This window comes from Agrobacterium sp. CFBP2214, assembly GCF_030209895.1.
Taxonomy (GTDB): Bacteria; Pseudomonadota; Alphaproteobacteria; order Rhizobiales; family Rhizobiaceae; genus Agrobacterium; species Agrobacterium radiobacter.
This window is the reverse complement of the sequence record NZ_JARVRC010000018.1, coordinates 1-55,459: the sequence shown is the minus strand read 5'-3', so window position 1 is coordinate 55,459 and position 55,459 is coordinate 1. Positions and strand designations below refer to the sequence as shown.

Here is a 55,459-nt window from a genome sequence, read left to right as displayed (position 1 = left end):
AACCAACGCTTGATCAGCTCAAAGTTTTCATCACGGTCGTCGAGACAGGCAGCTTTGCGGCGGCGTCCAGGAAGCTCAACCGTGCCACGTCGGTGATCAGTTACACGATTGCCAACCTCGAAGCTCAGTTGGGGGTCACGCTCTTTGATCGGCTCTCGACCAAGAAGCCGCAGCTGACGTTGGAGGGGAGGACGGTCCTCGCCGAAGCCAAGAGCGTCGCCCATGGCATCGACAATCTCCGGGCGAAAGTAAAAAGCATGCTCCGCGGCGTGGAGCCGGAGGTGCACCTTGCGCTGGACGTTATGCTGCCGGCGGCACGCGTCATGGATGCGCTGAAGGCGTTTCGAAAAGAGTTTCCAAGCGTATCTCTTCGGCTGTATGTCGAAGCCTTGGGCGCCGTGACGCAGATCGTGCTCAATCGAACCGCCGCGATCGGCATCAGTGGCCCACTCGATGTCGAAATTGCGGGCCTTGAGCGCATCGGGGTGGGCTTCGTAAAGCTGATCCCCGTCGCCTCGCCGGATCATCCCCTCGCGGGCGGCTCTCATCCCCCGGGTGCCGCCCGAGGCCATATCCAGCTGGTTCTGACAGACAGATCACCTCTTACCCAAGGGCACGAGTTTGCTGTCGTCGGGAACCATACGTGGCGCCTCGCTGATCTTGGCGCGAAGCACATGTTGCTCAAGGAAGGCATTGGCTGGGGCAACATGCCCGAACCAATGGTGAGAGATGATATAGAGGCAGGCCGTCTGGTGCACCTTGATCTCCCCGATTGCAAGGGCGGTCCTTATCGCCTTCAGGCTGTTTATCGAACGGACACTCCTCCAGGACCGGCCGCCCGCTTTCTTATCGACCATTTCCAGAGCCAAGATATCGATGATCCGATAGCGGCTGGTTAAAATTCTGGAAACACGCGAGCGAGAAGTTTGACGTGTCTCGATGCAGTATACAGATCACCGGACCCCGCATCGCCCGGGGGACGTAAATGTTGCCGTCAACCAGATGGCGTGTACGCTGGCGGTCGCAAGTCGACTCTCAACCAAGAAATACAGCGCAAATCATTTTATGGTTGCGACCCGCCGGACCAACGCGGTGAGGACGAGTACTCAGCGATCACCGAAAAGCAGCATGTTATCAGGTGCTTAGCTGATCTATTTCATGTGTCGAAGGTTCGCATCCTTTCAGGTGCTTAATCGGACACATTCATTGCGGCTCGCAAGGTATCGTTGATGCGCTCTTGCCATCCCGGACCGTCCGCCTGAAAATGCGCAAGGACATCGCTGTCGATCTTTAAGGATACAAGCTCCTTGGTGTTGGGGATTGCAGGCCGTTCAACGGCTGGCGCTGCGACCTTCTTCGCCGGTTTGAACAGCGCCTCGGCTGCGTCTTTTGGATTGGATGGTCGTCGGGGTGTTGCCATGGTCATATATCCTCTTGTGTCGTGCGCTTGAACAGCGCAGACGGTCAATTTCTACTTTCAGGCCGTATGTTCAAAACAGCGGTGGTCGCACCCCACATTTAGTGGACAGCCGAAAGAACGCAATTGCTGCTGATAAACTGGTCAGCCGCCCCTCAATCCCGAAGAGAACGCATATCGCGAAGGTTACTCCAAGTTAGCCAATCAGCATGCTACCTTCGCTCTTTCAGTAGCACTTCCTCCTTGCACCACCAGGATCAGGCAGAAGCCTGTGCACCTAGACCAAACGAGACCATCGCCGCTTCACAAGCACGCGTAAACCGCATCGACGGACCTTCTTTGCCGGCGGCAAGTTTGCTGACGCGTGCTCCCTCCAACAGCATGGATAGCGTATCAGCCAAAAGTTCAGGATCGCTTACACCTGTCGCACGACAAAGATCGGCGAGCCGGGAATGCTGTTCCATCTTCAACGTTTCTATTATCGCATGTGCAGGGTGTCCTTGCTCCTTCAACTCTACCGCAGCATTGGCCAAATCGCATCCATAGGGCTCGCTGGAAAGACATTGTGCGCGCGCTTTAACCCATGCCGTGAGCTGAGCCCTCGGGTCGCCCGGGTTCTCTTTTTCGAGATCTTCCCAGGCCTTATTGAGCGTTCGAGAACTGTGCTTGAGTGCTTCACACACAAGATCGTCCTTGGAACCAAAATGTCGGTATAACGTCATCTTGTTGGTCGAGGCGGCTTCGGCAATGGCATCAACACCGATGCCGCGTATCCCATGTTCACGAAACAGTTGACAGGCCGTTGACACAATCCGGTCACGAGGTGGGATTTTCTGCTCAGAAGCACGATCAGATGTTTCGGATTTCATGAGTTTAATTTTTACCCTCAAGCGGTGTTGACATGCGTGTTACCGATCGGTAACTATTCAAATGTTACTTACCGGTAACACCTTGGCGCGAGCCCGTCAAGCAATCGCCCGCTTTCAGAGCCTGGGAATTATCAAAAGGAGACTGAGATGAGACACACGATAGACGAGATGACGCTCGCCGAGATTTTTGCAGATCCACTGATTCGTTCAGTCATGCGCGCCGACGACGTGGGTCTGGACGATTTCAAAGAGTTGATGCATTCGGCGGCGACGTCCTTGACGACACGCAATGGCGCAGCATTTGCTGGACAGTTTGAAACGACCGGGTCTTCAGCTTCATCGAAGCGTGCACTCGTAACCGCCATGCAGCCCTTGTTCGCAGGTTTCTTTAAGCCTTGCGCTGCCCATATGTGAATGTGGCCTGCATCACCATCCCGCAATTCGGGTTTAACCGCGGTGATACAACATGGCCCCATTTCCAGACATCCGTTCTCTCCAGGGTATGTAGAAGCGTACGTGAAGGGCTCATCGCTCCGCCCGGTTTGCAGAGGTCGAATTGCACTAGACTTGCTGAATTCGCAAATACAATTAGCCCAACATGAATCGCTGTCGCATAGAAGACGGGCTGAAGGTTCGTATCAGTTCAAGGCGAAGACGGCTGGTTGCAATGCTGATCGCATGTGCCTAAGACCTATGCTGTATATCCCATTGACATATCCCAAGCGAAGAACTATATGGGCTACGTCGTTATCGATGCAATTCGGAGGCATGCATATGGAGCAGGGTGCAGTATTCCAGAGCAATCGGAGCCAGGCAATACGTTTGCCAAAGGCGGTCGCTTTGCCCGATGACGTAAAGCGTGTCGATATCGTTGCGGTGGGACGCACTCGCATCATTGCACCAGTCGGTGAGATCTGGGACAGTTGGTTTGAAGGAGCGGAGGCGACATCCGACTTTATGATTGAGCGTGAGCAGGCTGCTTCGCAGGAGCGCGATGCATTCTAATGCTGAAGTATATGCTGGACACCAACATCTGTATTTTTACGATCAAGAATCGACCTCAGCAAGTGCGCGATGCATTCAATCGCTCACATGATCAGCTTTGCATCAGCTCGGTCAGCCTAATGGAATTAATTTACGGAGCGGAAAAGTCAGCCAGTCCAGAAAAGAACCTTTCCGTTGTGGAAGGCTTCGCAGCGCGTCTCGAGGTGCTCTCATACGATGAATTGGCAGCAAGCCATACCGGTCAATTGCGAGTCGAACTGGCGCGCAGTGGAGCTCCGATCGGTCCATATGATCAGCTGATTGCTGGGCACGCGCGCTCGCGCGGACTGATTGTGGTTACCAATAATCGCCGTGAATTTGATCGCGTACCCGGATTACGAGTGGAAGACTGGACTGTTTAGCTTCAAATATTGATCACCGCCGGATTTTCGTAAGCATTCAACTGCCGGGTCGCGCAGGCCGCCGATGCGGAATTCATAAAGATGATAATTCCACCATTTGAAGGCAGCCTGAATACTAAGATGCAGATGCTCCAGGTTCCAGTGCACCGGCAGGACTAACTGACGCCAGACCTCCGGGTCAAGCTCGTCGATGGAAACCCTGATCTGCACAGCGTTTGCGGCTTTAAACATTCCACGAATGAACACGGTAGCGGGAAGACCGTCAATGTGTACGATTGGCTTGTCCCTGACAACCATCTGCCGCTTGTGCAGCCGTCCGTGCACACTATCTCTGGCGTAAGCCAGAACTGGAACATTACCATGGATCAACGCGGGGCCGACATGCTGTCGGAGTTCTATATAGAAATTTTTCCGCCCGACCGCGAAGAGACATGCGCTTCGGATGCAAGGACCTGCCCTTGTTGTCTAAAGCTGCGGCCAGCCTCGAGCATGGATGACGATGGCTGCGGGATCTGTGACGAATGCCTGGAACCATGAACGACGTCGGCGAAACGCCGTCCCCTGTTCTGGCGATGTTCGAAGACGCGCTTGGCAGATTGCCGGACGGCTATGTCGACGGAAGTTTTAGCGGTCGACCATGGGGCGTGACAGTCAAGCGGTCGCAGGATGGCAAACGGGCCTGGCTTTATGGCGAGGAGCACGGCGGAACGGAGATCGTCAGCTTCAATCTCTATCGACTGGCTGGGCCGGGTGCGATCCTGAAGCCATGCGAAATGTCCTCCACCAAGGTTATTCAATTCGTTCTCGGTTTCGAACCACTTTGCCGAGGACGCGTCGCTTGTCTGAAGGTGGCAAGAGAATAAGCACGCGCTTCATGTTGCATTGCAATATACGCATGGCTGCGCTGCGATCTGAACGCTGGCGATCGAGGCAGCTTCTGCTATTTTCAGATCGTCGAAGCGATGCACCTCCTCCCGCAAAGCTTCGTATTATCGGGCGACCCACTCCTCCTCCTCCCAAGGGGCGCCTGACGGAACAGCGGCACTCCTCCTCCCAGCCGTTGTTCATCATTTCGGAAAGCCTGTCGCACCTCCTCCCGCGGCAGGCTTTTTCGTTTTTTGATTGTTTCAAGCTTTGTTTTCAGGCGTCAAAGCAGACTGCCCTGTTCCACCGGCTTTCCGGATTTGGACACGATGGTGGATCCGTACGGTTCGCGGGACGAGATGATCAGCGCATCATTCGGTAACCGACGGGCCAGTCCCTTGGGCTTTTCCCATGACGCCCGCATCCAGGTTTCCGTCTCTTTCTTCGTCAGCAGAAGGACAGGCATGGCCTTGTCGTGGATTGGCTTCACGAGATCGTTGGGATCCGTGGTCAGAAAACCATAGAGATCGTCGGTCGTGAGCCCGTCTCGAACCTTCCGGACGCTTTGCCATTGCGGCACATGGATGCCGGCAAAGAACATCAGCGATTTTGCCTCATCGCGGGCAAACCAGGCATTGGGCACAATGCCACCATCCTGTTTGCTCGCCGGATCCGGCTCGGCAAAGCTGGTGACAGGGACGAGGCAACGATGCTCCACGCCGAACCATCGCGTCCAGTGCGGGAAATTGAGCTTGCGCACGTTTGTCGTGCCGCGGTCGGCCTCCATGCGGATCAGCTCCTCGAGATCAAATGGCTTGCCCTTGGCCGCGAGCTTCTCGGCTTTGCCTTTGGCTGCTTTCTCCAAGACGAAACGAGGGGAGGGCAGATCCCATCGCGCATGCACAAGCTGCTTCTTGCCTTCCGCCGTGTTGCGGACGATCGGCCCCATTTGGTCGGGGTTCATCTGATAGGCTGGCATCAGGTTGATCAGGCTTTCGGCGTCCTGAGCCCATTTGGAGACCCAGTCCTTGTCTTCCATCCGATATAGATTGCACATGGCAGCAATTCCTCCGTTGCGACCGAATGCAGTTGTGTGGTGAGTTCCGCCTGCGTCGCTAGTCGAGCTTGTAAACATCGGCATTGTCTTGCCGTTCCCGCAAGCCCTTATAGGAAGAATGGCGTAGCTTGCCGTCGGCCGTCCAGGCCCGAAACTCGATCTCGGCAATCAAAGTCGGCGCGACCCAGACGATGTCCGCCTTTTCGGCATTGGCAACAGGCGGCTGCTTCCGCTTCCAGCGCAGCTTGTCCAGCATCTTGCGCAGCCTGATCATCTCGGCTTGCGTGAAGCCCGTGCCGACGCTCCCGACGTGAACGAGTTCGTCGCCACGATAGGCAGCAAGAACCAGCGAGGCGAAGCCAGCAGACGATGCCGTCGACTCGTATCCCACGATCATAAAGGCTTCGCTCTCAACGCACTTAATCTTCACCCAATCGCCGGTCCGGCCGGAACGATAGGGTTGATCCAGTTGCTTGCCGACGATGCCCTCGAGGCCAAGGCTGCCAACGTGTTCCAGCAGGATCGCGGGATCGGCGTCAATGGTTTCCGAAAGGCGGATCGCGCCGTCGTGCCCCTTCAGCGTATCCTCGAGAAGATGCCGGCGCGAACGGTACTCCACGTTGCGCAGGTCATGGCCGTCGAGATAAATAAGATCGAACGCGTAGAGGATGGCGTCCGAAGCTCGGTTGCCAGCCGTCTTTCCAGACGCACCCAACGATTTCTGCAGCAGCCCGAAATCCGGCCGCCCTTCATCGTCAAGCACAACCGCCTCGCCATCAATGATCATCGTTGCCGGGCCCAAGCGCCCGGGCAGCCTGCTCGATCGCCGGAAACCGGTGCGTCCAGTCATGGCCACCACGCGTGAGGATGCGGACCCCTGTCGGCTCGATATGGATAGCCAGGCGATAGCCATCCCATTTCAGCTCCCAGCTCCATTGGTCGCCTTGTGGAGGACGCGCCTTCAATTGGGCGAGCGCCGGCTCGACGCGATCGGGCATCGGATCAAACAGCAGCTGTGGCTGTGCGGGATTGCGCTTCCGACGCGGCTTTGACCGTAGCGGAGCTTCGGTATCACGAAGGAGCGGCTTTGATCTCGGTGGCTTCGTCATTGGGAGAGTTCAGCACAAAAATCTTAAGAACATTGTGACGTCTTCACTCCATCCCCGCTATCCACCGGGCGAACCCAATCACCCAAGAGGCCCGCAAAATTTCTTTTTCCCGTACGCGCTTGATTACGCTTCGAATCTTCAAAATCGCTAATGCTGGGATAATATTCCTCGCTTGACTCTTGTGCGCCATAAGAACAAACAATGAACAAATAGCCCATACGACATGATGTCGATCCTCTGAACACGACCTTGAAGGGAGCCGTGAACGATGACTGCTGCCCGCCAGAGGGTGATCTGCGACTTGCGCGACAGCATCGCGTCAATGGAAGGAACGTCCGCTAAACGGGCCGGAACGCTTTCCTTCGGCGTTCCCAAGATCGATGCAACCCTGCCTGGCGGGGGTCTTGCCTATGGAGCGCTGCATGAGTTTGCGGGCGGCGGTTCGGGCACCGTTGACGGCGCGGCTGCTGCCCTTTGTGTTGAACCATTCCGGCATCACTCATGAAAATCGCCAAGAACGATTTTGCCGAACACTCCGCCGGCTTCCATCCGGCGATGGGCATCCGATGTAGCTGAAAGCGGATACAGTGCCCCGACAACGGGCTGAAGTTCTTTGCCCATCATTGGCAGCACATCGTCCCTGAACCGGCAGATCATAGCTCTCTTTTCTGAGCGCGATCTGGATTTCATGACTGTGCCCAGCAGTTGCAGATGATTGTGAAGAACAGTCCCGAGAGGAATGATGGCATCGCCATCGCGGCCCAACAGGCCGACTTGGACAAGCCGGCCACCAGGCGCAAGACTACGGATGTTGCGGGCGAGGTAGGACCCGCCGACAAAGTCGATGATCAGATCGGCACCATGCGAGGCGGTCACGTCGATGATCTCTGCCTCGAAGTCAACGCGCTTGTAGTCGAAGACGGCATCCGCGCCGAGGGCGAGTACGTTTTCGACGTTGTTTCCGGATGCAGTGGCCAGCACTGTGGCTCCGACGGCTTTTGCAAGTTGGACAGCAGCCGATCCGATACCGCCTGCAGCAGCATGGATGAGAACAATCTCTCCCTCCGCGACCCGCCCGAGATGTGCCAGCGCCTCCCAAGCTGTCACAAAGCTCTCCATGACTGCGGCTGCGTCCGTGAACGACATGCCGGCCGGGATGGCTGTTGCCATTCCGCTGTCGAGGCGCGCATACTGGGCATAGGCGCCGCCACCGACGATCCCCATGACACGGTCGCCAACGGCAAAGCCGGTTACTGCGTTTCCTGCATCCATCACTTCTCCTGCGACCTCGAGGCCGAGGACGTCACTGTCGCCGTAACTCTGCGAGCCATAGACGCCTTCACGTTGAAGAAGGTCGGCGCGATTGACACCTGCCGCCATAACCTTCACCAGAAGGTCGTCGGGACGCACTTCAGGCATGGGTGCTTCGGCAAGCCGTAGAACATCCGAGCTTCCGAATTCATCAAAGACGATCGCTTTCATCGCATGTTCCTCCCTTACTTCGAAAGCGCGCGCCGGGCGATGCTGGCAGCGAACAGTGGCGTTTCGCGGCTGTTGTGGTCACCACCTGCGGCCTGACGGGCGGCTGCAGCATCTTCGTAAGCGACCCCATGGTCTTCAATGAACTTCATGAACGCATCGGTTGGATGCGCTGTGACCTTGTTGGTGTAGCGGGTCCTGCCGTCATCGATTTTCTCAGCGATCAGTTCCCAGACGACATTGACCTGAGTTCTGCCACTGGCGGTGAAGACATCCGAGATCGAGTTCATCCGGCAATAGGTTGGTTCGGCGGCTTCGGCCACATAGTGCTGTACCACCAGGCCTGAGCCGATCTGCTCGACATTGATCGACATCCGACGGCCGTCATCAGTCCAGGTGACGCCTGCGGCAATATGGTCAGGCGGGCAGCAGCGAAGATATTCCGCTTCGGGTAGGTTGAAGAGCCAATCGGCAATGTCGATCTTTTCGAGCGGAATGTCCATCTCTGCGGAATAGGCGGATTGTGAGAGAATTGTATCAAGGATCTTGACCATAGGTGTGTTCCTTCTGTTTGGTGAGCAAAATTGCCCGTTGACGAGAAGGAATGTGCTCCTGATGATCTTGGATGATAACCAACTGAATGGTCGGAACGGTTTTGCGTCGTAGGCAAAGATGAGGGATCCACGCTTCGCTGAACATCTGGCGGTATACGTCGACGTCGTCCGCGCCGGCAGCTTTTCAGCTGCGTCCAGGCGTCGGGCTGTCACTCCCTCGGCTGTTGTGCGACAGATCGATGCGCTCGAGCAGGATCTGGGGGTGCCTCTCCTTGTCCGCTCGACACGGGCACTGTCATTAACGGACGCGGGCCGTCACCTCTTCGAGCGTGCGCAGCGCCTGCTCGACGATCTGGCCGATACGCATGCCGAGGTGACGGCATTCGATAGTGAGGTCAGTGGCACTTTGCGTATCGCCTGCTTCCCGACCTTCGGAAAGCGGTATGTCATTCCTGTCTTGGCATCGCTTGCACGGCAATATCCAGGCTTGCATGTTGAGCTGGACTTGACCGAACGACTGGCCGACCCGGTTGCGGAGCGACTTGATCTGGTGGTGAGAATGGGGGAATTGCCCGACAGCACGTTGATCGCAACCAAACTGGCACCCCTCGACCGGATACTCGTGGCAAGCCCCGCCTATGTTGAGCATCACGGCGTGCCGGAAAGCGAAGACGAGCTTCGCAATCATAGCCTTCTCGACAAGCTCCATGGCAACGATCTTCTTGAGTGGTCTAGCATTCTTGGCGCGCCGACAGGGGAAGCGTGTGAGCGCGTTGTATTCCGGTCCGATGATTTTGAAGCGCTGAACGGGGCTGCACTAGCGGGGATGGGTGTGGCGTTCCTGCCGAGCTGGGTATCGGGACCTTCGGTGAAGGTGGGTGATCTTGTACGCCTACCGCTATCGGGCGAAAGATGGAATGAAGCGGCCACCGGAATTTATCTTCTACGCGCGCTTCAGGTGCCATCTGCCAAGGTCAAGGCATTCACACTAGCGTTGAAAGATCACATTGGGACGCCACCGCGCTGGAGCTGAGAGGCGTACAGGCGAGAAACGCTAATTCGCAGAGGTTTTTGGCCGACGCCGCGACCAATAACGGCAGGTCCTTGCGTGCAAATCTGCTCAAGGCGATGGGAGGCCCGAAAGCGGCCTCCCATCGGACGAAGTTTAACCAGACGAGCATCGTCATTAGTCAACGGCGAAGTCGGTCGAGACCGAGACGGTGCGCCATTCGGAGAGGATGGCGCGGTCCTGTGCATGCTTCTTTTCGATCGCTGCGACGGTATCGCTACCAAGTGGCAGGCGCACCGGCGGATTGGGAGCGTCAGCGAAGGCGATCAGTGCCTCTGCCAGTTTTTGAGGATCACCAGGTTGGTTATGGCTGAGACCGGCCGCTATCGTGCGTACCTTGCCGACAGTCTCTGCATAGTCGCTGATGATGTTGCCGCTGACCGACAACGAAGAGCTGTCGAGAAAATCCGTGCGGAAATATCCCGGCTCGACGACGGTGACATGGATGCCAAGTGGCGCGAGTTCGTCATGCAGTGCTTCGCTTAAGCCCTCGACGGCAAATTTGGTCGAGGAATAGACACCGAAGCCTGCTGCACCACGATAACCGCCGATCGACGAAATATTCAGGATGCGGCCGGAGCGGGCCCGGCGCATGAAGGGCAGCACGGCGCGCGTCACGTTGAGGAGGCCGAAGACATTGGTGCGATAGACAGCCTCTATTTCGGATATTGTCGCCTCCTCGACAGCGCCCATCAATCCAAACCCGGCATTGTTAAGCAGGATATCGATGCGGCTGAAGCGATCGATCGCGGCTTTCACAGCTGCGGTCGCCTGTTTGTCGTCTGCCACGTCGAGGGCGACCGGAAGCAGGTTGGGGTGCTCGCCGAACCGCTGGGCGATCGCCCTTGGATTGCGGGCAGTGGCGATGACGGCGTCGCCCTGTGCAAGAGCGCGTGTGGTGATGAGGGCGCCAAAGCCACGCGAGGCGCCGGTGATGAACCAGATTTTCATGAGGGTGTCCTTGATGTCGGATTGATGGGGAAGTGTTGGACCGGGCCTCAGGGACGCGGCGATGTCATGGTGCAGAATGTAAGTTCCATCTCGCGGGCCAGCAGGTCCGGAAAGCGCGCCATGACGGCTTTGGTGTAGGGCTGCTCAAAATGCGCATCGAGATCGGCGCGTGATCGCCAGTTCTCATAGAGAATCCAGATGCTGGGATCGTCGCTGTCGCGGTGCAGGTGATAGTCGATCGACCCCGCCTCGGCGCGGGTCGGGGAGACGAGAGCCTGCAACGCTTCGCCAAGCATCGCGGCACAGTCCGGTTTGGCCGTCAGTCTGGCAATCAAGGTCAATGTTTCGGTCATGTCAGTCTCCTTTGAAGGCGTCTGCGGGGTAAACGGCTTCCCAGCCTGCGGTCGGGTTCGTTGCCAGCGTCCAGATCGTGTCGGCGGCCTCTCTTGCTTCTGTTGATCCGGGGCCGACGAGCGTGGCGATTGTCGCCACCGCGATGTGGATGCCGCGTTCGGCCAGAGGACCAGCCAGGCCCTCGACGACATTTCGCAGCGCAGCCTTGCCAAGCCCGAGGCTGGCATAGCCGGCATGGGGGGACACGGCGAGGCCGCCACCTGTGACCAGGATCGTGCCGCCGCGCGCACCGAACAGCTCGACGGATGCCCGGATCGTGTGAAGGCCGGCAGCGACATTGATGGCAAGGTCGTCCGTGACCTCATCGTCGCGCATGCTGAACAGATCCTGTTCGCGCACGACTGCCGCATTGAAAAGGATCGCCGTCAGGCCGCCGGTGATGCGGTCACCCTCGGCGATCGCCTTGCGCAGTGCGGCCGGGTCGGTCGCATTGGCTTGCAGAGCGGAGACCTGGAGACCTTGCCCGGAAAGGGCGGCGGACAGGTCGGCCAGGCGGTCGGCATTGCGCGCGGTCAGCACGACATGCCAGCCTTCCCGACTGAATTTTTCCGCAACGGCCTGGCCGATGCCAGGGCCAGCGCCAATAATCATGATGGAGTTCGTCATGGAATGTTCTCCTGATGTGCTGGCCACCCGATGGCGGGGTGGCCAAACGGGTGGGAAAGGGTTACGGCAGGACTTCGGCCAGTTCGATCAGATTGCCGTAGGGATCGCAGAAGAAGGCGAGGCGGCGGCTGATTGCCAGAAGCTCGAACGGCTCGGTGACGATGGTCACGCCGCGTGCCCGCAGCTCCTCGACGGTGGCATCGACGCTTTCGACATTCAGGCAAAAATGATGGTAGCCGGCATATTTGAGGCTATCGCCGAGATCGGTATAGGGGCGGACATCTTTCGGCGACGGATCGCCGCCGCCCAGGATTTCCACATAGAAATGGTCGTCCGTAGCAGGTGCAAGATAGGCAAGCTGCTCGTCGGCATAGTCCCATTCTGCAACGACGCGGAAATCGAGCTTCTCGACATACCAGCGCTTGGCGGTTTCAAGGTCCGGCGTGCGCACCGCAACGTGATGGCCACGCATGTCGGCGAAGGGCGATGCAGTGTTGTGGGCGGGAGGAATGAAGTCGGCCATTGTCTTGTCTCCTGTGTGGTCCGGCACCAGCGCCGGTTTGCGAGGAGAAATCTGGACCTTTTCAGCAATGAGAATTAGAGAGATAATCTTCCTCTCAATGATGAGTGAGGTTTGACAATGCGCAGTACGGATCTCTCGGAACTCGCGGCCTTCGATGCGGTCGCCCGTCACCGCAACTTTCGCCGGGCCGGCGAAGAGCGCGGGGTGACGGCTTCAGCGATCAGCCATGCGGTGGGCAATCTCGAGGCGCGCGTCGGCATTCGCCTGCTCAATAGAACGACGCGAAGCGTGTCACTGACCGATGCCGGCGCGATGTTGCTTGCGCAACTGTCGCCGGCCTTCGGCGAGATCGGCTCGGCGCTCGATGCGTTGAACCAGTTTCGCGATACGCCATTTGGCAAGGTTCGCATCAACGCGCCCAATTCGGTCGCACCGTTCGTTTTCCGATCGGTCATTGGTCCGCTCATCGCAAAAAATCCTGGACTCCAGCTGGAAATCGTCGCCACCGACCGGCTTGTCGACATTGTGGAGGAGGGGTTCGATGCCGGCATCCGTCTCGGCGAAAGCCTGCGCGATGGCATGACGGCTGTGAAGATCAAACCGCGGCTTCGGTTTGCCGTCGTGGGCTCAACAAGCTATTTCGAGCGTCATCCGCTCCCTAAAACCCCGGAAGATTTGCGTCGTCATGTCTGCATCCGCAATATCTATCCAAGCGGCAAGCCATACGCCTGGGAGTTCAGTCGCGCCGGCAAGATCATCGAATTCGAGCCGACTGGGTCTCTCTCGCTCGATGACCATGAACTGATGGTCGAGGCAGCACTTTCGGGCGTGGGGCTGGCTTATGTCTGGGAGGAACGGGCGCGTCCCTATGTCCAGAACGGCAGCATGATCGAATGCCTGGCATCCTGGAGTGCGCCCGAGGACTGGCTCTATCTCTATTACCCGACGCGAAAATACCTGTCGGCTGGCCTGCGCGCCGTCATCGATGCGCTGCGTGTGTGAAGGGACTGGCGCACCAACGGTTCGATTCCTGTCAAGAGACTAAGAGACGCACGACAGCGCCACGATGTTTCGCAGTCTTATCCGGTGACTGCTTGCCATCTCCGACAGCACGATCCAGGGTAAAACTCATGGTCTCGCTTATCTTGCCGAGGGTTCCGTCTTTCCGGAATCGCCTGCCAGAAACCACAAACGTGACGCGTTTTTCGATAGAGTAGAGCGAAATTGACTCTGCTGAAATACGCGTGAGCGCTCCGTTCTGCTGTGACGCAACGATATCGCCAGGTCTGACACCGAGAACGGCTTGCGCCAGCTGTGATCGCTCAGCTTCGATTTGTTGTTCCCAGCGCTCCAGATCAGTTTCAATATGGGCAAATGCTTCGCGGGCGGCCTGAAACGGACGCTCGGGCCCAAACCGGATCCGATCAGCCATGGCCAAGTTCTCGTTTGGAACCGACCTGTCCAGGGCACAAGCCGCGTTGGTGAACATCTCGAAGATGCGCTCGGCCTCATCGAGCGCCTGCAAACGCGACAGATAGGGTTTGACTTTTGCTTCGGAAATGGCAGGCGGCAGTACCCTGTCCTCTTCTCCATCCAGAAAGTCGATCGGCATGACGTCACGCAATTTGATCTTGCTTGTCGAGTGTCGTTCCGGCGGGTTTTCCTCACGCCACGATCGCCGATACCATTCTATCCAGGCAGTATCTGACGAAATGCACAGGTAGCTGTTCAGAATGAAATCTGATTCCGGCTGATAGAGATGGGTGCTTGAGCGCGCGCGACCTCCATGACGACACTCGCACACAAGCGTACATCTTCTTTCGAAATCGGTACTCGCACTCCCTATCTCCCAAAAATGGCCCACCCCACGAATGGGGCAGGCCACAGCTCACCCTAGAAGTCCATACCTGGACCAGCGGGCAGGGCGGGAGCGGCGTCCTTCTTTGGCTTTTCGGCAATCATTGCTTCCGTCGTGACCAGGAGGCCGGCAACAGAGGCCGCATCCTGCAGGGCGGTGCGAACCACCTTGGCCGGATCGATGACCCCCTGAGCATAAAGATCACCATACTCGCCGGTCTGCGCGTTCCATCCGAACGACAGCTCGCTCTTTTCCCGGAGCTTGCCAACGATAATCGAACCTTCGGCGCCGGCATTTTCAGCGATTTGACGCACAGGTGCCTCGATTGCGCGGCGGACGATATCGATACCGACCCGCTGATCGTCGTTGGCAGTCGGGAGGCCGTCCAACGACTTAACCGCACGTAGCAAGGCTACGCCACCGCCAGGCAGAATACCTTCTTCGACGGCTGCGCGGGTTGCATGAAGGGCGTCATCAACGCGGTCCTTCTTCTCCTTCACCTCGACTTCGGTGGAGCCACCCACTCGAATGACGGCAACACCGCCAGCGAGCTTGGCAAGGCGTTCCTGCAGCTTCTCGCGGTCGTAGTCGGAGGTAGTCTCGTCAATCTGGGCGCGGATTTGCGCGACACGTCCGTCGATCTCGGCCTTGGAGCCGACGCCGTCAATGATCGTCGTGTTTTCTTTTTCGATCGCCACCTTCTTGGCGCGGCCGAGCATATTCAGCGTGACGTTCTCCAGCTTTATGCCGACGTCTTCGGAGATCACAGTGCCACCAGTGAGGATAGCGATGTCTTCGAGCATGGCCTTGCGGCGATCGCCGAAGCCTGGCGCCTTTACCGCCGCAATCTTGAGGCCACCACGCAGCTTGTTGACGACGAGGGTCGCGAGCGCTTCGCCTTCGACGTCTTCAGCAATTATCAGCAGAGGCTTGCCGGACTTCACCACCGCTTCCAGCACCGGCAGCATTGCCTGGAGATTGGAGAGCTTTTTCTCATGGACGAGGATATACGGCTCTTCGAGTTCGACCCGCATTTTATCTTGATTGGTGACGAAGTACGGGCTGAGATAGCCACGGTCGAACTGCATGCCTTCGACGACCTCCAGTTCGGTCTCGGCGGTCTTTGCTTCTTCGACGGTGATCACGCCTTCGTTGCCGACCTTTTCCATCGCTTCGGCCAGATACTTGCCGATCTCTTCGTCGCCGTTGGCCGAGATGGTGCCGACTTGGGCGATCTCCGAATTGCTGGTAATCTTGCGAGCGTTGGCTTTCAGCTCTTTAACGACTGCATCCACGGCCATATCGATGCCGCGCTTCAGGTCCATCGGGTTCATGCCCGACGCAACCGCCTTGGCGCCTTCCTTGACGATTGCCTGGGCGAGGACAGTTGCAGTGGTGGTACCGTCGCCGGCGAGATCATTGGTCTTTGATGCCACTTCGCGCAGCATCTGCGCGCCCATGTTTTCGAACTTGTCTTCCAGTTCGATTTCCTTGGCGACCGAAACGCCGTCTTTGGTGATGCGTGGCGCGCCGAACGACTTGTCGATGACGACATTGCGGCCCTTCGGACCGAGCGTTACTTTTACCGCATTGGCGAGCACGTCGACCCCACGCAGCATGCGCTCGCGCGCATCGGTGTTGAATTTGACTTCTTTCGCAGCCATTTGTTCACTCCTTCAATAGGCAGCTTTTTGACTGATGGGCGGCAGTGCGTGATTACGCAGCCTGCTTTTGCTCGGCCTGGGCTTCGATAATGCCCAAGACGTCGCTTTCCTTCATGATCAACAGGTCTTCGCCGTTGATCTTGATTTCGGTGCCTGACCATTTGCCGAACAGGATGCGATCGCCGGCCTTGACGTCGAGCGCCTGGATCTGACCGGCTTCGTTGCGCGCGCCAGTGCCGACGGCGACGACCTCGCCCTCGGAAGGCTTTTCCTTGGCGGTATCCGGAATGATGATGCCGCCCTTGGTCTTTTCCTGGGATTCGACCCGGCGGACGAGAATACGATCATGAAGTGGTTGGAACGACATGTTTTCCTCCATTGGACAAAAAAGATGACGCAAAATCCCCTACCGGACCGGGTGACCAATCCGGACGGGTGCGAACCTCAATCGAGCGTTCGCGGGCAAGATTTATTTTCGGGATTTTTCGATTTCAAGAGGGTGTTTTGGAAAAATTAGCACCCGGCGATCGCTGCTGCTAACGTGCTATAATCGCTAAGTAATTTTAACTGGTAATGCGGAATTGTCTTGATGCCGATCAAAATTTACGTCACCTTCGCCTTGTTACGAAATGGAGATGAAGCATGCAATTCTCATCTGACCTGGAGCGGCAGCTCAATGGCTACGGACTGACGACTGCCCACATCCTCTATCGCATCCCAGACTTTGAATCCGTTCTACAAACCTATGTCTGGCAGGATTACGATCTCGCGCCCGTTTTCCCCGAGATGCACAAGTTCCTGGATTTTTGGCGGGCGTCCCTCGATGGGCCGCTGCATTCGGTTCGCTACAGCCATCAGCGCCTGATCGGGCCCAACGAATGGCGGCGTGTCGATGGCGAATTCAGGCTGCATTAAGGCTTGAATCTGACTTTTCCACTTCCTAGCTCACCCGGCGATCGGGGCTTGATGAGCCCGATCGCTTTCCACGTCTGTACGGAGTGAGACCACATGGAAGAAAATATCAGGATCATCAAGAGTGCCAGTATCCCGGAGAGGGAGGAGATCATCACCGATTTTGCTCGTTGGCTTGAGACCACCTCGCAAGATGCGCTGGTCTACGGTGAGGGCCGTTTTGCTGTGATGTCGGCCAATATGGCACAAGCGATCCGCACAAACGCCGACGAACTTGCACGCGACAATCCCGAAACGACTGAACGGGTATTGCAGCAAGCTTGCGCGATGATCTCGCAGTTCAAGGCGGCGTACCCGCATCGCGTTCTCAGTCGATCAGTGCATTGACGATAGAGCAAATTGGAGTCGGTAAAATTTTGCAGCAGATCTTGAATCGCCCACACCGCATAGCCGAGATCTCACGCGGAAAGCGAAACCCCTTCAGCGGGGTAGTGAGCAAGGCATCTTCATGCCGGACCGATAATCCAAATGACCGGCTCAAACAACCTGGCAATGCCCCCGCAATCGCGCTTCACCATTATCGGGCGGTTGTTCAAAGCCGCTCGCAATCAGGAGAAGGAATATTTTTCTCTGATTTTACGGCTCCAAAAATTTTGCAGCAGAGCCGGGTTAGGCAGAAGCTGACATTCAGTCGCTGGCTTTTCAACTGCGTCCTCGCAGCTCGTACAGCCGTGCGTGGTCGACATCTCACTCGTACCCGTCGATATGGTAGTCTGCACCAGTAAGGCTGATATAGTATCCTGCATGGTTAGCCCGCATGATATGCTATTATATATCGTCGTTGCCAAGCCATGCAGAAGATTCTATATATTATCCTGTATTGATGGTATCTTATGGTGCAGGATAATGATTATCGCATAAAAGACTGAGCACATTACCCAGCAGATACGTGCAGCACGCGAGGCACGTGGCATGAGGTTAGCGTGATCTAGTCCTGGTGTATGCACAATGGGGTAAACGCAGGACGGTTATGCTGCGCCGCGAGCCAAATTTACTTTTTTGAATCTAGAGCTTTAGTCTTACGCGTTCGCTCGGTCGGCGGTTCAAGTCCCGTCAAGAGCAAGCCATGCATCTCACGAACCGCAAGCAATTCTTTCCATAGCCTCATGACAGCTTGATTCCGCCCATATCGAAATCCTCCTCGCGGTAGGGGAAACGATAGAACCCATGAAACTGGGTTGCCAGAAACGTCACGAATGCTTTGATCTGCGGGTTAGAAAACCGATGGGTAGCACTCACCCGGCTCAAAGGGCTTCACCATCCCTGAACGACCTAGCGGTGGGCGCAAGAAATTCAGAACTCTTCACTTTGCCGACCTCCTTGAAATGCTCGATCAATGCGCGGAAAGCTGGCGAGGTTCTTCGTCGGCTCGGGTAGTACAGACTGAAGCCTGGCAGGTCGGTCAGCCATTCTGTGAGAACGTCGACAAGGTTGCCGCCTTTGAGATCGCCGAGAACTTGAGAGCGGAGCAGAAAGCCCAAACCCATCCCGTCTATCACGGCTGACCGAATCGCCGCTCCGTCGTCAAAGATCAACGCAGGGTCAGCTTTGAACTCGAACTTCTGCCGGCCCTTTTGCAATGGCCACCGGAGCAGCCGCGATGAACTCTTGTAGCGATATGACACGATCCGATGGGCAGCTAGATCTTCTGGAACTAGAGGGATTGGATACCTCTCAAAGTAAGATGTAGACCCTGCAATCACGACAGCGGTCGACTTGGTCAATGGAAGTGCGACCATATCTTTATCGATAAGCGTTCCAAAGCGGATCCCGCCATCGAAGCCTTCCGCCACAATATCATCCAAGCCTTCATTTGTAGAAATTTCGATCTCGACATCAGGGTAGCGCTGACAAAAACTTGGTAGCGCGGGGCGGACGAAGCTTTCAAACGCGGCCGGAATCATCGTCAATCGGATGACGCCCGCCACCGTCTCTCTTGCTTCCTGCAATCTCACCAACTCCTCCCTGAGGTCGCGTATGGCCGGGCTCAGGATTTCCAGCAGGCGCCGCCCCGAACTGGTGGGTGCCACACTTCGGGTAGTTCTTGCGAGAAGAGAAACTCCAACTTTTCTTTCGAGCTGGCTAATCGTGTAGCTGAGGGTGGATTGCTTAACTCCAAGTTCGGATGCCGCGTCCGTGAAGCTTCCGCGGCGTGCAACGGTTTCGAAAACCGCCAGATCGCGAAGGATCAGTCTATCCATTTATTGATCTCCTCTATAAGCCTGCTCGAAGTGCAGTAGTTTATCAATATGTGCCCGGTCGTCTATCCTTTGGTGACGAACTTCCAGATTCGTAGCTGCATTGGGCGATAGACTTGGCAGGAGAAGAGAGATGAAGGCGGCCGTATACGATCAAGCAGGACCTCCTGATGTTTTGAGCTATAGAGACGTTCCCGACCCGACAGTGGGACCGGACGATGTCCTCATCGCTATAGATGCGATTTCTATCGAGGGCGGAGACTTAATGAATCGTCGATTCACACAACCTCCCAGCGGCTCGTGGATTGTCGGATATGCGTCTTCCGGACATATCGTGGAAGCCGGTGCAAACGTGAAGACTCGCAAAGTTGGAGACAGAGTTACTGCCTTTGACATGCAGGGTTCACATGCCGAACTCTGGGCCGTACCTGCGACCCGAACGTGGCTTCTACCCTCTGGGGTCGATGCAGCGTCGGCGGCAGCATTGCCGATATCGTTCGGAACGGCTCATCATTGCCTTTTTGCCAGGGGCGGCCTCCTTCGCAATGAGACGGTTCTCGTGCAGGGAGCCGCTGGTGGAGTTGGCCTCGCAGCAGTACAACTCGCAGCTCGAGCCGGGGCAACCGTGATTGCCGTCTCAAGTGGGGGAAAGCGTCTGGAAACAATATCGTCGCTTGGCGCTGATCACGTTATCGACCGATCCTCTGAAGACCTTATTCAAGCTGTGCAGAAGATCACTGAAGGTAACGGTGTCGATCTGGTGATTGATCCTGTTGGCGCCACCTTGCCTTCTTCGCTTGCTATCCTGGCGCCGGAGAGCCGTCTGGTGTTTGTTGGGAATGCGGGCGGTGGCAACCTGTTGGTGGATCTTTGGCCAGCCATGCAGTCAAATCAGACTTTGCTCGGGGTCTTCATGGGGCCAGTTTTAGAAAGGCCCCGGATGCGTTCGACGATCGACGAGTTATTAGTCGCGCTAGAGAACCGCGAGATCGAGGTCAGGGTCGAACGAGCCTTTCCCCTTTCCCAAGCCAGGGACGCCCATGATTTTGCGGAGAGGGCGAAGCCACTAGGACGCGTCATCATGGAGCCGTAATGGTTCCCGCGGCAGGCATTTCGGACCGTGCGGGAGTGGTGGGGCTGGTGGACGTGCAGATATAAAATCCGGCCCCAAAAACTTGAATCTTCATCGGAGCGGGAGGATCTCATTCAGCCACTCCACGCCGCCACGTTTGGCGGCTGGCGGCTTACTAGAGCAAATCCAGCGATCAATGAATCAATTGTGATGTGACGGTGCAATGCGAGGCTGATTCAACATCCACAGCGAAAAGGTGGATGATGGCAGGCACTGGATGATGACCTTCGATTGCGTTTATTGAAAGCGTCTGCTGCGGGCTTGTCGGCACGGCAGGTTGCGGCTCGCTTCGAGGTTGGCGTTTCGAAAGGCGGGGGTGCTGGACGTCGGTATCCACCAGAGATAACCATAACCCAGACCTTCCTTGCTCTTTGTCTGCTCAGGCGTAAAGCGTACTTTTATGCTTTCGGCGATCCAGGTCTCCGGAACGATCACCTTACCTTCCCATTTTCCGCCCTGAAGCATGAGTTGTCCCAGCCGGGCCATGTCACGTGCCGACAGGAAAAGGTGGTAGGCGAGATAACGCGACTGATTTTCGTATCCCATCATCCTCTGGCGGCTGAAGTCGAAATCGTCAAACCCGAGTGGCTCGGCCAGGTCCTCCTGCAGGGCTTGGAAAACGCTCTTGCCCGTGCGCTTCTCGAAAATAGCACCCAGAACGTTGAAATCCCAGTTATTGTAAAGGAAGACCGACCCGGGTTCGGTCTTTCCACGCCCTGGCGTGTTGTCATTGCCACCAGGGCTACCGGCAGCATGATAGACCCCAGAGCTGGAGGTCAGCAGGTCCTTGACTTTGGCGGTCTTCTCGATCGGCAACAGTCCGTCATCCTCTTCGATGCCAATCTCGCCGATAGACATATCGAGGTCGATCTTGCCTTCGGCCACATATTTCCCGAAGAGCATCGACAGCACGCTTTTCCGGGCCGAGGCGAGGTAGTTCACATCGGACAGGTTCCCGTATTTGTAGACGATCTCGCCATTTCTCACGACCATCATCGAGGTGGTGGCCATTGGATAGAGTTGCGCCTCCATATCCGCCAGCTTTGCCGGAGACCAGCGGGCTGACGGAATGTCCATTGCCGTCTTCCATGGTTTGCCGGTTGTTTTCTGGTGTGCGTGCGAGGGTGTGTCTGTTGCGGAGGCGCTTGCCGCAGCAAGTCCTGCCAGTGCAAGGGTCGAGCCCGCAAGAACAGAGCGACGCGACAGGTTGATATCGATGGCCATAATTGCCCTCCCGATAGATGTTGATTGTTTTTGAGGCCGAAGGCGGACCCTATTCGGTCGCGCAGGTGAAGCTCGAAGCCAGCGCCATATCGCCTTCGCCCTTATATTTCGGCCAACTCGGATATTCGCAAAGCGGTCTCGTTCGTCCCTTGGTGGCGGATTTCGTCGCATCCACCACGACCGGGCCGGAAGGCGGCACAGCATTTTCCACCCAGTTGTCAAGCGCCGTCAGATTGTCCCAGGTCGGAGAGAAGCGATCGCCGCCATGCGCAAGGCCGGGAACAAGGTAAAAACGAAGGAACTTTTGGGCTTTTTCGCGCCCCATCGTGGCTATGATGCTCTCATAGAGCCGGGCATTGCCGAGCGGGCTCACGCTTGGGTCGTCATTGCCCTGCAGCCATATGATCTTGCCGCCACGAGCACTGAAAGCGGTCCAGTCGGTGCGGGTCGCGCCGATCACCTCTGACAATTCGACGATCCGGCCCTTGAAACGACCTGGATTACGGATGTCGAAAGACAAAAGATCAAATGACTGATCGCGTGCAACGAAATTCTGCAAAAATTCAAAGGATCGGCTGGAATGATGTGCATTCGGCCCTGAGACGGGTGGAGTGCGAAGGTTTGGCTCCGATCCCACCTGCATCATAATTCCCCCAAGGCTGTTATAGCCGGGATAGGTGTCGATGCCGTTTGCGAGCTTGTATGGCAGCGTGTATCCGTCGTGATAGATCGCAAGCGTTTGCTCAATTTGCGCCTTGGTCAGGCACTCGTGGGAACTTCCTGCGCTTTCGGCCTTGCAGGAGAGGCTTTCCACCAACGCGTTGGATCGAGCGCGGCATCCATCCATGTTGCTGATCAATCCGTCTTCGGCCCCGTCCAGCCCATCGCAGGATTTAATTGCTTCCCTGGCGATCTTTTCAACAAGTGCGGGCGGTATCCAGCCGGCCGAATTGTCGTCATAGACTGAACGGGCAAGTCCTGCTCCCCAGAGCCTCAGACCGACGAAGTTGGCGGTGGGGTAATTTGTGAGAATACCATCATAGGCTTCCGGCCAGCGCGACGCTGCTGTCAATCCTTCGCGGCCGCCGGTCGAGCCGCCCTGAAAATAAACGCGTTTTATCGGCTGGTCATATCGTTCAGCAACGAGGACCCTGGCCACATCAAGCGTTTTCTTGATGTGCATATATCCGTAATTGAGCATTGCTTCGTCGTTGCGGGCAAAGGAAGCATCATCTGCATTGGGGGCTTGATGTCCTGAATCGCTTCCGAATGTCACATAACCCCGGGCGAGGGGGGTGGGCACGGTATCCAGTCCCAATGTCGTCTTCTCGGATGTTGGCGGCAGGGAACCATTGTAACCGCCGCCGCCATACTGGAGCATCTTGCCGTTCCACGCACTTGGCAGGTTGACCTGCCAGATAATCCTGGGCGCATTCTGATCGACCGGTCTGGTTTCCCCGACCACCTTGCAATATTCGCCGCTTTGATTTCCGGGATCGGCAGCGCCGACTAATGTCGCGGACAAAACCCTGGCGCCGGTGGTGGGGAGGGTTATGGCGGAAAAGGCAATTTCCTTGTTGGCCATGCCTGAGCAGAGCGCTTGCGCCTCCTGCGGTGCCGCAATTGCCGGCGATAATAAAGTATAGACAAGCGGGATCGACATCACTCCGCGTGACGCAGCCCAAAGCAGAGATGACATGATTTCCTCCCGGCCGGCCACTCCTATGTCCGGCAGCATTTTTCCTTGCTCAAACTAGCTATAAGAACTTCATAATGTGAAATGCAAATAATGGACGGATTATTGCGATGTGCACATGAGTTCCGCGGTTTTGTAAGCTGAGTGGGACGGGGCTGGCGATTGCCGCCATTGCGTGGAAAAAGAATATCCCACTTCCCAGCTTTGGTCCGCTCGGAGAAGTCAGCTCTGGCATGTCTTCGGCTTCCTGTTCGGCAGCGCCGCCGCCCTCGACGCGCTGGTCCACCAGACCTTCGTCGCGGAGCTGGTCGGCTCGGCCGTTTCGCGCGTCGCGATCGCCACTGTTGGCACCACATGGGCTTTCTCGCCAATGGCGCATCCTTCCTGGTTTCTCTGATGCTGCTGCGGCCGAACATGCGGGCGCCCCGCGGCAAGGGCAACTTCGTCGAAGACCTGCACTATGTCCGCGGCCGCCCCGATCTTGTCGCGATCCTGTTCATGCTGTTCTTCATCGGCACCTTCGACCTGAACTTTCCGATCTTCGTCTCGAAGATGGGCGTGCGCATCTTCCATGCGGATGCCGCCGGCTACGGCCTGCTGTCGTCGATCACGCGGTCGGGACAATCACCGGCCCATTCCTGAATGCCGGTTGCAACTGCATCGAATTCCGCAATCTGGTCGTCAGCACCACGGTATTTGGCCTCGGCTGCGCGTTGGCAGCACACGCGCCCGGCTACTGGCTCTTCGCGGCAGCGCTTGTCGTTACTGGCGTTGCCACACTCTCCTTCACCAACGCCACCAACAGCCTGCAGATCTGTACGACGAGACCGTCGCGGCGATTGCATAGCTGCGTTGCACAATAAATGTTTTCCTGTTGGTCAAAATTCAGGCATAACGCCTTCAGCTGATGCACATGACGGTCACCTCCCAGTTCCGTCGCAGCAGCTGTTCCCCTCTGGAGGTTTTAGATCTCCACACTTCATGGGCCGCGGTTTCCGCAGGCCCATTTTTTTATTCTTCGTTCGCCTCGTCCGACGATTCCGAGGGGTTTATGCCGAGGCGGCTTTTGCGCAGGCCCCGCCGCTCGGCAGCTTGAAGTGCGATTATATCAAGGTACCGTTCGCGCATGGCCTTTATGTCGATATCTCCCCGGATCCATTCCTCCAGCAGGGCAACGAAAGCGGGATCCTTGTCGATCGGCATACCACGCGCCGCCGCGCGATCAATCGCACGCTGCGCGTTGGCTCTGCGGGTTTCGGGGTCTGTGCTCATACTGCCTCGCCTGACATTTAGAATGACGGGAAAATCTAACAGGGGGTAATCCAGATCGCGACTTGAAATTGCTCTTCGTCAACAATATCTGTGCGTCACTTCCCGATGAGACGATGTTCTGCTGGCTGCAATCGCATCGGCGTTTGATGTTGTCCCGGGATCCAAAAGAAGGCGCTCCCCTCGCGGGTCGAGCGCCTTTTTTATTTCGGAGGCGACCGTAAACATGGTCCTGCACCTTGACCGAAGCCGCTTTGCAGACGAGACCTCAATCAAAACACTCCGTGGAAAAACATGCCTTTTTTTCTCGTAACGCAGACATCGCTGGTCGAAGCTCAGGATGAGCGAGAGGCCGCTCAAACGGGGGGCGACCGTCTCCGCTCCGGAACACAGGTCACCGTTTCGGTTAAATCCGATGAAACAACGATCACGCACATCGTTGTCCCCGCCATCGTCGAAGAGCCCCTTCCGATCCCACCCTCTGAACGCATCAATCCCTCGCGTGCTGGTGTTGCTGTCCCGGAAGCTGCCTTTGCCACACCGGGAAACAGAAAACTCATCTTGAAGCGTATGATGGTTGACGCGCTAGCCCTTCTGGGGCGCCGAACCTAGTCTCGTCCTCCAAGCATCGCGGCCGCCAGCATCTATCGTCTTCGATCGTCGGCTCGAATTGAACAGTGAGGATTGAAAAAGAAAAGCGGGCAGGTTGAACCCGTCGCAGACCGGGCCTCCTGCCGACGCTGTTGCTCAACCTCCGCCTGCGTCATCCCGGCTCAGCGATTTCAGCCGCGGCGATGTTGAGCCCGGAAAGCCAAACAGCCGATTTATGTCCGGAATTTGATGTCATGCGCTCCGCATTCGTCAAGCTGCAGCCTTTACCACGCAACTGGAAGGACGCGCATCCGACCTCATCGCGACGACGACCTGCGCAACCTCCATCATAGTCCGATCCTTTCGCCATTACCCTTCCTTTGTCTCATCGTCGTCGAGATCGATGAAAAGCTCGTCGAAAGCTCTCGGAGCCTCGATCGAATGTCTTGGAGCGGGTATGTCATCGACCAGTAGGCGCACGCTTTCCATGCGCGATTTCGGGATCAGCACAGAGACGAGATCAAGCGTATCGCAGAGTTCGGCAAACAGAGTCAGACGGTCCCTGCCCAAACGATTGTTGGCAAGGTCACGTTCCAGTTCCGATATGCGGGCACGATTTCGGCCAAGTCGCTCGGCGAGTGTCGGTTGGCTCAGGTCACGCTTTTTGCGGGCTGCGAGCAGTTGTTCGCCCAATGACTGAAAAACGGTAGTGGTCTTGCGGCGCGTGATGTCTATATCCACTGACTAGCCAACCGACCGCTTGTGGACACACGTGGTTCCCACTCGTGTAATTTTTTCCGGATGACGAAGTGCGTTTTACCGATAAGGTCAGCCTGTTACCACTTCATGCGCAAGCCCACTTGTACCTTGACGGAATAACTGTCGCCAAAGTCATTCAGGCTGGTCTGGACAAGACCTTCACCATAGATCGAGTACTTATCGTCATCCCAGCTATAAGTTCCCCCGAGCCCCACGCCGCCCCAGACACGATCATTGCGGCTGGCGAAGCTCATGCCCTGGACATCGACCCTCGCCCCTTCAAGGAACTCATAGTAGAGATTGCCAATGCCGTACACATGGGAGCGGTTGAGCAAGCCCTTGTCATTCTGCCACGCGCTTTCATGGTCAAGGGTCACACCGAGACGGCCTCGCAGGCTTTCTCCACGGTTGAGGCTGACACGGGCGCCGAATGCATCGGTAAACGCATCGAAATCGACATTGGAATACACTAGTTGGGCTTGCGGTGTGACTGACCAGGCTGGATCGACGGCCATGCGCTTGCCGCCTTCTACCGACAGCGTATAGCCAAACCCGTCATTGTCGTCGCTGAGGTTCGTATGGGCAAGGACAGAGTCGAGATCGCTCGTATACCAGGTCATCTGGCCCAGACCGTCTAGGTAGAAGCCATTCTCGCCATACCAGGTCAATGTACCGCCAAGACCGTAACCGTCCGTGGCGATCTCACCATCGCCGTAAACAGATTTGATATCGGTTTTGCCATGGGCGTAATGGATTGTGAACCCGCCAATGAGTTTGCCGCTTTCCGTTTCCGTCAACAGCCCATCAATGCCGGCCTGAAGCTTCAAGACATTCTGATCGTAATCGGTGCCACCTGAGGTCGAAAAACGCGGCTCGATGCTGTTATGCGCACCTTCGATGCGGCCCCACAAACCGCTTTCTTCGATTGCAGCGCTTGCGTCTTCCGAAGCGGCATAAGATGTGCGTTTAGAAGCGCCATTGCCGGCCCAAAAACGGTTACCGACACGTTGCTGCAACGTTGGCGCGCCATTCAAACCCAGCAATGCCTGGGGATATGCCTCATAGGTCGACACACCAGCCTGGTAAAGCGGGGAGGTCGGTGCCGTCGGCGTTGTCGGATTGGTCAATTGCGAACGCAAATACCAGTTACCATCATTCGGTGTCGATGCGCCCCCCTGATAGAGTTGATAGGCGTAGGCACCCGCTACGACCGCCTGCCTGTCGCCAATCATGTAATCGCCAATGAGCGAAAAAGAACCGCTGGAAGCACCGTTCACCTCGATGATACGGATACCTTCGCTGGTCTGCGCACCCGTCCCACCGAAATTGTTGACGCCGACATTTGTCGTGCCAGAAGTGTCGCCATTGACGATGACCATATCCGTCTTGGAGTTGTCGTCACCAAGAGCAACATCGAACAGCATCTGTCCGCCATTGCCGTTATAATTTCCACCGATGATGATAACATCGCCGACAGCATCATCTACCGTGGTGATGGTTCCGGCATTGGCCGCATCGCCGCTGAACGAATAGACCCCGGTTCCGCCGCCCGTTCCGACGAAAGTGGACGTTGAATCAATCGTCATATTGCCGTCGAAGGCGAGCGACGCCATGCCGTCAAGTGTAGAACCGCTGCTCAGGAACACACCGGTCGTTGCTTCATCCGGCTCGCCGACATGCCATGCGCCGTCGTCGATAGACAGATTGGCGCCATCCAAATTGACAACTTCCCAATTGACGATCTTGCCGCCATTCGTCGTCGCCGTCACATCCCTGAGCGTAAGCGTATCGATCATGCCATCGGCAATCGAGGTATCTTCGCCGCCGTCAAGCACCTGTGAACCATCATAGGTCGATGCTCTCACCACTGCCACATCGGAACCGTCCTGACCGTAGAAGCCGCCAGCCAGTCCGCCGGCCGTCCAAATGAACGTATCGTTGCCTTCATGGTTGGCAATACCGTCGCCGCTTCGAGCGTCGTCTCTGTCGTCACCGTAAATATTGCCGGTATAGGTTCCACCAGATAGACTGACGGTGTCATCACCGAGGCCAAGGATCGCATCACCGGTTACGGTGCCAGCGCTGTTAACTGCGACATCGCCCCCGATTGTGTCCGAAGCAATCGGGTTACCCCCGACACCGCCGTCACGAATGGCAATTCCGGACGTTGCCGTGACCGTTGCGGAAGATGCAATATCGACGGTCGAGCCGTTCGCTGCAATCGTTTGGATACCCGCGCCCGCGCCGCCACTCACCGTGCCACCTACGCTGACCAACGAGACGCCCGCACCCCTATTCCAAGCCAGAATGCCGGTTTTTCCAGCAATAGAACCCGCGGTCTGTCTTACAGTTAGATCGGTGGCACTGCTGCTGTTACGCGAATAGACACCGTAGTCACCGGAAGCGATCACATCGCCGGACAATGAAACCGTTGTTGAACCGATACCCGCATTGTCTGCGAAAACGCCATAGGTGCCGCCTTTGACCGTTCCTACCGTCTGGTTTACAACGATGTCCTGCGCTGTGCCCGCGTTGTAAGCGTAAAGTCCAGCGCGTTCGATTGCCGTGACATCGCCGGAACTGATGATCGTCGTTGAGCCGCTACCCTGATTATTGGCATACATGGCATACCAATTGCCCGAGATCGATCCTGCGGTCTGGGTGAGAGTGATATCCGCCCCGGATATGGAATTGTAGGCATAGATACCATAGGTGTCGTTATTAGCCGCGCCAGTCTGGGTCTGGTTGATAATCCCGGCCGTCGTGATCGACACAGCGCCGGCAGCCCAATTATCGGCGCGGATGCCATGCGTATAACCGGTTATCGTGCTGCCGGCTGCCTGGGTAATCGTGATGTCTGTCGCGTTAGCGAAATTTTGCGCCCATATACCGTTTTCGGTTGCACCGTTCACATCACCGGCGACAACGATTGTGGTCGTCCCAATTCCATAGTGTGTCGTAAAAATTCCGTTGCTCGCGCCAGAAATCACACCGCCCGTTTGGTTAACAGTCAGGTCGGTTGCGCTGCCGTCGTTGGTAACATTGATACCGTCACCAGTTGTCCCGGTCACCGTGCCCGAGGATGTGACTGTTGTGGAACCTGTACCGGTATTGCTAACATAGATACCATCGGCACCGGTGATGCTACCGTTCGAGGTAATTGCAACCGCGCCTGAAAGATCATTGATCGCCAAAATGCCCTGCCCACCAGAGGACATGATAGAAGAGGCATTTACGTCCGTTATGATGATCCCGCCGAGGGTATCGACACGTATGGCCTCAACAGCGGTGGACAAACCAAATCCGGGCTGCGTGACAATTGTTACTGGAGCAGGGGACAAAATAGCCACCGATGCATCGCTAGCGGTGCCTGAAGCAGCACCGGAACAACTCCAGGTTCCAGGACCTGAGGGATCGCAGCTACCTGCCAACGATGGCGAAGACCAAAGGAGCAAGGATACAAATGCTGCTGCAACCGACAAAGTCGTAAACGACAGCACCAAACCTGCTTCACAAGGCGCTACGCCGCCGGCGATCCCCTTATGCTTCCCCACCCGGCCACCGCGGATGAGCGTGCTACGTCGTCTCAGGTTTTCGTCAGAATTATTGAAGGAATTCTCAACCCCGTTAGACGGTTGATTCACTAAAAATGCTGCAGGCGCGATCATTCAAGCCCCCCGTTTTGCTTCACATTTCCTCCCGAGTGAGGTTGAGGAACGCTTTTGGTGGAACCATCTTCCCCGAATCAGTTTCGCCCAATGGTTGTTTCCAATGATTGAGTTCTATATATTACTAAAATATAATCAATGGTGAGTTTGAGGTTGTGTAATTGCTAAAAGACTTGAAAACGACGCAGCTGAAACGCCAAGTGGGGCTCGCGTCCTTCCATCGAGCTACCTAGCGTACCTGCATCAATATGCGGCCAGCAGCCAAGCAGGGGGCATAATGCTAGATTGCCGGCACTGCCTGCAGCGTTCTTGAAAAAGGTGCCCCGGTGCCAAGCGGGAGAAGACAAGAAGGATCCTGCATAGGCCATGTCGGGGAACCAGCAGTTGGAAAATTCGTTAGCGTCGAAGCCCCTGTGCCGACATATCAGGAATTTCGCAATGCCAAGGCACTTTATTCCACGTGCGCGACATGGAGGGACTTTCCATGGACACGGAAGGGACCATCCTTTTGACGGATGAGCACGCGAGGTGCGAAGCTGTTCAGGCTTCGAAGTAAATGTTGGCCGAGAAAATTCTCAAAGACGAAATTCTGGATGGCAGTGCGTTTGAAGTGGTGCTGGGCAGCCGCTACTGCGACACCGACCGGTTGGCGGACTTTGCCTGGAAAAACTTCTCCGCTACACCACTCGGCTGGCCCCGTGTTCAGGCGATCGTCGATTTCGTCCATTCCCGTATTGTCTTCAACTACGAGAAAGCCGATCCGCTGAGGACGGCTTTCGGCGGGTTCAATGACAGGACCGGCGTCTGCCGCGATTTCGCGCATCTTGCCATCACCCTCTGCCGCTGCATGAGTATCCCGACCCGCTATTGCACCGGTTATCTCGGTGATATCGGCGTGCCCAAAGACCCCAACCCGATGGATTTCAGCGCCTGGTGCGAAGTCTATTTCAGCGGCCGCTGGTGTACGGTCGATGCCCGTCACAACACGCCCCGCATCGGACGCATATTGATGGCGACAGGACGTGATGCCACAGACGTCGACTTGTCTACTGCTTTCGGGCCGGCAGTCATGAAACGGTTCGAGGTCGCTACAGAGGAGCTCACCGGATGACGACGGTTTAGCGTTGGCTTCGTAACTGGACAGCGCTATCATCGGACGGACAACCCTGCAGGCGGTCGCGTGGAAGCGAGAGGCGGGGTCAAGCCCAAAAAAGGCAGACATGTCTATTCAACGCACGAGCTTCTACGTCCTGCTGGCCTTTGTGACAGTCGCGTTCCTTTGGCTTGTCCTGCCCTATTATGGTGCCGTTCTTTGGGCGGTGATTCTTGCAACGATCTTCTTTCCCGTCCATCGGCGCCTTGAGCGCACTTTGAACGGCCGTGGCGGCATAGCCGCCCTCCTGACAGTGCTGTTATGCATCTGCCTGGTCATCCTGCCCGCAATGCTCATTCTGGGATCTCTCATTCGGGAAGGAACAAGCCTTTACCAAAGGATAAGCAGCAACGAAATTGATCTCAGCGCATATCTCGTTCGCATCCAGGACGCGCTCCCGCAATTTGCCGACAACTGGTTGAACTCTGTAAAGCTTGGCGGTTTTGCTGAACTGCGTGAGAAGTTATTTACGGGTTTCATGCAAACCGGGCAATCCATTGTGGGCAGCGTTATCAACTTCGGCCAGAATACGCTGAAATTGTTCATTAACTTCGGCATTATGCTTTATCTTCTCTTCTTCCTATTCAGAGATGGCGCGCAAATCGGCGAGACCGTTCGCAGCGCTATACCTCTGAGCGACGACTACACCCGTCAATTTGTTGAGAATTTCTCTGCCGTTGTGCGTGCCACTATCAAAGGCAACGTCATTATCGCGCTCATTCAAGGCACCGTCGGTGGCATCGCATTCTGGGCTCTTGGCATAGAGGCCGCCCTGTTATGGGGCGTGATGATGACTTTCCTCTCGATGCTCCCGGCCATCGGGACTGCGTTTGTGTGGGTTCCTGCCGCGATTTGGCTTTTTCTCACGGGCGCCTGGGTGAAGGGGCTGATCCTTGTTCTCGTTGGTGTGCTTATCATTGGATTGATCGACAATCTTTTGCGCCCGCAGCTGATCGGCAAGGAAACGCGGTTGCCGGATTATCTGATCTTGATCTCGACGGTCGGTGGTATCTCGCTGATCGGGATCAACGGTTTTGTTGTGGGCCCACTGATTGCCGCGCTATTTATTGCAGCCTGGTCGCTTTTCGTACAGCAGCAGAACGCCAGGAAGCCCGAGTCTACGGATTCAAACGCTGTCTGACGCTTTGAAAAGGTCTCCTCACCGCAGTCCCAAGCAGACGGAATGCCCCCACGCAGAATGGTGATCCTGCGCTCGTCGGCCGGTACGGACATCTGGTCTTCTATCAGGTTGTGGTGTCGCGAACAAAGTCGGATTTCGCTGCGTGTGACAGTGATCGAAAGCTTCCCGACGGTGAATTGCCCGGCGCCAGTCTCTCGTCTTAACCACAGGCCCAGCCCCAAGGCTTCCACAGAGGCTTTCCGGCCTTGTAATTGAGAAATAACGCACGACATGTATTGACAGGGACAGCTCGTTTCACGGGCGCTGCCGCCGAGGGGTTTTCCCCTGCCCCAACAAAGGAGGACGGCGTGTCTCCCAGTCCGTCACCGGAATACTCCGACCCCGTCCACATAGCGATGTTCAGAGATATCTTGAGAGCCGCAGGCTTTAGAGGAGTTGCGGTTGAGGTCAGTTCGGACGCCAAACGCCAAGCCATGGTCTTCCTGATTTCGGAATTCCGGAAGGGGAATAGAACAAGGACAGCATTGCTGTTTGCTCTGGAACATCGAGTTGTAGCGCCTGCACTCCTTCATCCGCCCGAAACTCGATCGAAAAATGAAGCCGCCGACATATGGCAGAATGGGGGAGATCGCTAATGCCCCTTTCTTTTCCAAACTCGGCACGTAGCATCGATGAAGCACACAGGCGCGTCCGTTTCCTTGGACATGATGGTGTGTTTCCGGTCCAGTTTTATGTATCCGCGGAAGTGCTGGCCAGCGGGTTATCCCAGCGAACTGCCAGCGAGGTCGATTATCTCGCTTCGTTCGATGCGCTTCGCCCCCGAATTCTAAAGGTCGCAAAGGCGGCCTATGCAGTGACACGCAACGGCACGATCACCCTTGATCTCAAACACTTCCGGTGAATGCAGTTCCTACCAAAGGATCTCGTCATGCAAAATCCTGTTACTACCCGTAAAAACGGTCGATCTGGAAAAGAAAAAACCTGGTACGTCAGTGAGTTTGCGTTGCGATTTCGCCTCGACAAGTTGGAGGAAAATCGCCTGAGGAAACTGCTGGGACCGATCGCCAGGGAGATCGACCTCCTCAGAAACGCCGGCAGGCTCCGGTAATGGTGGCCACGGTAATCCCGGTTGACTTTTCCACATTCTGGCATCTACCAGTGACCATAGAGCTGGCGGGTCGCCCGCAGGTGCAGGTTTGCGGTCCTCGCGATGCGCTGCGTTATCTCGCTGAAAACATCACCCATCAATATGGTCCCTGCTATAGCCGGGCTAGAAGGCGATGCCACGCTGCCCTCAGGAACCAGATAACGGCGGAGGACATGCGCGCTGATTTCCTCGCCGCTTGCGTCGAGTCTGACATGCGATCGAGATAGCTGTGCCGGCTTACTTACCGTATGCTGCAGATGAAAGACCGGTTCACACAGTCGCCAACCGAGGCGCGTCTCCTGCCTATCCGGTTCGCGCCAGCTGTTTTCTTCTCCGAATTGGATAAGCCCTGTCTTTCACCCGGACGACCGGTTTGCGACGGCGCCCATGACCACGCCACCCGGAAAAACGTCAGGTCGCATCAACAGGAGAGAAACCTCCTCAAACATCGTTGCGACCGCAGATCGCAAACAGACCAGAGGGCTGCAGTACCTGGAGGCCGATGCCGGCTCGGAGGGGCGGGGGGGCTCTAGACATGTGTTGCTGTGGTCCACCGGGACTACCGTCCCCGTGTTGACGGAGAGCGGTGATTCAATTCTCGCAGAGCTTCGCAAAGCGCCCTGCGTTCGGGCTATTGGCGTTCACGTAAAGAAAAGCTGAGACAGGCGTCCTGGTTTCCTTTCCGCCAGAGGCAGGATTGGCACGGTGGGCAACGATTTCCTCGCCCCACGATTGGACGCGTTCGAGGAACCACCGGTCGCCGTTGGAGCACTCACGACGTCGGCGATCGGTTAAGACGAGGCCACCCGTCAAGCGTATTTAAGCTCCGGAGCTGCAAGGTGATAGGGCTCAACGAGACAATCGGAAGGAATGCCCCATTCCTTGTGTAGCCGATGGATCATATCAACGGTCAGGGCGCGCTTCTTGTTCAGCACTTCGGATGCGCGGGAGCGGGATCCGAACAGCGTCGCGAGGTCGCCTTGGCTACGTCCTGTCAGCTCCATGTGAGCCTTGATAAGCTCGACCGGTTCGGGTGCCTCGACGGGGTAATGCTTGTCTTCGTATGCTCCGATCAGATCGGAAAGAACATCGAAGCGCATGCCGTCGGTGCTGAGAGGATCGGGCGGATTGTCGAAATACTGGCTGACCTCCGCAATGGCCCATGCGAGGTCGTCATCGCTTCTGATGGCGCGAATGTTGTCCATTACACTGTCTCCGGGTTGATCTGGTCGTATTCCTTGTGCGTGCCGATGAATTTAATCAGCACTCGCTTGTATGGGTAGGCAACGTGGACGATAAGCCGGTACTTGTTGCCCGAAATGTCGAAAATAATGCGATTGTCGGAAACAAAATCGACTGTCGCGCCAAATATTGCCTTCACGTCGGCCGGACTGGTCCATTCGGCCTTGCTGACGATCGCATGCCACGTTTTCAGAGGTGTTTCGGCCTGAAAGTGAAGCTCCCAAAACTGTTTCAACGTAGACTTGGCGATGATCTGCATGGGGACTACCTATCACATTCCCAAAACGGGAACAAGAGAAAATTCCCAAAACGGGAACAGCCGGGGCCTGTGGTGACGCCGAATCTCCAGTACAACCATGAAATTCATCTTACATTCTATCTTGAGGGTCAATCCGCCCGCAAAGGTGAGCGGCAACGCGCTGCGCCTCGTAAAAATCGGAACGGCCGGTGACGATTTCAAAGCCACCGCCGATGAGTTTTCTATAGATCGTAAAAAACTCCACTTCTGCGCGGGACTTGCTGCCCTCGATGCAGGTTCCGTCATACCCTTCTCCGGTTTTGTCAATGCAGCCGCCGAGTACGAGGGTTTCGAAAATCCGCAATCGGGTTTCCGCAGTCCGGTGCTGCAATTGAACAGCTCGGCTGATCTGAAGGCGCAATTCTCGGTTGGCACGTTTGAAAGGGTATGCGCATCAACGTGCGCCCTTCAATTCGGCCATCTTGGCACCGACTAGCCAAAGGCCTTTGAACTGCGATTCACAACCCTTGCCGAGGGCAAAGGTTCTTTCAAGGATATGAGCGCGCTTTATCCGGCGTTACGAATGGTGCGATGCCAACACCACTACGTCTTTTGTCTGCCTCGAGAGGGATGGCCCGCCCTCGTCGTGGCGATTCTTCATGAACGAATGGATCTCATGAAGAGTTTGGTTGATCGTCTGAACGAATGATGTTTGGACGGAGGCGGGATTACCTGAGCGCAAGACCGACAAATAGTTGTTATCGTGTGGCCAAAAAAGGGGGCGCGCCAGTTCTGTTCCCTTCAAGAGCAATCGCCTCAACTGATGCCGTCACTTGATGGCTTGGTTTGATGCCGTTGACCGCTGATGTTCCAAGGTTGCGGCGGCAAGATCAGACGGGTCTTTACCAGCGATGTTGACGACAGGTTGAGCGAAAGTGACGCCATTCTCCTGAAACGATTTTCGAAGAGATGCATATGCCGTACGTCGAATAAAGCTCTGCTGGCTGGTTGGGACGGTGATCATCGCGAAGCTGACTACAATTCCGTACTCCGCAAAGTCCTCGACGCCCTTAAGCTTAAGCGGCTCAATAAAGAAGCGGCCCAATTCGGGATCAGTGAGCAACGTCTGGCCGATCGCTTTACCGATCTTGCGGACTTTTTCCAGATCCGTGTCATACGGGACAGTCACAAGTATCTTGGTCTTGGACCAATCACGGCTCATGTTTTCCACTGCCCCCAACTCGCCAAAAGGAACAGTGAAAATCGGACCCCTGTGATGTCTTAACTTTACCGAGCGAAGGCTGAACCCCTCGACAGTTCCCCGGTAATCCTTTGCCTGAATGTATTCTCCCACCCGGAAAGCGTCGTCAATCAGATAGAAAAAGCCACTTATGATATCCCGCACCAACGCTTGTGAGCCAAAGCCGATCGCCACTCCAACAATGCCCGCTCCTGCGATGAGTGGACCGATGTCGACCCCGATCTGACGAAGGATCGTCAGGCTTGCAACAACAAGAATGGCGACCGCGAGCACATTCCGGAGGATTGGAAGCAATGTTTGCAGCCGCGTGAAATGCTCCCCCTCCCAATCAGTTGTGGGCGCAGGCGAAGAGATGCTTTGGCGGGCGAGCAGTCGCTCTATGGCGGCTTTCGAGAGATGCCAGATAACGTCGGCAACCAGAAGGACAAGTGCGCTCCTCAAGACGCCACTAAGAGCGTCATGTACCAACGGGACACCGTGACCAGGGAAGCTGACGTCCGTTTCCCACACAAATGCTATCCAGGCGAGAGCCAACAGGAATATCGACGCCCTCGCTCCGTTTCAAGCGCGGGCGTAAGAGTTTTATAAGGCCGGCCGCGACGTTGCTCCGGCCTCGACAGAACCATAGTCGGTAACAATTGAAGATAGAGTAGCGGGCACCTGTGCAGGTGCTCATGGTAGCCTTAGAAACCTCCACTCAACATCGTTGCGACCGCAGATCGCAAACAAACCAGAGGGCTGCAGTACCTGGAGGCCGATGCCGGCTCGGAGGGGCGGGGGCCCTCTAGACATGTGTTGCTGGCCCACCGCTACTACCGTCCTCGTGTTGACCAGGGAGAACGGTTCCGGGACCTGTCTTCCAAGACCGCCTTCCCGCTGTCCGGTGGTGCGCCGAGAGAATTCAATTCTCGCAGAGCTTCCCCACGAGCGCCAAGCTGATGGAGACTTCCTTTTCGAGAATGGTGATCACGCTTGCGACGCCGTACTCTCCCGCAGCGCGCGGCCCAGCATTACGCCCTCGCTCCCACACCGATCGCCTTGAGGATGTCTGTGTCGCGACGAATGCCAGCATCAAGCAGAAGTCTGGACCGACGGCCACGCGAATGCCGGTCGGGGCGCGGATCATGCTGGCGCAATCTATACCGCTGATTTTGTCCCCGAAATACTTGACGTTTATTTAGGTCGAAGGTTTGACTCGGCTCGAGAGCTGAACGAAGAGGACGGCTCATTACCTCTGCCCTCATTTTGGCGAGAGCAATTCGATTGGTTGACAATGCTCCATCACCCATTCCCGAACGCACCCGGCTTTTGTTCTCACGGAACGCTGCACAGTCGTGGAGATTGGCGCTCATGCGTGGGCGAGGCTCATGATCAAGACGAGATCAGGAGATAGGTTTTTACAGCATGGGTCAGGTTGGCTTTTCGGTAGGCCTTTTTACGCATAATCCCACCGCATGAGACGATAGTGAATTTATAGTCTGAAAAACTTGACAAAAACACTTAATGTCTGTCTTGCCTGGTTATCTTCCATCTAACCGCGACAACGGCAACGGGTATCGCCGTCACTGCGGGTCAACTCGATCCAAAACACTCGCCTTGTGGTCCTCGGGGATGCCCATACACCACAATCATTCAGCACAAGGCGCACAAGAGGTAAAAGGCCAGAGATGGCCCGTCATGACAACAAGTGCCGCCCACGAGGCAAGGTTCACCATTGGTCGTCACTAAGCGATCCGGCGACTTTCTTGCAAGACGGGCACACCAATATTTGAGGTTTCACGTGCGAGTACTTCCCGTCATTCCATCGATCATCTTCGGGATTGTGGCGATCGCAATTCTGAGCATTGTCTTCGGTTCGTGGTATACGATCGACCAGGGGGAGCGCGGCGTCATCTTGAGATACGGGGCCATTGCCGGAACCGCGGAGCCAGGGCTCGGATTCAAGCTGCCGGTCATCGATACCGTCGTACGGATATCGGTCCAGTCGAAAGCAGCGGTATACGACGCGATGGAAGCGTATAGTCGCGATCAGCAGCCGGCGACCGTTAAGCTGTCAGTGAACTACCGCATTCCAGTTGATCGGGTCGCTGCAGTTTACGAGCAGTACGGGTCGGAGGCAGGTCTGCTGGGGCGGCTGATTGAGCGTCGGGTGTTCGAAGAGACGAAGACGGTGTTCGGACGGTTCAACGCAGTTACCGCCATCCAGGAGCGTGGCAGGCTCAATCAGGAAATTGCTATGGCGATTCAAGAGGGTGTTCAGGGGCCGGTCACCATCGAGAGCGTACAGATCGAGAATATCGACTTCTCCGATTCCTACGAGGCCAGCATTGAGCAGCGCATGCTGGCTGAGGTGGAAGTCCAGAAACTGCGGCAGAATGCGGAGCGGGAAAAGGTGCAGGCCGAGATCACCGTTACCCAGGCCAATGCCAGTGCCGATGCACGCCGTGCAGACGCTCAGGCACAAGCCGATGCGGTACGTTTGCAGGCCCAGGCGGATGCTGAAGCAATCAGGTTACGTGGTGATGCTGAAGCTTTGGCCATCAAAGCGCGCGGCGACGCCCTGCGCAACAACCCGGGACTCGTTTCCCTGACCCAGGCCGAGAGATGGGACGGTCGGCTCCCGACCACGATGCTGCCGAATGGCGCGCTTCCGATGATCGACCTGCGCAATCCCGGTTTGCCGGACGTTGAGCAGAGCGAGGGCCAATGACCGCACCGCAAGCATGAGGCGCTGTCTACCGAGGGCGCCGACCACCCGCTGGTCTGCGAGCTACCAATGGCGACAAGATTCCCGGCAAAGAAGTCGGGCGCGCGTGCGGCAGCCGCCGACAGCTGGGGTGCGGCATATTCCTGCGCCCGTGCGATCATCGTTCCCCCGGTGAGACGGTCCGAGCCGTTGAAAGGCCACCGATCCCGCTTCTGCGCCTACCGGCAAAGATCGTTAGGGACCCGCGCCCGGTGCAGGTATGTGATGTAGGCCGTCGTCGCGCCGCAGACGTCTATGCGAAGAAGCAGTAATGGCATCGTGCCGCCCAGGATAATTTGCACGGCCTTGATGACAACTACGATGGTCCAACGCGTCCGGGTGCCACCGTATGCGGACGGGTATCGACCCGAACAGGTTGGTGAACTCTGCCCCATGCTTCGGGGGTGTGGACTGGCGAAGTTTCAATTTTCGTAAAGGCTCAGTCCCCTACAGCTACGCCTTCCCGTCGTGGATCGGCGCTGCCAGCCAAACCCTGGGGGTCATCTCGATAGCATGCAAACCGGAGTTCATCTCACCCGCCTTTACCTCGTAACCCATCGCCTTCAGGGGGCGACCAGTTCGTCCGCACTGGTGCCGGCCTCTATGTCATAAATGCCGAACCGGTTGACGAGATGCGGCTGGGCGACAATCGCTTCAACCGGCACGCCCCAGTCAATATAGGCGATCAGTGCCTGCGCCACGTAACCAATGATCTGACTGCCACCGGGTGAACCAATTGCAAGCAGCGGCTTTCCATCCTTCATCACGATAGTCGGAGCCATCGAGGAGGGTGGGCGTTTGCCGGGCTCAACGCGGTTGGCGACCGGCAGGCCGCCGTCATGGGTCTTGAAAGAGAAGTCCGTCAACTCGTTATTGAGCAGGAAACCGTTCGTCATCAGACGCGAACCGAACCCGTTTTCGATCGTCGTCGTCATCGAGACCACGTTGCCATCCTTGTCGACAATGATAAAATGGCTTGTGGAGTTGCGTAAATCGATTGACTATACTAGATTTGAGGAAATGTTATAAGGCGCCTCAAATGAAGCAAATCGACCTCATGTTCCGAACGATGGTCGCGGAGTTGCAGCAACGGACTTTTGATGCGCAGTGGTCGGCCGATTTCCCACCCACTGGTCGCTTTGTTTCGGTCAAGGTCGACAATCGCTCATACTGGTACTTCGACCAACCGGATGGCAAAGGTGGTCAAAAGCGGCGCTATGTCGGCCCTGCTGATGATGACGAAATCACAACCCGGGTTCAAGCCTTCAGGGGCGAAAAGGATGATTACCAGAACCGTCGAAAGATGGTGGCGGCACTGACGCGCGAAGCGGGTCTGATTGCTCCGGATCGCTTCACAGGCACAGTTGTTGAGACGTTGGCATCGGCTGGGTTATTCCGGCTCCGTGGTGTCCTCGTCGGCACAGTCGCGTTCCAATGTTATGCGGCCCATCTCGGTATCCGCCTGCCTATGGCTGCGATCCTGACAGGTGACGCGGATCTGGCTCAAGATTACGCGATCTCGAGCGAGGTCGAAGATTCAATTCCGCCGATTGTCGCTCTCCTTCAGTCCATCGATCCGTCATTCCGGGCCGTACCTCATGTTTCTGGTTCCCCTCGCTCCAATGCTTTCCGCAACTCGACCGGTTACCGAGTAGAGTTCCTGACGACAAACCGGGGATCGGAAGATTACGCGGATCAACCGGCGCAAATGCCGGCTCTCGGCGGCGCGTCTGCCGAACCTCTGCGATATATGGACTTCCTCATCCGTGATCCGGTGCGAACGATCTTGCTGCATGGTGCCGGTGTCTCGGTCGTGGTGCCCGATCCATCACGGTTCGCCGTTCACAAACTGATCGTGGCCGGTCGGCGTCAAGATGACGCCGGTGGAAGGGCAAAGAAAGAAAAGGACTTGCGTCAGGCCGGAATGCTGTTTGAGGCGTTGCAGGAAACCGGAGCTGGCCGCGATCTGGCAGATGCTCTTCGCGAAGCATGGGGCAGAGGCGCATCCTGGAGAAGTGCGATCACAGCGGGCGTTGATGCCGTCCAGAGGCAATATCAACCTTCCGTCCATCGCACGTTCGGCATTCTACCGGCTGATGAAATAGAAAAGTCCCGAGTCCTCTTGCGGGAAAAGAACGCTTAATAAGAAGCGTGGATATCCAGTCTAACAAAGGAAATCAATTGGATATGGTTATTCTGCCGGGTGCTTGGGTTCGAATCTCGTCAAGGTGGACGACTTGAAATTTGCCCATTCGTACGATCACGTGACAGCGGACACCTCGCGGCCCCAACGTCGTTAAGACCTCGTTGCCTGCTACAGCTTTTAGATATACCCCCGGTAGAGCGTGTCGATTAGAGTATGGAATTCTGCCGCGCTCTTGAAGCCAGGCAGGGCTTCTTCGGAAAGCGCGCCTTGAAGTACGATGGGTCGAGACTGTTGTATCACGCACGTGAAACGCTGACGATCGCGCGGCCAGATGTCGACCAGCCGGCGATCACGGCCATCCGAAAGTCCGCGCAAGAAATTCGAATTGCGCGAAGTCGGTTGAATGTCCAGGTTTCCGAAACTGGCACTCACCAAGGCCTCTTACGACATGATCAACCCGCCATCGACGTTGATTGTCTGGCCCGTGATGTAGGCCGCATCTTCGGAAGTCAGAAACGCGACCAGTGCCGCCACTTCGGCAGGCGTTCCGGCGCGGCGCATGGGAATGTTGCGCACCCATTCGGCCATCAGTTCGCCGGGCTTGTAATCGCCGAGCATCTGGCCCCACACACGGTCATTATAGTCCCACATTTCGGTGTGGATGATGCCGGGGCAAATGGCGTTGACGGTGATGCCCTCCGGTGCCAGTTCCTTGGCAAGGCTTTGCGTCAGGCCGACGACGCCGAACTTCGAGGCGGCGTAATGCGGGGTGTAAATGAAGCCCTGACGCGCCTGACCGGACGCAGTATTGACGAGGCGGCCCCTGGTGCCGCTTGCGCGGAAGCGGCGGATCGCCTCCTGGCAGCAGAGGAACGCGCCCTTGGTATTGACGTCGAGATTGAAATCCCACTGTTCCTGCGTCAGCTCTTCGATCTTCGAAATGGTGATGACGCCGGCGTTCTGGACGGAGATGGAAAGCGGGCCGATCGCCTCTTCGGCGGCGCCATAGGCCTCGCGTACCGCTGCCGCGTCCCGAACATCGAGGATCACGCCATGGGTGGCGACGCCGGTCTCGTCAGCAAGTTTTTTGGCGGCATCCTGCGTGTCCTTGTCGACAGAGGCGATGGCGACTTTTGCGCCTTCCTCAGCAAAACGGCGGGCGATGCCGTAACCGATCCCCTTGTTGCCTCCGGTCACGAATACGGATTGACCTTCAAAGCGCCTCATGTCTCCTCCTTTATGGGATTTTGGCTATGTTTCCTTGCCGACCAGTCGTTCGGCGGTGAATTTGTCGGTGACGAGCACGTCAATCACACCGGTTCTGAGTGCTCCGGCAATTGCCTCGGTCTTTTTCGAACCGCCGGCCAGCGCAATGACACGGTCGACATTGGAGAGGTTTTCGAGCGGCAGGCCGATGACCCGGTCGTCGAGCGGCGTCTTCACCGGCTTTCCCTCCTTGTCGAAGAACCGGAGCGATATGTCGCCCACGGCACCCGCCTGGGCGAGATCGGCAAGTTCCTTGGCGGAAAAAATGTTGCCGGAACGCGCAAGAAGCTCAGACGGCTCGACTGCACCAATACCGACGACGGCGAGCGTGATCGACCCGAAGAGATCGATGGTCTCGCGCACGAAGGGATCGGCAAGCATCAGAAGCTTTGCTTCCCGTGAGGTTGCGACCCCCGGCACTGGCAGCAGTTTCGGTTCGGCCTCCGTCAGCCGCGCCAGACGCGTGGTGATCTGGGTCGCGTGCGTCTGTACCGATGGGTCGCCCATGCCGCCCAGCGTCTGGACGATATAACGCGCCTTGGCGCCCTTAAGAGGGTGGATGTTTTCCACCATCTTGAAGATCGTCTGGCTCCAGCTGGAAACGCCGATGATCTCGTTCTGCGATAGTGTCACCTCGAGGAAATGCGCCGCCGCCTCGCCAATACGGGCCATGATGGCGCCGTCACGATCCTCGCTGCAATCGACGACGATGGCTTCCGGCAGGTCGAAACGGTCGCGAAGCTGTTCTTCCAGATCGCCATAGGTGCCGGGCGGTGGAATGATGCTGGTGCGCACGATGCCTTCTGCCTCGGCGCGCTTCAGCATACGCGAGACGGTCGCCTGCGAAAGATTGAGATGCTGGGCGATTTCCGCCTGACGCTTTTGTTCGCTGAAATACATCTGCGCTACGCGGGAAATCATTCGAAGTTCGTTTAACCTGCCCATAAGCCCTCCAGAGTGAATTTTTATTCACCATTACCCGAGGTTACAGGCAAGGTCGAGCGGGCAATCGCGTCGCGCCAGATGCCGAGCTGCTGCCGGCTTTCGCTGTTGGCAGGCGCGATGGTGTTGCCTTGGCTTGCAAGGTCAGCGACGGTCTTGAGATCGTTCCAGAAACCGAGGGAGAGGCCGGCGAGATAGGCCGCACCCAGTGCGGAAGCTTCCGGCGCATCGCGCTGGATGACCGGTTGTTCCAGCATGTCTGCGACGCATTGCATCAGGAAACGGTTCTGGCTCGGCCCGCCATCCACGAACAGCCGCCCGAAGCCGGAAGGCGACTGCGCGCGCATGGCGGCGAAGACGTCATGGACCTGAAAGGCGATGGAATCGGTGACGGCGCGGGCCATCTGGGCACGGGTGGTGCTGAAATTGATCTGGGAGAAAAGCGCTCGCGCATTCGTATCCCAATAGGGCGCGCCGAGGCCGACGAAGGCCGGTACGAAACCGGGGCCATTTGGCTCGGCGGTGGCAGCAAGTTCCACCAGCGCGGCGACATCGGGCAGGCCGAGAATCTCCGTCATCCAGGGCAGGGAGGCGGCCGAAACGAGAATATTGCCTTCAAAGGCGAAGGTCGGTTTGCCACCTAGTCGCCATGCAACGGTGGTGGTGATGCCACGTTCGGGCGCGATGAAATGCGGCAGGGTCGTCATGACCGATGAGCCGGTGCCGAAGGTCACCTTGCCGTCGCCGGGGTTGAAGGCGCCATGGCCGAAGAGGGCGGCGTGGCTGTCGCCTATTGCCGCGAGGATCGGCGTGCCGTCCTTGATGCCGGGAACGCCGAGCGTTACGCCGAATTCGCCGCTGCTGTCGCGCAGGTCGGGCAGGGCGTTGATATCGATGCGGAAGAGGTCGCAAAGCTCCTCGCTCCAGAGCTGGCGGTTGAGATCGAGCAGCTGGCTGCGGGCGGCATTGGAGGCGTCGCAGGCATGCACCTTGCCGCCGGTGAAGCAATGGATGAGCCAGCTATCGATTGTCCCGAGGCGAAGCCTGCGGCCCTTCGGTGCGCGCTCCAGAAGCCAGCGCATTTTTGCGCCCGGGAACATCGGATCGATCGGCAGGCCGGTCAGCGCCATGACGCGCCCGGAATGGCCATTTTCGATCAGTTCGGCGCAATCCTGTGCGGTGCGGCGGCATTGCCAGCTGAGCACCGGGCCGAGCGGTTCGCCGGTTTCGCCGTCCCAGATGGTCACGGATTCGCGCTGGTTGGAAATCGCGATGGCCGCGACATTGACGTCAGAGGGCGAGGCGGCAAGGCAGGCCGAGATTGCCGCACGGACCGAGGCCCAGATGCGGTTTGGCTCCTGTTCCACCCAGCCGGGCTGCGGATAGGCGATGCCGACCGGTGATGAGCCGCGCGCCAGCAACTCTCCGCTTTCCGAGACGAGAATGGCCTTGGAATTGGTGGTGCCCTGATCGATGGAAAGAATAGCGCGCATCATGGGAGTCTTTCGTCGGCAGTTTTTCGTTTCGGCCTTGCGGTGATTAAACGACGATATTGCAAAAAGGGTGTCGCCGCGCATCCGAAGACACGCGACGACCCTGGGAGGAGACTTACTTTCTCTTGATCAACGCTTCAGCCGCATCAGCTATTGCCACGGGTGCCATGCCGAATTCATCGAGCAGCCATTCGGCGGAACCGGTATGGGCAAAGACGCCGGGAACGCCGAGGCGTTTCATGGGCACGGGGGCCTGATCGACCACGACTTCGGCGATGGCGGAGCCGAGGCCGCCGAAGATCGAATGTTCCTCGGCCGTCAGGATCGCGCCGGTTTCCTTCGCGGCAGTGACGATAGCCGCCTCGTCGATAGGGCGCACGGTCGCCATGTTCAGTGCCCGCGCCTTGATGCCACGGGTCAACAGGATGTCGGCGGCCTTTACCATGCGGTGGGTCAGCGTGCCATTGGCGATCAACGTCAGGTCGGAACCCTCGCGCAGCAGGTTGGCGCGGCCGAGTTCGAAGACATGGCCTTCCGGCAGAAGATCCGGCACGCCGACACGCGACAGGCGCAGGAAGCAGGGACCGGCATAGTCCGCCGCCCATTTGACGGCTGCGGCCGTCTCGATGCGGTCGCAGGGGGCGATGACAGGCAGGTTCGGCAGAACGCGGGTCCAGGCAAAATCCTCAATGGAGTGGTGCGTCGGGCCCAGTTCGCCATAGGCCATGCCGGAGGATATGCCGATGAGCTTCACATTGGCGTTGGAATAGGCAAGGTCGGCCTTGATCTGTTCCAGAGCGCGGCCAGTGAGGAAGCATGATGCGCCGCAGACGAAGGGCAATTGCCCGCCATTGGCGAGACCGGCGCCGACGCCGACCATGTTCTGTTCGGCGATGCCGACATTGACGAGGCGTTCGGGGAATTTGGACTTGAAGCCGCCGAGCTTTGAAGAGCCGACCGAATCGTTGCAGACGGCGACGACTTTGTCGTTTGCGGCGGCCAGCGCCTCCAGCGTTTCGGCGAAGGCATCGCGGCAGTCATAAAGCTTGGCGGCGGTTACGGGCGCGTTCATCACAATGCCTCCGAAAGTTCTTCGACGGCGATTTCATATTGTTCCCTACTCGGAACCTTATGGTGCCAGTCGACGCGGTCCTGCATGAAGGAAATGCCGTGACCCTTGTTGGTGTGGGCGACGATGCAATGCGGGCGATTGCCGCGATGCTCCAGCGCCGGCACGACTTCCGCCATGGCGTTGCCGTTGATTTCACTCACTTCCCAGCCGAAAGCCTCGAGCTTCGGGCGAAGCGGCGCGACATCATTGGTATCCGAGAGTGCTGCGCCCTGCTGGAAGCGGTTGTGGTCGATGACCAGCGTCAGGTTGTTCAGGCCGAATTGTGCGGCGGACATGATGGCTTCCCAGTTGGAGCCTTCCTGCATCTCGCCGTCACCGGTCATCACATAGGTGTGGTAGTCTGCACCGGAAAGCTTGGCCGCCTTGGCCATGCCGACGGCAACCGGCAGCCCGTGACCGAGCGGGCCGGTATTGGTTTCGACGCCCGGCACCTTGTTACAGTTCGGATGGCCGTTGAGACGCGAATTCGGCTGCAGAAAGGTCGAGATTTCCTCTTCCGGGATGAAGCCGCGCTTGGCGAGCGTCACATAAAGCGCGCAGGCCGTATGGCCTTTCGACAGCACGAAACGGTCGCGGGCAGGGTTCTTCGGATCATCCGGCCAGATGCGCAGGACGCGGAAATAAAGGGCCGTCATGATGTCGATGGCGGACATTTCGCCGCCGACGTGGCCCGCACCCGCTTCAAAAACAGCCTGTACGTCGCGAAGGCGAATCTGGCGCGCAATGCGCTCTAGCTCCTGGGACTGCATGGAATCCTCTTCAAAACATGCGTGTGAATATTTATACAGCTATTTATATAATTGCAAAGATGGCGTTTCTGTCAAGCCGGAATTGCGGATTCTCTTGTTTCGTTCCGTGCTGGTTATTTTTGCCGCTGCATTCGCATTCATGGTGAAGAGCACCTGCCACTCTCATTCCTGTGCTCGTCACAGGAATCCAGTCAGCCCGGGCTCCTGGTCTGAAAGGGCTATTATCGCGGCGCAGACGCGCGTCGGCTGGATTTCTGTGGCGGGCACAGGAATGAGGTGGGGAGGTGGAGGGCCTCAGTTATCGCAGCTTCCGCAGGGCCCATCTCGCTATCCAAGCCTATTGACAAGCTTCTCGGAACTGGCTTATGCATCTTTCACCGATGATGAATAATTATTCTAATCGGTTTAAAAAATGCAAGACAGTCATCGGGAGGAGCCATGTCCGCGCTTGAACGCAATGAGGGTGTCACGCACACTAGGAGCCCGCTTGCCTGGCTGAGCGGTGCGACCGGGCCTCTTTTGGGCCTGCTGCTGCTCTGCGTGTTTTTGACCTTCGCCAGCGAGAATTTCCTGTCGCTTCGAAACGGGCTCAACATTCTCGACCAGATCACCGTTCTCGGCATCATGGCCGTTGGCATGACCTTCGTGATCCTGCTCGGCGGTATCGATCTGTCTGTCGGTTCAGTTCTGGCGCTTTCGATGATGATCATGGGCTGGACGGCCAATGTCGCGGGCATGCCGATGGGCATGGCCATCGTGCTGGCGCTGATTGCATCGGCCGCCTGCGGTCTCGTCGTCGGCATTCTGGTCACCGCCTTCCGGGTGCCGGCCTTTATCGCCACGCTTGCCATGATGTCTGTGGCGCGCGGCCTTGCCAATATGATCACGGACGGCCAGCAGATCGTCGGTTTCCCTGACTGGTTCATGATGCTCGCGATCGACCGCCATTTCGGCGTGCTGACCGCAACCGTGCTTTTGATGCTGGTCGTGGTGCTGATTTCCTGGGCTTTCCTGCGCTTCCGCGCGGAGGGCCGCACCGTCTATGCTGTTGGCGGCAACCCGGAAGTGGCGCGTCTTGCCGGCATCAACGTGCCGCTGGTCACCATCTGCGTTTATGTCGCCTGCGCGGTTCTGGCCGGTCTCGCGGGCATCGTTCTTGCGGCACGTCTCGACTCGGTGCAGCCCTCCAGCGGCTTCGGTTACGAGCTGGATACGATTGCGGCGGTCGTCATCGGCGGAACCTCGCTTTCAGGTGGTGCGGGCGGCATCGGCGGAACCCTTATCGGCGTGCTGATCATCGGCGTGCTGCGCAATGGCCTCAATCTGCTCAACGTTTCTCCCTTTTTGCAGCAGGTCATCATCGGTGTGGTCATCGTGCTGGCCGTGGGCGCTGAAACTTTGCGTCGCCGCAGAAGCTGAATTTGCCTACGGATGGTGTTGAGCCGTCCGCGCAATAAACGACCCTCCCGGCATGGGAGGCGTGAAAAACGGCCGGAGGGGAGGAGGTTTAATCTGCCCGAAGGTCAACAATCAACAAATGGAGGAATAATCATGAAATTTTCACGCATTCTGCTGACATCCGCCGCCCTTCTCGCCCTGTCGCTCGGTTCCGCCAACGCCGCTGAAGTCAAGAAGATCGGCCTTGCCGTCGCCAATCTGCAGGCGAACTTCTTCAACCAGATCAAGCAGGCCGTCGAAGCCGAAGCCAAGACGCGCGGTATCAGCGTCGTCACAGTGGATGCCAAGGGCGATGGCCCGACGCAGGTCAACCAGATCCAGGATCTGCTGACCCAGAACATCGACGCGCTGATCTATATTCCGGCCGGTGCCGCTGCCGCGACCGTTCCGGTAAAGCTTGCGAAAGCCGCCGGTGTTCCCGTCATCAACATCGACCGTAATGCTGATGGCGCCCCAGGCGATACCTTCCTCGCCACCGATTCCGTCGCTTCCGCTAAGTCGGTGTGCGATTACATCATCAAGCAGGCCGGTGGCTCGGGCAAGATGGTCATCATCCACGGCCAGAAGGGCACCACGCCTGAAGTCGACCGTACCAAGGGCTGCATGGAATCGGTCAAGGCCAATTCCGGCGTGAAGGTCGTTGCCGAACAGTGGTCCAACATGTGGAGCCAGGACGAAGGCTTCCAGATCATGCAGAACCTGCTGCAGGCTAACCCTGATGTCTCTATCGTCTTTGCGCAGGCTGACGGTCTGGCGCTTGGTGCGGCGCAGGCGATCAAGGTTGCCAACCCCTCGCAGAAGATCGTTGTCGGCGGCTTCGATGGCGATACTGCAGCGCTTGAGGCGCTGAAGAACGGCGTCTTCGACGTGACCGCGACGCAGCAGACCCAGAAGATGGGCCGCATGGCTGTCGAGATGGCCGTCAAGATCGTCGGCGGCGAGAAGGTTCCGGCCGTGCAGCTCTCCGATGCGACGCTGACCACCAAGGAAAACGTCGCAGGCTTCATCGCCAACCATCCCTGATCCGGCTGTCCCGCGCGTCCGGTCGGATGCGCGGGGCGTTCATTAGTTTGTCTTTATGCAATTTCGGATGCAAAGCCGTGGTGCGTCTTCGCCACGATTGTGTCCTGGGAGGTCCCGTCATGCGCGAGCCGGTTCTTTCGCTCCGTGGCATCAGCAAACGTTACGGTCCGCTCGAGGTTCTGAAAAACGTCGATCTCGACGTCCATGCCGGCGAAGTGGTGGCGTTGCTGGGTGAAAACGGCGCGGGCAAGTCCACGCTATCAGGCATCATCGCCGGTTCGCGTGAGCCGTCCGAGGGTACGATGGCATGGCGCGGCCAGCCCTATGCGCCGTCGTCGCCGCGTGAGGCGATCGACAAGGGCATCGTTCTCATCCACCAGGAGCTGAAGCTTCTGCCGGAGCTTTCCATTGCCGAAAACGTCTTCATTGGCCGCTGGCCGATGAAGAACGGCGTTGTCGACCGTGCCCAAATGGTGCGGCGGGCCCAACAGCAATTGGCGCGCCTCAACCTGCACATTCCCGCAACCCGCAAGGTGGCCGGTCTCTCGACCGCCAACCAGCAACTGATCGAAATCGCCAAGGCTCTGGCGCTGGACGCGAAGCTTCTGATCCTCGACGAACCGACGGCGGCGCTTGGCGGCGCGGAGACGCAGGCTCTGTTCGAGCAGGTGCGCAAGCTGCGCGCCGAGGGCGTGGGCATCATCTATATTTCCCACCGCATGGAAGAGATCAAACAGATCACCGACCGCATCGTCGTATTGCGCGACGGCGAGCGAGTGCATGAATTTGCCGATAGCGCGACGCCGGTGCGCGCCATCGTCGAAAGCATGGTCGGCCGCTCGCTGGAGCGCTTGTTCCCAGCGCTGCCTGAACCGCAGGACAAGGTGGTGCTGGAGGTCAAGGGGCTGACCAGTGCGACCAATGCCTTCCGCGACATCAGCTTCGGCGTTCGCGCCGGCGAAATCCTTGGCATTGCCGGTCTGATCGGCGCGGGACGCACCGAGTTGGTGCGTGCGATTTCCGGTGCCGATCCGACAAGTGCTGGTGAGGTTCTGCTGGATGGCAAGGTGCTGACGCTGAAAAGCCCGGCTGATGCCATCGCCAAGGGCATCGTCATGGTGCCGGAAGACCGCAAATTGCAGGGGCTGGTGGTGGAGCACGAGATCGGTGAAAATCTGATCTATGCCAATCTCGATCGCGTCGGCACCGGCTGGATCACACCGCGTATCAAGCGCGCCTTCACAAAAGAGGCCATCGCCAAATTCGGAGTGAAGGGCCGTAGTGAACAGCCGGCCTCGGATCTTTCCGGCGGCAACCAGCAGAAGGTGGTCATTGCCAAATGGCTTGCCCGCAATCCGCGCGTGGTGGTGCTTGATGAGCCGACCCGCGGCATCGATGTCGGTGCGCGGGCAGGTATTTACGATATCATTGTGGGTCTGGCGAAGAGCGGCGTGGCCCTCATCGTCGTCAGCTCCGATCTGGAAGAGGTGCTGGGCGTTTCGAACCGCATTCTCGTTCTGGCGCAGGGAAAACAGGCCGGCATCCTCAGCCGCGACGAAGCAAACGACGTCTCGGTCATGGAACTGGCAACCATCTGAAGAAGGAAACAGAGATGTCCACCATCACCCTCAACGCGCCGAAACTGTTTGATCTTTCTGGGCAGGTGGCGCTCGTCACCGGTGCCGGTTCCGGCATCGGCCAGCGGATCGCCATGGGCCTTGCCCAGTCCGGCGCCAATGTAGCGCTGCTCGACCGCCGCACCGATGATGGTCTGGCGCAGACGGCGGATTTCATCGCCAAGGCTGGACGCAAGTCGATCCAGATTGCTGCCGACGTCACCAGCAAGCAGGCGCTGACCGATGCGGTTGCGCGCACTGAAGCCGAGCTTGGTGCGCTCTCGCTCGCCGTCAATGCGGCCGGTATCGCCAATGCCAATCCGGCCGAGGAGATGGAGGAAAGCCAGTTCCAGACGATGATGGATATCAACCTGAAGGGCGTTTTCCTGTCCTGCCAGGCGGAAGCCAATGCCATGCTGAAGAACGGCCGCGGCGCGATCGTCAATATCGCTTCCATGTCCGGCGTCATTGTCAATCGCGGGCTGATGCAGTGCCATTACAACGCCTCGAAGGCGGGCGTCATCCATATGTCGAAATCCATGGCGATGGAGTGGGTGGGGCGCGGCATTCGCGTCAATACCATCTCGCCGGGTTACACGGCGACGCCGATGAACACGCGGCCGGAGATGGTGCACCAGACCAAGCTCTTTGAAGAGCAGACGCCGATGCAGCGCATGGCGGGCGTGGATGAAATGGTCGGCCCGGCGATCTTCTTGCTGTCAGATGCGGCGAGCTTCGTGACGGGCGTGGACCTGCTGGTGGATGGCGGTTTCTGCTGCTGGTAGGTTTTGGTCTCGGCGCTGGAGTTCTCTCACGGAATGAAAAACGCCCGGTTTGCACCGGGCGTTTTCGTATTCACAACAAAGAAGCGCAGATCAGGCGACCTGCTTCTGCACCACGTCCTCGACAACCTCGCCCTTGAGGTAAGAAACGAGATCCTTGATCGTCACGACGAGCAGGCCGTGGCGTTCGGCAAAGACTTCGAGCTGGGGCAGGCGGGCCATGGTGCCGTCGTCATTGGCGACTTCGCAGATGGTGCCGCAGGGGAATTTGCCCGCAAGACGGCAAAGATCGACGGCCGCTTCGGTATGACCGGTGCGGCCGAGAACGCCTTGCGGGTTGGCGCGCAGCGGGAAGATATGGCCGGGGCGGGCGAAGTCTTCGGGGCGTGAATCCTCCGATACCAGCGCGCGCACGGTCTTTGCCCGGTCGGCGGCGGAAATGCCTGTCGTGGTGCCCGGAATATAGTCCACCGAGACGGTGAACGCTGTCTTGAGGGATTCGGTATTGCGCGACACCATCAAGGGAATGTCGAGGGCATCCAGTCGCTCGCCCGGCATGGCGACGCAAATCAGCCCGCGCGCATGGTTCATCATGAAGGCGATCTGCTGCGGGGTAATGCTGTCGGAGGCGGCGATGACATCGCCTTCGTTTTCGCGGTCTTCGTCGTCAACGACAATCACCATCTGGCCACGGGAAATGGCTTCGATGGCGTCTTCAATTCCAGCAATGGTCATTTTCTTTCAAGCCTTTCAAGGGTTATGCCGTTTTGCGGCATTTTCGCGCTTCGAGAAGCGCCAAATATCCCTTGGGCGAACAATGCAATGCGAAGCCAGCTCACGCGCCAGCGTCCTATGCCTTGTCCTCTTCCATCCGGACTATACCGTCGGCTCCGGCCTCTCACCGGATCTGCTGACCTTCCGGCTTTGGAGACCGGAAGCGCTCGCGGGCTCCGGGAAAAATCCCGATACCGCCGGTGGGGAATTGCACCCCGCCCTGAGAACAAGGCCAACATAAATTATCAAATGGGAAGGAATCAAGGGGCAATGGCCCGTCGTTATCTCGAAAATCTCACCCTTTTTAGACGGCTCTGGGGCAAGCGTTTCGGCTTCTATAATTTTGGATTGCACGTGTCTGAGAGCTAGCCACTGGTTCCTCAGGATATTTCCAATGATGTAACCGGAGACTTGGCATCCGCGAGTCGTCTAAGGCCTTGATATTGGACGTAACTCGCGAGCTAGCTTGATGACAAAGGCAAGGCCGCCGGTTCGGATCCTTTCAAGGGCATCGTAACGTTAACCGGACATGGATCAAATTGTGGGATCTGGCTGCATGACCAGATTTAACCGTGATCCTCTTTATCGTCGCCACCGATTTACAGCGGAGGTGATTGCCCCTGCAGTTTGGCTGTACTTCAGGTTTCCGCTCAGCCTGCGGATGGTCGAGGATCTGCTGGCAGCGCGGGGCGTCATCGTCTCTCATCAAACCGTGCGCCTCTGGGCTGAGAAATTCGGTAGACACTTTGCCAATGATATCCGGAGGCGATCTGCCGGAAGGCTCGGCGACAAATGGATCTTGATGAGGTTGTCACCACCATGGGTGGAAAGAAACACTGGCTTTGGCGGGCCGTTGAACAGGATGGCTTTGTTCTCGACGCGCTGGTGCAAAGTCGCCGCAATGCCAAGGCTGCGAAACGTTTGATGCGCAAGATCCTGAAAGGGCAAAGCGGTTCGCCGCGTGTGATGATCACCGACAAGCTGCGCTCCTACGGCGCGGCGAAGCGGGAGATCATGCCCGGCGTCGAGCATCGTCCACACAAGGGACTGAACAATCGGGCGGAGAACTCCCGTCAGCCCGTACGACGAAGGGAAAGGATCATGAAGCGCTTCAAGTCAGCGCGACAGCTTCAGTGTTTCGTGTCCATCCACGACCCGATCGCAAACCTCTTTCACATTCCCCGCCACGATATTCCATCCGCTCACCATCGCGAACTGCGAACAGCAGCCTTGGATACTTGGCGTGACGTCGCTCGCCTTCAAACTGCCTGATCCCGGAAAATCGCACTACCTTGCCCTTGGCACATTAAGTTTATGGTGCCGTGGCGCCAGATCGCCCGCATTCATGCCGCATGCTGTTTGGCCTGATGGCGGGCGGTATTTCCGTCACTGCAGCGCATATCGGTCACATCAGTCCCGGCAATCGAAGGCAGGCTATGTATGTCCTGACTGGAAGGCGCGGGGATCGCGGGCGCGGAGCCCCTTGCCTTTTTTCCGAGATGTTCCCAATCGCCCCCGTCCTTGCTGCGCTCCATCTGGTGCCTCTGGCGAGCCCGTTACGTTTTTTCGGTTTGGAAAAAAGATTGTTGCCCACCAATAGAAGCGGCAGCGCGGGCATTGCCGGACTATGACGCAAGGCCGACCAACCCGAAGGTAGGACGCCGGAAGATCGGGCAGACGTCGGCTCGAGAAGTCAGGAGGCACGCGAGCAAGGACAGCCTCAAGGCTTGCACCATAACGCCTAGATGCTGGAACACACAAAGTCTCCCCAAAAGCGGGGAGACCGTCGCAAGTACTTCCACGATTCAGGCAGCCTTCCTGGCGGCCGGGGTTTTATTGATGGCTGTCACTGCAAGGTTGGTCAGCTTGTTGTTCGTCGCTTTCTCCTGATCGAGGATTTCGCTCAGAAGTTTGTGTGCTTCATCGTGACCGAGGTCTTTGGCCCATTCGCGCAACGAACCGTAGCGGGCGATTTCGTAATGCTCAACAGCCTGGCACGCGGCAAGAAGGCCAGCGTCCAGTGCAGTTCCTTCTGCCTCTTCCATGAGACCTTCTGCTTCCTTGATCAAGCCTTCAATAGCGTCGCATTTTTCACCGGAGGCCTTTTTGCCAATGGATTTGAAAACCTGATCGAGTTTCTTGATCTGCTCCTTTGTTTCCGCAAGGTGATCTTCGGCCGCTCTCTTCAACTCGGCGTTCTTGGCGGCCTTCGCGACTTTGGGCAACGCTTTGGTTATCGCGTTCTCGGCATAATAGACGTCCTGCAATGTGTGTTCAAAAATGTCCGCAAGCGTTTTCATGGGGTTCCTCCGATTTCCGATTGTTGACTACTCTAGGGGACAAATGCGCAATTGCCGCCTTGGTTCCCCGCAGCTCCTGTACGGACGGTCACATCCGCCGCCCACTCCGTTCCCGGGATGTCTCTAATGTGCATTTTTCCCGGTTCGCGTGGCGGTTTCGAACAGCAAGCCATCGGACCGACGTATGTCCCTCGGACGAAAGCTTTGATGGAACCGATGTCAGGGCAATCGCATTTTCGGGTCGTAAGGAGGCTCACGATGCGAGAGGACAAGACCGGGCAATATACCGTCGAGCAACTGCAGCAGGAGTACGCTGTCAGCTTGGCCAAGGCAGTCGAAGTGCTGGATCGGTACGGTGGTGACAGGGCAATAATTGAAAAACTTTTGAAGAGATTTCCGCATAGGAATGACGAAGCTGACCACTAAAGATTGCTGGGCCGAATGCCGACCTTTTTTGCGTGGGCTCGCGACGCACTCGGAGACCCGCGGCTCCGCGCGCTGCCAATTTTTCTAGTTCAGGCACTTTCTCGGCTGGTCGTTGAGAATGTGTGTGAACTCGTTAAGCGTCGCCTGCGACATTTGACTGAGGTCTGTATCCGGCGGCAGGAAACGAAAGCCCGGAATGCGGCAAACTCCGTACCGCGATCAAAGGTGAAGCTCTGACGCGCGAAGGCGGGCAGGGAAGAGAATGCACGAATGATTTTGTCCATGATCGGACGCGAGTGCCGGCTCGGGTTCTTGATCAGAACGGTATAGCGGCTTTTGCGCTCAACGAGTGATGTGACATTGGCATGGCCAAACGGACGCTCGAATATGATGAGGTCGCCCTCCCAATGACCAAACTGCGATCTGTTTCCAATGAAATCAGGCCTTTGGCCGATACGATGGCTTGCTGGAAAAGCACCATCGCGCGGTTTTCTGGAGCGGAGAGGACGACGCTTGCGGCGCGCTTCCGGCAGGTATTGATAGAGGCCGAGCGCATAATCTTCCTTGCTGTAAATGAACCGGTAGATCGTTTCGGCGGACACGCGAACAGGGCTTATTCCCTCCGACAGCAGACGCCCGGCGATCTGCTCGGGAGACCATCGAGCCTTGAGTTGACGGATGACGTCGGCTCGCAGATCCGGATGGCGTCGCAGCTTGCGCAAGCGTCTTCGTCGCTCGCGGGTCAGTTGATCAGCGATCGTCCCGAAGTAACCGGTGTACTGGGGAAGCTCACGGTCATGGAAGGTGTTGCGACGGATTTCGCGATAGATGGTTGACCTATGGCGTCCGAGCCGGCGGGCCATCTCGTTGATAGTGACTTTCTGATCAACGAGACGATGAAGAAGGCGACGATCGGCGAGGGTCAATTGCGAATAACATCCGGACATGCGAAAATCTCCAAAGTGAAGCCATTGAAATCACTGGCATGTCGCACTTGGAAATAGAATGTACCAACCCACGAATGTGGCAGCAAGGTTGGAATGTCGCGCATTGCGCAAAGTTAAAATGTCCCCTG

The 55,459-nt window shown here is 57.2% G+C and carries 52 protein-coding genes, 9 pseudogenes and 1 riboswitch (1 of these 62 cut by a window edge); of the genes and pseudogenes, 28 read left to right on the top strand and 33 right to left on the bottom strand.

Annotated features, from left to right (window positions below):
* On the top strand, window positions 1–899 hold the 3' portion of the coding sequence (locus tag QRN60_RS24140; protein WP_060726573.1) for a LysR family transcriptional regulator. It extends 16 nt beyond the left edge of the window; 899 of the gene's 915 nt are visible here — the last part of the coding sequence; its start codon lies off the left edge, out of view; its stop codon occupies window positions 897–899.
* Window positions 900–1,189: 290 nt separating this feature from the next.
* On the opposite strand, the gene QRN60_RS24135 is transcribed toward QRN60_RS24140, so the two are convergent.
* Both QRN60_RS24135 and QRN60_RS24130 read right to left on the bottom strand, forming a co-directional pair.
* Window positions 1,190–1,420, bottom strand: coding sequence for a BrnA antitoxin family protein (locus tag QRN60_RS24135; protein WP_060726574.1), 231 nt, complete (start codon window positions 1,418–1,420; stop codon window positions 1,190–1,192).
* 254 nt (window positions 1,421–1,674) lie between these two features.
* Window positions 1,675–2,286, bottom strand: a complete 612-nt coding sequence (locus QRN60_RS24130; protein WP_060726575.1) for a TetR/AcrR family transcriptional regulator — start codon at window positions 2,284–2,286, stop codon at window positions 1,675–1,677.
* Window positions 2,287–2,433: 147 nt separating this feature from the next.
* Here QRN60_RS24130 and QRN60_RS24125 point away from each other — a divergent pair, with 147 nt between their 5' ends.
* From QRN60_RS24125 to vapC, 3 genes are all read left to right on the top strand, one after another.
* Complete coding sequence (locus QRN60_RS24125; protein WP_112978089.1) at window positions 2,434–2,700, top strand: hypothetical protein; 267 nt, start codon at window positions 2,434–2,436, stop codon at window positions 2,698–2,700.
* 360 nt (window positions 2,701–3,060) lie between these two features.
* Window positions 3,061–3,291 carry a type II toxin-antitoxin system VapB family antitoxin gene (gene vapB, locus QRN60_RS24120; protein ID WP_060726577.1) on the top strand — a complete coding sequence of 77 codons (231 nt, stop codon included), beginning with the start codon at window positions 3,061–3,063 and terminating at the stop codon, window positions 3,289–3,291.
* On the top strand, window positions 3,291–3,692 hold the full coding sequence (vapC, locus tag QRN60_RS24115) for a type II toxin-antitoxin system tRNA(fMet)-specific endonuclease VapC (RefSeq protein ID WP_112978088.1): 402 nt from the start codon (window positions 3,291–3,293) through the stop codon (window positions 3,690–3,692). The genes vapB and vapC overlap by 1 nt, the downstream gene beginning before the upstream one ends.
* Window positions 3,693–3,704: 12 nt before the next feature.
* On the opposite strand, the pseudogene QRN60_RS24110 reads toward vapC, so the two are convergent.
* A pseudogene (locus QRN60_RS24110) lies at window positions 3,705–3,923 on the bottom strand (IS1096 element passenger TnpR family protein); the annotation flags it as partial.
* Window positions 3,924–4,213: 290 nt separating this feature from the next.
* Between QRN60_RS24110 and QRN60_RS24105 the strand changes: the two are divergent.
* Window positions 4,214–4,555 carry a hypothetical protein gene (locus QRN60_RS24105; protein WP_080865217.1) on the top strand — a complete coding sequence of 114 codons (342 nt, stop codon included), beginning with the start codon at window positions 4,214–4,216 and terminating at the stop codon, window positions 4,553–4,555.
* A 284-nt stretch (window positions 4,556–4,839) separates the two neighbouring features.
* Here the strand turns inward: QRN60_RS24105 and QRN60_RS24100 are convergent, their stop codons facing one another.
* Both QRN60_RS24100 and ligD read right to left on the bottom strand, forming a co-directional pair.
* Complete coding sequence (locus tag QRN60_RS24100; protein WP_087744416.1) at window positions 4,840–5,613, bottom strand: SOS response-associated peptidase family protein; 774 nt, start codon at window positions 5,611–5,613, stop codon at window positions 4,840–4,842.
* A 58-nt stretch (window positions 5,614–5,671) separates the two neighbouring features.
* Window positions 5,672–6,722: pseudogene (gene ligD / locus QRN60_RS24095) on the bottom strand (non-homologous end-joining DNA ligase).
* 268 nt (window positions 6,723–6,990) lie between these two features.
* Between ligD and QRN60_RS24090 the strand changes: the two are divergent.
* Window positions 6,991–7,203: pseudogene (locus QRN60_RS24090) on the top strand (damage-inducible mutagenesis protein); the annotation flags it as partial.
* A 14-nt stretch (window positions 7,204–7,217) separates the two neighbouring features.
* On the opposite strand, the gene QRN60_RS24085 reads toward QRN60_RS24090, so the two are convergent.
* Both QRN60_RS24085 and QRN60_RS24080 read right to left on the bottom strand, forming a co-directional pair.
* Complete coding sequence (locus QRN60_RS24085; RefSeq protein WP_111829610.1) at window positions 7,218–8,204, bottom strand: NAD(P)H-quinone oxidoreductase; 987 nt, start codon at window positions 8,202–8,204, stop codon at window positions 7,218–7,220.
* A gap of 14 nt (window positions 8,205–8,218) precedes the next feature.
* On the bottom strand, window positions 8,219–8,755 hold the full coding sequence (locus QRN60_RS24080; protein WP_087744414.1) for a hypothetical protein: 537 nt from the start codon (window positions 8,753–8,755) through the stop codon (window positions 8,219–8,221).
* 118 nt (window positions 8,756–8,873) lie between these two features.
* Here QRN60_RS24080 and QRN60_RS24075 point away from each other — a divergent pair, with 118 nt between their 5' ends.
* Window positions 8,874–9,788, top strand: coding sequence for a LysR family transcriptional regulator (locus QRN60_RS24075; protein WP_111829609.1), 915 nt, complete (start codon window positions 8,874–8,876; stop codon window positions 9,786–9,788).
* A gap of 153 nt (window positions 9,789–9,941) precedes the next feature.
* Here QRN60_RS24075 and QRN60_RS24070 read toward each other — a convergent pair whose 3' ends face one another.
* The 4 genes from QRN60_RS24070 to QRN60_RS24055 all read right to left on the bottom strand — a co-directional run bounded on the left by QRN60_RS24070 (window position 9,942) and on the right by QRN60_RS24055 (window position 12,318).
* A complete protein-coding gene (locus QRN60_RS24070; RefSeq protein WP_087744412.1) occupies window positions 9,942–10,775 on the bottom strand; it encodes an oxidoreductase in 834 nt (277 codons plus the stop codon).
* Window positions 10,776–10,822: 47 nt separating this feature from the next.
* The gene (locus QRN60_RS24065) at window positions 10,823–11,128 is read right to left on the bottom strand and encodes a putative quinol monooxygenase (protein WP_087744410.1); all 306 of its coding nucleotides are present in this window, start codon (window positions 11,126–11,128) and stop codon (window positions 10,823–10,825) included.
* 1 nt (window position 11,129) lies between these two features.
* Complete coding sequence (locus tag QRN60_RS24060; protein ID WP_060726585.1) at window positions 11,130–11,795, bottom strand: SDR family NAD(P)-dependent oxidoreductase; 666 nt, start codon at window positions 11,793–11,795, stop codon at window positions 11,130–11,132.
* 61 nt (window positions 11,796–11,856) lie between these two features.
* Entirely contained in the window at window positions 11,857–12,318 is a 462-nt protein-coding gene (locus tag QRN60_RS24055; protein WP_060726586.1) for a VOC family protein, read from the bottom strand.
* A gap of 117 nt (window positions 12,319–12,435) precedes the next feature.
* Here QRN60_RS24055 and QRN60_RS24050 point away from each other — a divergent pair, with 117 nt between their 5' ends.
* Window positions 12,436–13,320: a LysR family transcriptional regulator gene (locus QRN60_RS24050; protein WP_060726587.1), complete on the top strand. Its 885-nt coding sequence runs from the start codon at window positions 12,436–12,438 to the stop codon at window positions 13,318–13,320.
* 31 nt (window positions 13,321–13,351) lie between these two features.
* Here the strand turns inward: QRN60_RS24050 and QRN60_RS24045 are convergent, their stop codons facing one another.
* The 3 genes from QRN60_RS24045 to groES all read right to left on the bottom strand — a co-directional run bounded on the left by QRN60_RS24045 (window position 13,352) and on the right by groES (window position 16,207).
* A complete protein-coding gene (locus tag QRN60_RS24045; RefSeq protein ID WP_087744407.1) occupies window positions 13,352–13,942 on the bottom strand; it encodes a hypothetical protein in 591 nt (196 codons plus the stop codon).
* 269 nt (window positions 13,943–14,211) lie between these two features.
* A complete protein-coding gene (gene groL / locus QRN60_RS24040) occupies window positions 14,212–15,840 on the bottom strand; it encodes a chaperonin GroEL (protein ID WP_080865211.1) in 1,629 nt (542 codons plus the stop codon).
* 52 nt (window positions 15,841–15,892) lie between these two features.
* Window positions 15,893–16,207, bottom strand: coding sequence for a co-chaperone GroES (gene groES, locus QRN60_RS24035; protein WP_080865210.1), 315 nt, complete (start codon window positions 16,205–16,207; stop codon window positions 15,893–15,895).
* A 275-nt stretch (window positions 16,208–16,482) separates the two neighbouring features.
* Between groES and QRN60_RS24030 the strand changes: the two genes are divergently transcribed.
* Both QRN60_RS24030 and QRN60_RS24025 read left to right on the top strand, forming a co-directional pair.
* Window positions 16,483–16,755: an usg protein gene (locus QRN60_RS24030; RefSeq protein WP_060726591.1), complete on the top strand. Its 273-nt coding sequence runs from the start codon at window positions 16,483–16,485 to the stop codon at window positions 16,753–16,755.
* Window positions 16,756–16,848: 93 nt separating this feature from the next.
* Complete coding sequence (locus QRN60_RS24025; protein WP_060726592.1) at window positions 16,849–17,139, top strand: hypothetical protein; 291 nt, start codon at window positions 16,849–16,851, stop codon at window positions 17,137–17,139.
* Between the two features lie 917 nt (window positions 17,140–18,056).
* Here the strand turns inward: QRN60_RS24025 and QRN60_RS24020 are convergent.
* On the bottom strand, window positions 18,057–19,013 hold the full coding sequence (locus tag QRN60_RS24020; RefSeq protein WP_087744404.1) for a LysR family transcriptional regulator: 957 nt from the start codon (window positions 19,011–19,013) through the stop codon (window positions 18,057–18,059).
* 130 nt (window positions 19,014–19,143) lie between these two features.
* Between QRN60_RS24020 and QRN60_RS24015 the strand changes: the two genes are divergently transcribed.
* Window positions 19,144–20,103, top strand: a complete 960-nt coding sequence (locus QRN60_RS24015) for a quinone oxidoreductase family protein (protein ID WP_060726594.1) — start codon at window positions 19,144–19,146, stop codon at window positions 20,101–20,103.
* 381 nt (window positions 20,104–20,484) lie between these two features.
* Here QRN60_RS24015 and QRN60_RS24010 read toward each other — a convergent pair.
* Together QRN60_RS24010 and QRN60_RS24005 are read right to left on the bottom strand one after the other, a co-directional pair.
* Window positions 20,485–21,138 (bottom strand): annotated as a pseudogene (locus QRN60_RS24010) (serine hydrolase domain-containing protein); the annotation flags it as partial.
* Window positions 21,139–21,415: 277 nt separating this feature from the next.
* Window positions 21,416–23,065, bottom strand: a complete 1,650-nt coding sequence (locus tag QRN60_RS24005) for a tannase/feruloyl esterase family alpha/beta hydrolase (protein WP_284767066.1) — start codon at window positions 23,063–23,065, stop codon at window positions 21,416–21,418.
* Window positions 23,066–23,237: 172 nt separating this feature from the next.
* On the opposite strand from QRN60_RS24005, the gene QRN60_RS24000 reads away from it, so the two are divergent.
* Together QRN60_RS24000 and QRN60_RS23995 are read left to right on the top strand one after the other, a co-directional pair.
* Window positions 23,238–23,459, top strand: a complete 222-nt coding sequence (locus tag QRN60_RS24000; RefSeq protein WP_111785323.1) for a hypothetical protein — start codon at window positions 23,238–23,240, stop codon at window positions 23,457–23,459.
* Entirely contained in the window at window positions 23,459–23,704 is a 246-nt protein-coding gene (locus QRN60_RS23995; protein ID WP_060726604.1) for a hypothetical protein, read from the top strand. Before QRN60_RS24000 ends, QRN60_RS23995 begins: the two co-directional genes overlap by 1 nt.
* 369 nt (window positions 23,705–24,073) lie before the next feature.
* On the opposite strand, the gene QRN60_RS23990 is transcribed toward QRN60_RS23995, so the two are convergent.
* The 3 genes from QRN60_RS23990 to QRN60_RS23980 all read right to left on the bottom strand — a co-directional run bounded on the left by QRN60_RS23990 (window position 24,074) and on the right by QRN60_RS23980 (window position 29,349).
* The gene (locus QRN60_RS23990; RefSeq protein WP_087744399.1) at window positions 24,074–24,334 is read right to left on the bottom strand and encodes a hypothetical protein; all 261 of its coding nucleotides are present in this window, start codon (window positions 24,332–24,334) and stop codon (window positions 24,074–24,076) included.
* Window positions 24,335–25,291: 957 nt separating this feature from the next.
* Window positions 25,292–25,663 carry a helix-turn-helix domain-containing protein gene (locus QRN60_RS23985; RefSeq protein WP_236761794.1) on the bottom strand — a complete coding sequence of 124 codons (372 nt, stop codon included), beginning with the start codon at window positions 25,661–25,663 and terminating at the stop codon, window positions 25,292–25,294.
* 95 nt (window positions 25,664–25,758) lie between these two features.
* Window positions 25,759–29,349 carry an autotransporter outer membrane beta-barrel domain-containing protein gene (locus tag QRN60_RS23980; RefSeq protein WP_111785325.1) on the bottom strand — a complete coding sequence of 1,197 codons (3,591 nt, stop codon included), beginning with the start codon at window positions 29,347–29,349 and terminating at the stop codon, window positions 25,759–25,761.
* A 613-nt stretch (window positions 29,350–29,962) separates the two neighbouring features.
* On the opposite strand from QRN60_RS23980, the pseudogene QRN60_RS23975 reads away from it, so the two are divergent.
* The 5 genes and pseudogenes from QRN60_RS23975 to QRN60_RS26575 form a co-directional block, all read left to right on the top strand.
* Window positions 29,963–30,460, top strand: a pseudogene (locus QRN60_RS23975) (transglutaminase-like domain-containing protein); the annotation flags it as partial.
* Between the two features lie 109 nt (window positions 30,461–30,569).
* Entirely contained in the window at window positions 30,570–31,643 is a 1,074-nt protein-coding gene (locus tag QRN60_RS23970) for an AI-2E family transporter (protein ID WP_060726608.1), read from the top strand.
* 634 nt (window positions 31,644–32,277) lie between these two features.
* Window positions 32,278–32,544, top strand: a complete 267-nt coding sequence (locus QRN60_RS23965; RefSeq protein ID WP_087744392.1) for a DUF1488 family protein — start codon at window positions 32,278–32,280, stop codon at window positions 32,542–32,544.
* A 27-nt stretch (window positions 32,545–32,571) separates the two neighbouring features.
* On the top strand, window positions 32,572–32,751 hold the full coding sequence (locus QRN60_RS23960; protein WP_080865464.1) for a hypothetical protein: 180 nt from the start codon (window positions 32,572–32,574) through the stop codon (window positions 32,749–32,751).
* Window positions 32,751–33,017 (top strand): DUF982 domain-containing protein, encoded by a 267-nt coding sequence (locus tag QRN60_RS26575; protein ID WP_060726611.1) that lies wholly within the window; start codon window positions 32,751–32,753, stop codon window positions 33,015–33,017. The genes QRN60_RS23960 and QRN60_RS26575 overlap by 1 nt, the downstream gene beginning before the upstream one ends.
* Window positions 33,018–33,599: 582 nt before the next feature.
* Here QRN60_RS26575 and QRN60_RS23955 read toward each other — a convergent pair.
* Together QRN60_RS23955 and QRN60_RS23950 are read right to left on the bottom strand one after the other, a co-directional pair.
* The gene (locus tag QRN60_RS23955) at window positions 33,600–33,995 is read right to left on the bottom strand and encodes a helix-turn-helix domain-containing protein (RefSeq protein ID WP_087744390.1); all 396 of its coding nucleotides are present in this window, start codon (window positions 33,993–33,995) and stop codon (window positions 33,600–33,602) included.
* Window positions 33,995–34,291 (bottom strand): type II toxin-antitoxin system HigB family toxin, encoded by a 297-nt coding sequence (locus QRN60_RS23950; protein WP_060726613.1) that lies wholly within the window; start codon window positions 34,289–34,291, stop codon window positions 33,995–33,997. Before QRN60_RS23950 ends, QRN60_RS23955 begins: the two co-directional genes overlap by 1 nt.
* A gap of 97 nt (window positions 34,292–34,388) precedes the next feature.
* Between QRN60_RS23950 and QRN60_RS23945 the strand changes: the two genes are divergently transcribed.
* Both QRN60_RS23945 and QRN60_RS23940 read left to right on the top strand, forming a co-directional pair.
* On the top strand, window positions 34,389–34,766 hold the full coding sequence (locus QRN60_RS23945) for a hypothetical protein (RefSeq protein ID WP_112356401.1): 378 nt from the start codon (window positions 34,389–34,391) through the stop codon (window positions 34,764–34,766).
* A gap of 27 nt (window positions 34,767–34,793) precedes the next feature.
* Window positions 34,794–34,979: pseudogene (locus QRN60_RS23940) on the top strand (type II toxin-antitoxin system RelE/ParE family toxin); the annotation flags it as partial.
* A 120-nt stretch (window positions 34,980–35,099) separates the two neighbouring features.
* Here the strand turns inward: QRN60_RS23940 and QRN60_RS23935 are convergent.
* Window positions 35,100–36,065: a mechanosensitive ion channel family protein gene (locus QRN60_RS23935; protein ID WP_236760646.1), complete on the bottom strand. Its 966-nt coding sequence runs from the start codon at window positions 36,063–36,065 to the stop codon at window positions 35,100–35,102.
* A gap of 1,246 nt (window positions 36,066–37,311) precedes the next feature.
* Between QRN60_RS23935 and QRN60_RS23930 the strand changes: the two genes are divergently transcribed.
* Entirely contained in the window at window positions 37,312–38,241 is a 930-nt protein-coding gene (locus tag QRN60_RS23930) for a prohibitin family protein (RefSeq protein WP_077998846.1), read from the top strand.
* Window positions 38,242–38,716: 475 nt separating this feature from the next.
* On the opposite strand, the pseudogene QRN60_RS23920 reads toward QRN60_RS23930, so the two are convergent.
* Window positions 38,717–39,260, bottom strand: a pseudogene (locus tag QRN60_RS23920) (gamma-glutamyltransferase); the annotation flags it as partial.
* Between the two features lie 56 nt (window positions 39,261–39,316).
* On the opposite strand from QRN60_RS23920, the gene QRN60_RS23915 reads away from it, so the two are divergent.
* The gene (locus tag QRN60_RS23915) at window positions 39,317–40,420 is read left to right on the top strand and encodes a nucleotidyltransferase family protein (protein ID WP_060726646.1); all 1,104 of its coding nucleotides are present in this window, start codon (window positions 39,317–39,319) and stop codon (window positions 40,418–40,420) included.
* A gap of 180 nt (window positions 40,421–40,600) precedes the next feature.
* On the opposite strand, the gene QRN60_RS23910 is transcribed toward QRN60_RS23915, so the two are convergent.
* From QRN60_RS23910 to QRN60_RS23885, 6 genes are all read right to left on the bottom strand, one after another.
* Window positions 40,601–40,855, bottom strand: coding sequence for a hypothetical protein (locus tag QRN60_RS23910; protein ID WP_162686303.1), 255 nt, complete (start codon window positions 40,853–40,855; stop codon window positions 40,601–40,603).
* 9 nt (window positions 40,856–40,864) lie between these two features.
* Window positions 40,865–41,650, bottom strand: coding sequence for an SDR family oxidoreductase (locus tag QRN60_RS23905; protein ID WP_060726647.1), 786 nt, complete (start codon window positions 41,648–41,650; stop codon window positions 40,865–40,867).
* Between the two features lie 24 nt (window positions 41,651–41,674).
* The gene (locus tag QRN60_RS23900) at window positions 41,675–42,634 is read right to left on the bottom strand and encodes a sugar-binding transcriptional regulator (protein ID WP_060726648.1); all 960 of its coding nucleotides are present in this window, start codon (window positions 42,632–42,634) and stop codon (window positions 41,675–41,677) included.
* Between the two features lie 20 nt (window positions 42,635–42,654).
* Window positions 42,655–44,124, bottom strand: a complete 1,470-nt coding sequence (locus QRN60_RS23895) for an FGGY family carbohydrate kinase (protein WP_087744460.1) — start codon at window positions 44,122–44,124, stop codon at window positions 42,655–42,657.
* Between the two features lie 115 nt (window positions 44,125–44,239).
* Window positions 44,240–45,196, bottom strand: coding sequence for a transketolase family protein (locus QRN60_RS23890; protein ID WP_087744382.1), 957 nt, complete (start codon window positions 45,194–45,196; stop codon window positions 44,240–44,242).
* On the bottom strand, window positions 45,196–46,005 hold the full coding sequence (locus tag QRN60_RS23885; RefSeq protein WP_129567409.1) for a transketolase: 810 nt from the start codon (window positions 46,003–46,005) through the stop codon (window positions 45,196–45,198). The genes QRN60_RS23890 and QRN60_RS23885 overlap by 1 nt, the downstream gene beginning before the upstream one ends.
* 438 nt (window positions 46,006–46,443) lie before the next feature.
* On the opposite strand from QRN60_RS23885, the gene QRN60_RS23880 reads away from it, so the two are divergent.
* The 4 genes from QRN60_RS23880 to QRN60_RS23865 all read left to right on the top strand — a co-directional run bounded on the left by QRN60_RS23880 (window position 46,444) and on the right by QRN60_RS23865 (window position 50,887).
* Entirely contained in the window at window positions 46,444–47,424 is a 981-nt protein-coding gene (locus QRN60_RS23880; RefSeq protein ID WP_060726651.1) for an ABC transporter permease, read from the top strand.
* A 132-nt stretch (window positions 47,425–47,556) separates the two neighbouring features.
* Window positions 47,557–48,486: a sugar ABC transporter substrate-binding protein gene (locus QRN60_RS23875; protein ID WP_060726652.1), complete on the top strand. Its 930-nt coding sequence runs from the start codon at window positions 47,557–47,559 to the stop codon at window positions 48,484–48,486.
* Window positions 48,487–48,605: 119 nt separating this feature from the next.
* Window positions 48,606–50,084 carry a sugar ABC transporter ATP-binding protein gene (locus QRN60_RS23870; RefSeq protein WP_087744378.1) on the top strand — a complete coding sequence of 493 codons (1,479 nt, stop codon included), beginning with the start codon at window positions 48,606–48,608 and terminating at the stop codon, window positions 50,082–50,084.
* A gap of 14 nt (window positions 50,085–50,098) precedes the next feature.
* Window positions 50,099–50,887, top strand: coding sequence for an SDR family oxidoreductase (locus QRN60_RS23865; RefSeq protein WP_060726654.1), 789 nt, complete (start codon window positions 50,099–50,101; stop codon window positions 50,885–50,887).
* A 90-nt stretch (window positions 50,888–50,977) separates the two neighbouring features.
* Here QRN60_RS23865 and ribB read toward each other — a convergent pair whose 3' ends face one another.
* The gene (ribB, locus tag QRN60_RS23860) at window positions 50,978–51,619 is read right to left on the bottom strand and encodes a 3,4-dihydroxy-2-butanone-4-phosphate synthase (protein WP_112997700.1); all 642 of its coding nucleotides are present in this window, start codon (window positions 51,617–51,619) and stop codon (window positions 50,978–50,980) included.
* A 120-nt stretch (window positions 51,620–51,739) separates the two neighbouring features.
* Window positions 51,740–51,890: riboswitch (FMN riboswitch) on the bottom strand.
* 324 nt (window positions 51,891–52,214) lie between these two features.
* Here ribB and QRN60_RS23855 point away from each other — a divergent pair.
* Window positions 52,215–52,930: pseudogene (locus QRN60_RS23855) on the top strand (IS6 family transposase).
* A 533-nt stretch (window positions 52,931–53,463) separates the two neighbouring features.
* On the opposite strand, the gene QRN60_RS23850 reads toward QRN60_RS23855, so the two are convergent.
* On the bottom strand, window positions 53,464–53,958 hold the full coding sequence (locus QRN60_RS23850) for a ferritin-like domain-containing protein (RefSeq protein ID WP_020808108.1): 495 nt from the start codon (window positions 53,956–53,958) through the stop codon (window positions 53,464–53,466).
* Between the two features lie 258 nt (window positions 53,959–54,216).
* On the opposite strand from QRN60_RS23850, the gene QRN60_RS23845 reads away from it, so the two are divergent.
* On the top strand, window positions 54,217–54,384 hold the full coding sequence (locus QRN60_RS23845) for a hypothetical protein (protein WP_284767046.1): 168 nt from the start codon (window positions 54,217–54,219) through the stop codon (window positions 54,382–54,384).
* A gap of 84 nt (window positions 54,385–54,468) precedes the next feature.
* Here the strand turns inward: QRN60_RS23845 and QRN60_RS23840 are convergent.
* Window positions 54,469–55,331: pseudogene (locus QRN60_RS23840) on the bottom strand (IS30 family transposase).
* Window positions 55,332–55,459 lie beyond the last annotated feature (128 nt).

Excerpts from the sequence above, each read along its gene's own strand:
- QRN60_RS23970 (WP_060726608.1), top strand. The coding sequence starts at position 30,570 with ATGTCTATTCAACGCACGAGCTTCTACGTCCTGCTGGCCTTTGTGACA.
- QRN60_RS24050 (WP_060726587.1), top strand. The coding sequence starts at position 12,436 with ATGCGCAGTACGGATCTCTCGGAACTCGCGGCCTTCGATGCGGTCGCC.
- QRN60_RS24100 (WP_087744416.1), bottom strand. The coding sequence starts at position 5,613 with ATGTGCAATCTATATCGGATGGAAGACAAGGACTGGGTCTCCAAATGG.
- QRN60_RS23870 (WP_087744378.1), top strand. The coding sequence starts at position 48,606 with ATGCGCGAGCCGGTTCTTTCGCTCCGTGGCATCAGCAAACGTTACGGT.
- QRN60_RS24130 (WP_060726575.1), bottom strand. The coding sequence starts at position 2,286 with ATGAAATCCGAAACATCTGATCGTGCTTCTGAGCAGAAAATCCCACCT.
- vapB (WP_060726577.1), top strand. The coding sequence starts at position 3,061 with ATGGAGCAGGGTGCAGTATTCCAGAGCAATCGGAGCCAGGCAATACGT.
- QRN60_RS24060 (WP_060726585.1), bottom strand. The coding sequence starts at position 11,795 with ATGACGAACTCCATCATGATTATTGGCGCTGGCCCTGGCATCGGCCAG.
- QRN60_RS24055 (WP_060726586.1), bottom strand. The coding sequence starts at position 12,318 with ATGGCCGACTTCATTCCTCCCGCCCACAACACTGCATCGCCCTTCGCC.
- QRN60_RS23895 (WP_087744460.1), bottom strand. The coding sequence starts at position 44,124 with ATGCGCGCTATTCTTTCCATCGATCAGGGCACCACCAATTCCAAGGCC.
- QRN60_RS24075 (WP_111829609.1), top strand. The coding sequence starts at position 8,874 with ATGAGGGATCCACGCTTCGCTGAACATCTGGCGGTATACGTCGACGTC.
- QRN60_RS24005 (WP_284767066.1), bottom strand. The coding sequence starts at position 23,065 with ATGTCATCTCTGCTTTGGGCTGCGTCACGCGGAGTGATGTCGATCCCG.
- QRN60_RS23915 (WP_060726646.1), top strand. The coding sequence starts at position 39,317 with ATGAAGCAAATCGACCTCATGTTCCGAACGATGGTCGCGGAGTTGCAG.
- QRN60_RS23965 (WP_087744392.1), top strand. The coding sequence starts at position 32,278 with ATGCCCCTTTCTTTTCCAAACTCGGCACGTAGCATCGATGAAGCACAC.
- QRN60_RS23900 (WP_060726648.1), bottom strand. The coding sequence starts at position 42,634 with ATGGGCAGGTTAAACGAACTTCGAATGATTTCCCGCGTAGCGCAGATG.
- QRN60_RS23885 (WP_129567409.1), bottom strand. The coding sequence starts at position 46,005 with ATGCAGTCCCAGGAGCTAGAGCGCATTGCGCGCCAGATTCGCCTTCGC.
- groL (WP_080865211.1), bottom strand. The coding sequence starts at position 15,840 with ATGGCTGCGAAAGAAGTCAAATTCAACACCGATGCGCGCGAGCGCATG.
- QRN60_RS24080 (WP_087744414.1), bottom strand. The coding sequence starts at position 8,755 with ATGGTCAAGATCCTTGATACAATTCTCTCACAATCCGCCTATTCCGCA.
- QRN60_RS26575 (WP_060726611.1), top strand. The coding sequence starts at position 32,751 with ATGGTGGCCACGGTAATCCCGGTTGACTTTTCCACATTCTGGCATCTA.
- QRN60_RS23850 (WP_020808108.1), bottom strand. The coding sequence starts at position 53,958 with ATGAAAACGCTTGCGGACATTTTTGAACACACATTGCAGGACGTCTAT.
- QRN60_RS24125 (WP_112978089.1), top strand. The coding sequence starts at position 2,434 with ATGAGACACACGATAGACGAGATGACGCTCGCCGAGATTTTTGCAGAT.
- QRN60_RS23945 (WP_112356401.1), top strand. The coding sequence starts at position 34,389 with ATGAAATTCATCTTACATTCTATCTTGAGGGTCAATCCGCCCGCAAAG.
- QRN60_RS23880 (WP_060726651.1), top strand. The coding sequence starts at position 46,444 with ATGTCCGCGCTTGAACGCAATGAGGGTGTCACGCACACTAGGAGCCCG.
- QRN60_RS23890 (WP_087744382.1), bottom strand. The coding sequence starts at position 45,196 with ATGAACGCGCCCGTAACCGCCGCCAAGCTTTATGACTGCCGCGATGCC.
- QRN60_RS24065 (WP_087744410.1), bottom strand. The coding sequence starts at position 11,128 with ATGACCGAAACATTGACCTTGATTGCCAGACTGACGGCCAAACCGGAC.
- QRN60_RS23905 (WP_060726647.1), bottom strand. The coding sequence starts at position 41,650 with ATGAGGCGCTTTGAAGGTCAATCCGTATTCGTGACCGGAGGCAACAAG.
- QRN60_RS23875 (WP_060726652.1), top strand. The coding sequence starts at position 47,557 with ATGAAATTTTCACGCATTCTGCTGACATCCGCCGCCCTTCTCGCCCTG.
- QRN60_RS23990 (WP_087744399.1), bottom strand. The coding sequence starts at position 24,334 with ATGAGCACAGACCCCGAAACCCGCAGAGCCAACGCGCAGCGTGCGATT.
- QRN60_RS24070 (WP_087744412.1), bottom strand. The coding sequence starts at position 10,775 with ATGAAAATCTGGTTCATCACCGGCGCCTCGCGTGGCTTTGGCGCCCTC.
- QRN60_RS23980 (WP_111785325.1), bottom strand. The coding sequence starts at position 29,349 with ATGATCGCGCCTGCAGCATTTTTAGTGAATCAACCGTCTAACGGGGTT.
- ribB (WP_112997700.1), bottom strand. The coding sequence starts at position 51,619 with ATGACCATTGCTGGAATTGAAGACGCCATCGAAGCCATTTCCCGTGGC.
- QRN60_RS23955 (WP_087744390.1), bottom strand. The coding sequence starts at position 33,995 with ATGGACAACATTCGCGCCATCAGAAGCGATGACGACCTCGCATGGGCC.
- QRN60_RS23995 (WP_060726604.1), top strand. The coding sequence starts at position 23,459 with ATGCTGCTGCGGCCGAACATGCGGGCGCCCCGCGGCAAGGGCAACTTC.
- vapC (WP_112978088.1), top strand. The coding sequence starts at position 3,291 with ATGCTGAAGTATATGCTGGACACCAACATCTGTATTTTTACGATCAAG.
- QRN60_RS23845 (WP_284767046.1), top strand. The coding sequence starts at position 54,217 with ATGCGAGAGGACAAGACCGGGCAATATACCGTCGAGCAACTGCAGCAG.
- QRN60_RS24085 (WP_111829610.1), bottom strand. The coding sequence starts at position 8,204 with ATGAAAGCGATCGTCTTTGATGAATTCGGAAGCTCGGATGTTCTACGG.
- QRN60_RS23865 (WP_060726654.1), top strand. The coding sequence starts at position 50,099 with ATGTCCACCATCACCCTCAACGCGCCGAAACTGTTTGATCTTTCTGGG.
- QRN60_RS24015 (WP_060726594.1), top strand. The coding sequence starts at position 19,144 with ATGAAGGCGGCCGTATACGATCAAGCAGGACCTCCTGATGTTTTGAGC.
- QRN60_RS24135 (WP_060726574.1), bottom strand. The coding sequence starts at position 1,420 with ATGGCAACACCCCGACGACCATCCAATCCAAAAGACGCAGCCGAGGCG.
- QRN60_RS24105 (WP_080865217.1), top strand. The coding sequence starts at position 4,214 with ATGCCTGGAACCATGAACGACGTCGGCGAAACGCCGTCCCCTGTTCTG.
- QRN60_RS24030 (WP_060726591.1), top strand. The coding sequence starts at position 16,483 with ATGCAATTCTCATCTGACCTGGAGCGGCAGCTCAATGGCTACGGACTG.
- QRN60_RS23950 (WP_060726613.1), bottom strand. The coding sequence starts at position 34,291 with ATGCAGATCATCGCCAAGTCTACGTTGAAACAGTTTTGGGAGCTTCAC.
- QRN60_RS23960 (WP_080865464.1), top strand. The coding sequence starts at position 32,572 with ATGCAAAATCCTGTTACTACCCGTAAAAACGGTCGATCTGGAAAAGAA.
- groES (WP_080865210.1), bottom strand. The coding sequence starts at position 16,207 with ATGTCGTTCCAACCACTTCATGATCGTATTCTCGTCCGCCGGGTCGAA.
- QRN60_RS24020 (WP_087744404.1), bottom strand. The coding sequence starts at position 19,013 with ATGGATAGACTGATCCTTCGCGATCTGGCGGTTTTCGAAACCGTTGCA.
- QRN60_RS24025 (WP_060726592.1), top strand. The coding sequence starts at position 16,849 with ATGGAAGAAAATATCAGGATCATCAAGAGTGCCAGTATCCCGGAGAGG.